The 57,671-nt window shown below is 71.3% G+C and carries 48 protein-coding genes and 1 pseudogene (2 of these 49 cut by a window edge); 22 read left to right on the forward strand and 27 right to left on the reverse strand.

What is annotated here, in order from left to right; all coding sequences use genetic code 11:
- From F8566_RS46905 to F8566_RS46945, 9 genes are all read right to left on the reverse strand, one after another.
- Positions 1-1,723: the 5' portion of a pentapeptide repeat-containing protein gene (locus tag F8566_RS46905; RefSeq protein WP_151570470.1), read on the reverse strand. 245 nt of this gene lie to the left of the window's left edge; the window shows 1,723 of its 1,968 coding nt (coding positions 1-1,723); it begins with the start codon at positions 1,721-1,723; its stop codon lies beyond the left edge, outside the window.
- A 6-nt stretch (positions 1,724-1,729) separates the two neighbouring features.
- Complete coding sequence (locus F8566_RS46910; protein ID WP_151570472.1) at positions 1,730-2,323, reverse strand: hypothetical protein; 594 nt, start codon at positions 2,321-2,323, stop codon at positions 1,730-1,732.
- A gap of 140 nt (positions 2,324-2,463) precedes the next feature.
- The gene (locus F8566_RS46915; protein ID WP_151570474.1) at positions 2,464-2,871 is read right to left on the reverse strand and encodes a PPOX class F420-dependent oxidoreductase; all 408 of its coding nucleotides are present in this window, start codon (positions 2,869-2,871) and stop codon (positions 2,464-2,466) included.
- 156 nt (positions 2,872-3,027) lie between these two features.
- The gene (locus F8566_RS46920; protein WP_151570476.1) at positions 3,028-4,638 is read right to left on the reverse strand and encodes a solute symporter family protein; all 1,611 of its coding nucleotides are present in this window, start codon (positions 4,636-4,638) and stop codon (positions 3,028-3,030) included.
- Positions 4,635-4,976, reverse strand: a complete 342-nt coding sequence (locus F8566_RS46925) for a DUF485 domain-containing protein (RefSeq protein ID WP_151570478.1) — start codon at positions 4,974-4,976, stop codon at positions 4,635-4,637. Before F8566_RS46925 ends, F8566_RS46920 begins: the two co-directional genes overlap by 4 nt.
- 231 nt (positions 4,977-5,207) lie before the next feature.
- The gene (locus tag F8566_RS46930; protein ID WP_151570480.1) at positions 5,208-6,938 is read right to left on the reverse strand and encodes a sodium/solute symporter; all 1,731 of its coding nucleotides are present in this window, start codon (positions 6,936-6,938) and stop codon (positions 5,208-5,210) included.
- 25 nt (positions 6,939-6,963) lie between these two features.
- Positions 6,964-7,371, reverse strand: coding sequence for a hypothetical protein (locus F8566_RS46935; RefSeq protein WP_151570482.1), 408 nt, complete (start codon positions 7,369-7,371; stop codon positions 6,964-6,966).
- On the reverse strand, positions 7,368-8,168 hold the full coding sequence (locus F8566_RS46940; RefSeq protein WP_192810254.1) for a LytR/AlgR family response regulator transcription factor: 801 nt from the start codon (positions 8,166-8,168) through the stop codon (positions 7,368-7,370). Before F8566_RS46940 ends, F8566_RS46935 begins: the two co-directional genes overlap by 4 nt.
- Before the next feature lie 129 nt (positions 8,169-8,297).
- The gene (locus tag F8566_RS46945) at positions 8,298-9,524 is read right to left on the reverse strand and encodes a sensor histidine kinase (RefSeq protein ID WP_151570484.1); all 1,227 of its coding nucleotides are present in this window, start codon (positions 9,522-9,524) and stop codon (positions 8,298-8,300) included.
- A 155-nt stretch (positions 9,525-9,679) separates the two neighbouring features.
- Between F8566_RS46945 and F8566_RS46950 the strand changes: the two genes are divergently transcribed.
- The 7 genes from F8566_RS46950 to F8566_RS46980 all read left to right on the forward strand — a co-directional run bounded on the left by F8566_RS46950 (position 9,680) and on the right by F8566_RS46980 (position 21,643).
- Positions 9,680-13,168 (forward strand): phosphodiester glycosidase family protein, encoded by a 3,489-nt coding sequence (locus F8566_RS46950; RefSeq protein ID WP_225994171.1) that lies wholly within the window; start codon positions 9,680-9,682, stop codon positions 13,166-13,168.
- A gap of 112 nt (positions 13,169-13,280) precedes the next feature.
- Entirely contained in the window at positions 13,281-16,406 is a 3,126-nt protein-coding gene (locus F8566_RS52525; protein ID WP_151570486.1) for a BTAD domain-containing putative transcriptional regulator, read from the forward strand.
- A 72-nt stretch (positions 16,407-16,478) separates the two neighbouring features.
- A complete protein-coding gene (locus F8566_RS46960; protein WP_151570488.1) occupies positions 16,479-18,080 on the forward strand; it encodes an MFS transporter in 1,602 nt (533 codons plus the stop codon).
- 24 nt (positions 18,081-18,104) lie between these two features.
- Entirely contained in the window at positions 18,105-19,040 is a 936-nt protein-coding gene (locus F8566_RS46965; RefSeq protein ID WP_151570490.1) for an SPFH domain-containing protein, read from the forward strand.
- A 17-nt stretch (positions 19,041-19,057) separates the two neighbouring features.
- Positions 19,058-19,333 carry a hypothetical protein gene (locus tag F8566_RS46970; protein WP_225994172.1) on the forward strand — a complete coding sequence of 92 codons (276 nt, stop codon included), beginning with the start codon at positions 19,058-19,060 and terminating at the stop codon, positions 19,331-19,333.
- 3 nt (positions 19,334-19,336) lie between these two features.
- On the forward strand, positions 19,337-19,957 hold the full coding sequence (locus F8566_RS46975; protein ID WP_151570492.1) for a GOLPH3/VPS74 family protein: 621 nt from the start codon (positions 19,337-19,339) through the stop codon (positions 19,955-19,957).
- 240 nt (positions 19,958-20,197) lie between these two features.
- A complete protein-coding gene (locus F8566_RS46980) occupies positions 20,198-21,643 on the forward strand; it encodes a DHA2 family efflux MFS transporter permease subunit (protein WP_192810255.1) in 1,446 nt (481 codons plus the stop codon).
- Here the strand turns inward: F8566_RS46980 and F8566_RS46985 are convergent.
- Positions 21,636-22,442: an alpha/beta hydrolase gene (locus F8566_RS46985; protein WP_225994173.1), complete on the reverse strand. Its 807-nt coding sequence runs from the start codon at positions 22,440-22,442 to the stop codon at positions 21,636-21,638. The genes F8566_RS46980 and F8566_RS46985 overlap by 8 nt on opposite strands.
- Before the next feature lie 79 nt (positions 22,443-22,521).
- On the opposite strand from F8566_RS46985, the gene F8566_RS46990 reads away from it, so the two are divergent.
- From F8566_RS46990 to F8566_RS47000, 3 genes are read left to right on the forward strand one after another with little or no spacing between them, the layout of a single operon-like run.
- Positions 22,522-23,103 (forward strand): TlpA family protein disulfide reductase, encoded by a 582-nt coding sequence (locus F8566_RS46990; RefSeq protein ID WP_151570496.1) that lies wholly within the window; start codon positions 22,522-22,524, stop codon positions 23,101-23,103.
- 5 nt (positions 23,104-23,108) lie between these two features.
- A complete protein-coding gene (locus F8566_RS46995; RefSeq protein ID WP_151570498.1) occupies positions 23,109-23,954 on the forward strand; it encodes a cytochrome c biogenesis CcdA family protein in 846 nt (281 codons plus the stop codon).
- 28 nt (positions 23,955-23,982) lie between these two features.
- Positions 23,983-25,485 carry a hypothetical protein gene (locus F8566_RS47000; protein ID WP_151570500.1) on the forward strand — a complete coding sequence of 501 codons (1,503 nt, stop codon included), beginning with the start codon at positions 23,983-23,985 and terminating at the stop codon, positions 25,483-25,485.
- 18 nt (positions 25,486-25,503) lie between these two features.
- Here the strand turns inward: F8566_RS47000 and F8566_RS47005 are convergent, their stop codons facing one another.
- Entirely contained in the window at positions 25,504-25,992 is a 489-nt protein-coding gene (locus tag F8566_RS47005) for a cupin domain-containing protein (protein WP_151570502.1), read from the reverse strand.
- Between the two features lie 22 nt (positions 25,993-26,014).
- Positions 26,015-26,422 carry an organic hydroperoxide resistance protein gene (locus F8566_RS47010; protein WP_151570504.1) on the reverse strand — a complete coding sequence of 136 codons (408 nt, stop codon included), beginning with the start codon at positions 26,420-26,422 and terminating at the stop codon, positions 26,015-26,017.
- A gap of 80 nt (positions 26,423-26,502) precedes the next feature.
- Between F8566_RS47010 and F8566_RS47015 the strand changes: the two genes are divergently transcribed.
- The 4 genes and pseudogenes from F8566_RS47015 to F8566_RS47025 all read left to right on the forward strand — a co-directional run bounded on the left by F8566_RS47015 (position 26,503) and on the right by F8566_RS47025 (position 29,238).
- A complete protein-coding gene (locus tag F8566_RS47015) occupies positions 26,503-26,970 on the forward strand; it encodes a MarR family winged helix-turn-helix transcriptional regulator (RefSeq protein WP_151570506.1) in 468 nt (155 codons plus the stop codon).
- Between the two features lie 78 nt (positions 26,971-27,048).
- Positions 27,049-27,426: pseudogene (locus tag F8566_RS52025) on the forward strand (ATP-binding protein); the annotation flags it as partial.
- Between the two features lie 57 nt (positions 27,427-27,483).
- On the forward strand, positions 27,484-27,900 hold the full coding sequence (locus tag F8566_RS52030) for an ankyrin repeat domain-containing protein (RefSeq protein ID WP_225994179.1): 417 nt from the start codon (positions 27,484-27,486) through the stop codon (positions 27,898-27,900).
- A 90-nt stretch (positions 27,901-27,990) separates the two neighbouring features.
- A complete protein-coding gene (locus F8566_RS47025; protein ID WP_225994174.1) occupies positions 27,991-29,238 on the forward strand; it encodes an alpha/beta hydrolase family protein in 1,248 nt (415 codons plus the stop codon).
- Between the two features lie 19 nt (positions 29,239-29,257).
- Here the strand turns inward: F8566_RS47025 and F8566_RS47030 are convergent, their stop codons facing one another.
- On the reverse strand, positions 29,258-30,310 hold the full coding sequence (locus F8566_RS47030; protein WP_151570510.1) for a mechanosensitive ion channel family protein: 1,053 nt from the start codon (positions 30,308-30,310) through the stop codon (positions 29,258-29,260).
- A gap of 140 nt (positions 30,311-30,450) precedes the next feature.
- Here F8566_RS47030 and F8566_RS47035 point away from each other — a divergent pair, with 140 nt between their 5' ends.
- Complete coding sequence (locus F8566_RS47035; protein ID WP_151570512.1) at positions 30,451-32,103, forward strand: CocE/NonD family hydrolase; 1,653 nt, start codon at positions 30,451-30,453, stop codon at positions 32,101-32,103.
- Positions 32,104-32,144: 41 nt separating this feature from the next.
- On the opposite strand, the gene F8566_RS47040 is transcribed toward F8566_RS47035, so the two are convergent.
- Genes F8566_RS47040 through F8566_RS47050 form a run of 3 tightly spaced genes read right to left on the reverse strand, consistent with a single transcriptional unit; the run spans position 32,145 to position 34,560 of the window.
- Positions 32,145-32,603: a peroxiredoxin gene (locus F8566_RS47040; RefSeq protein WP_151570514.1), complete on the reverse strand. Its 459-nt coding sequence runs from the start codon at positions 32,601-32,603 to the stop codon at positions 32,145-32,147.
- 44 nt (positions 32,604-32,647) lie between these two features.
- Entirely contained in the window at positions 32,648-33,268 is a 621-nt protein-coding gene (locus F8566_RS47045; protein WP_192810256.1) for a histone deacetylase, read from the reverse strand.
- A 44-nt stretch (positions 33,269-33,312) separates the two neighbouring features.
- Entirely contained in the window at positions 33,313-34,560 is a 1,248-nt protein-coding gene (locus F8566_RS47050) for a serpin family protein (RefSeq protein ID WP_151570518.1), read from the reverse strand.
- 172 nt (positions 34,561-34,732) lie between these two features.
- On the opposite strand from F8566_RS47050, the gene F8566_RS47055 reads away from it, so the two are divergent.
- Both F8566_RS47055 and F8566_RS52755 read left to right on the forward strand, forming a co-directional pair.
- Positions 34,733-35,968 (forward strand): glycosyltransferase, encoded by a 1,236-nt coding sequence (locus tag F8566_RS47055; RefSeq protein ID WP_151570520.1) that lies wholly within the window; start codon positions 34,733-34,735, stop codon positions 35,966-35,968.
- A complete protein-coding gene (locus F8566_RS52755) occupies positions 35,947-38,907 on the forward strand; it encodes a helix-turn-helix transcriptional regulator (RefSeq protein WP_318836480.1) in 2,961 nt (986 codons plus the stop codon). Before F8566_RS47055 ends, F8566_RS52755 begins: the two co-directional genes overlap by 22 nt.
- Before the next feature lie 7 nt (positions 38,908-38,914).
- Here F8566_RS52755 and F8566_RS47065 read toward each other — a convergent pair whose 3' ends face one another.
- From F8566_RS47065 to F8566_RS47075, 3 genes are all read right to left on the reverse strand, one after another.
- Entirely contained in the window at positions 38,915-39,130 is a 216-nt protein-coding gene (locus F8566_RS47065; RefSeq protein ID WP_151570522.1) for an EF-hand domain-containing protein, read from the reverse strand.
- A 79-nt stretch (positions 39,131-39,209) separates the two neighbouring features.
- A complete protein-coding gene (locus F8566_RS47070) occupies positions 39,210-40,277 on the reverse strand; it encodes an NAD(P)H-dependent amine dehydrogenase family protein (RefSeq protein WP_151570524.1) in 1,068 nt (355 codons plus the stop codon).
- A complete protein-coding gene (locus F8566_RS47075; protein WP_151570526.1) occupies positions 40,274-41,083 on the reverse strand; it encodes an SDR family oxidoreductase in 810 nt (269 codons plus the stop codon). Before F8566_RS47075 ends, F8566_RS47070 begins: the two co-directional genes overlap by 4 nt.
- A gap of 338 nt (positions 41,084-41,421) precedes the next feature.
- Here F8566_RS47075 and lanKC point away from each other — a divergent pair, with 338 nt between their 5' ends.
- The 5 genes from lanKC to F8566_RS47100 all read left to right on the forward strand — a co-directional run bounded on the left by lanKC (position 41,422) and on the right by F8566_RS47100 (position 49,817).
- A complete protein-coding gene (lanKC, locus tag F8566_RS47080) occupies positions 41,422-44,088 on the forward strand; it encodes a class III lanthionine synthetase LanKC (protein ID WP_151570528.1) in 2,667 nt (888 codons plus the stop codon).
- A gap of 4 nt (positions 44,089-44,092) precedes the next feature.
- Positions 44,093-44,224 carry a SapB/AmfS family lanthipeptide gene (locus F8566_RS47085; RefSeq protein ID WP_151570530.1) on the forward strand — a complete coding sequence of 44 codons (132 nt, stop codon included), beginning with the start codon at positions 44,093-44,095 and terminating at the stop codon, positions 44,222-44,224.
- A 141-nt stretch (positions 44,225-44,365) separates the two neighbouring features.
- Positions 44,366-46,090 carry an ABC transporter ATP-binding protein gene (locus tag F8566_RS47090; protein WP_151570532.1) on the forward strand — a complete coding sequence of 575 codons (1,725 nt, stop codon included), beginning with the start codon at positions 44,366-44,368 and terminating at the stop codon, positions 46,088-46,090.
- Entirely contained in the window at positions 46,087-47,796 is a 1,710-nt protein-coding gene (locus tag F8566_RS47095; protein WP_225994175.1) for an ATP-binding cassette domain-containing protein, read from the forward strand. The genes F8566_RS47090 and F8566_RS47095 overlap by 4 nt, the downstream gene beginning before the upstream one ends.
- Positions 47,793-49,817, forward strand: a complete 2,025-nt coding sequence (locus tag F8566_RS47100) for a prolyl oligopeptidase family serine peptidase (RefSeq protein ID WP_151570536.1) — start codon at positions 47,793-47,795, stop codon at positions 49,815-49,817. The genes F8566_RS47095 and F8566_RS47100 overlap by 4 nt, the downstream gene beginning before the upstream one ends.
- On the opposite strand, the gene F8566_RS47105 is transcribed toward F8566_RS47100, so the two are convergent.
- The 8 genes from F8566_RS47105 to F8566_RS47140 form a co-directional block, all read right to left on the reverse strand.
- Positions 49,814-50,440 (reverse strand): response regulator transcription factor, encoded by a 627-nt coding sequence (locus F8566_RS47105; protein ID WP_151570538.1) that lies wholly within the window; start codon positions 50,438-50,440, stop codon positions 49,814-49,816. The genes F8566_RS47100 and F8566_RS47105 overlap by 4 nt on opposite strands.
- A gap of 450 nt (positions 50,441-50,890) precedes the next feature.
- Positions 50,891-51,496, reverse strand: coding sequence for a response regulator transcription factor (locus F8566_RS47110; protein WP_151570540.1), 606 nt, complete (start codon positions 51,494-51,496; stop codon positions 50,891-50,893).
- 263 nt (positions 51,497-51,759) lie between these two features.
- Positions 51,760-52,713 carry an ornithine cyclodeaminase family protein gene (locus F8566_RS47115; RefSeq protein WP_151570542.1) on the reverse strand — a complete coding sequence of 318 codons (954 nt, stop codon included), beginning with the start codon at positions 52,711-52,713 and terminating at the stop codon, positions 51,760-51,762.
- Between the two features lie 135 nt (positions 52,714-52,848).
- Entirely contained in the window at positions 52,849-53,841 is a 993-nt protein-coding gene (locus tag F8566_RS47120; RefSeq protein ID WP_151570544.1) for an ABC transporter ATP-binding protein, read from the reverse strand.
- A 149-nt stretch (positions 53,842-53,990) separates the two neighbouring features.
- Positions 53,991-54,725, reverse strand: coding sequence for a thioesterase II family protein (locus F8566_RS47125; protein ID WP_151570546.1), 735 nt, complete (start codon positions 54,723-54,725; stop codon positions 53,991-53,993).
- Positions 54,722-55,393 (reverse strand): GNAT family N-acetyltransferase, encoded by a 672-nt coding sequence (locus tag F8566_RS47130; RefSeq protein WP_225994176.1) that lies wholly within the window; start codon positions 55,391-55,393, stop codon positions 54,722-54,724. Before F8566_RS47130 ends, F8566_RS47125 begins: the two co-directional genes overlap by 4 nt.
- Positions 55,386-55,595 carry an MbtH family protein gene (locus F8566_RS47135; RefSeq protein WP_151570548.1) on the reverse strand — a complete coding sequence of 70 codons (210 nt, stop codon included), beginning with the start codon at positions 55,593-55,595 and terminating at the stop codon, positions 55,386-55,388. Before F8566_RS47135 ends, F8566_RS47130 begins: the two co-directional genes overlap by 8 nt.
- 27 nt (positions 55,596-55,622) lie before the next feature.
- Positions 55,623-57,671, reverse strand: partial view of an amino acid adenylation domain-containing protein gene (locus F8566_RS47140; protein WP_151570550.1) — the 3' portion only. The gene runs 1,881 nt beyond the window's last position; 2,049 of the gene's 3,930 nt are visible here — the last part of the coding sequence; its start codon lies off the right edge, out of view; the stop codon is at positions 55,623-55,625.

The raw sequence follows: 57,671 nt of genomic DNA on the forward strand, positions 1-57,671 counted from the left end.
CGCCGCGGAGATCGGCGTTGGAGAGGTCCAGCTTCTCGCCGAAGATGGCGGTGAGGTCCGCGAAGGGAAGGACGAAGCCGCGGAGGTCCGTGCCGGTTTCGATGGACTCGCTCCGGATGGTGGCCTGGATGCCGTCGTCGCCTTCCGGCCCGTTGTAGAGGGCGACCGGCAGGCCCGCGACGATCAGGACCTGCCAGGTCCAGCCCCGGCCTGCGGCTTCGTTGCCGCCGGTGGCGAGCCAGCGGGCGTGCTCTTGGGCCAGTTCCACGAGCTCGCCTCGTGTGAGCGGATCGCCGGCCTCGGCCATGGCGCGGATCCGTTCAGGGTCCAGCTTGTCTTCTTCGTACTCGGGGGCAGGGGCAGGATCGGCAGCAGGGGCGGCCTGGGGCTCAGGGGCTTCCGGGGGGATCTCGGCGTAGAAGCGGGGCGGCGGTTCCGACGGGAGGCCCACGCGCAGGACGTGGAGCTCGCCGTCCTCCGAGTCGTCGCAGACCGTGGCCACCAGGCAGTCGTCCACCGGGGACCAGGCAAGCTGCGTGACGAAGGTGCCCAGAGTGTGACGCGTGGCCACCTGGTGGTCACGGACGCGGATGATGCGGATCTCGTGATCCTCGTGGTTCGAGTCCGGCGGCGGGCCTCCTACCGCCAGATAGGCGCCGTCGGGGCTTACGGCCAAGGACCACACGCGGGCCGCCACGTTCTCGAAGACGTCGAGGACCTGGCCTGTGGAGGGGTCCAGGGCGTAGACGTCCCGGGTCATTCCGGCGGCGTAGAGCCGGGACTCGTCTCTGGTGAAGTCCACGCACTCGACGGAGAGCTCCTCTGAGGTGACGCCGACATGGCGGGGATCGGCGTTCCCTGCAACGAAGTCCAGTCCGTCGGCGTGGCCGTATTCCACGCGGTAGCGCCCAGAGCGGGAGCGCGCCACGCCATCCTCGGCTGGCACGTCCACCAGCGCGCGTGCATCCACGTCGTACGCCTGCTGCGGGGAATCGCTCGGATCCGTGCCCCGGTACGTGACCACGTGGCGTCCGGGAACCCACATCAGGCGGGGCATGAACGCCCCATCCTCGACCGAGACGCGAGAATGCTCCGTCCAGCCGGCGGTCTCGTACACCACGAGACCACCCTCGTCAGTGCAGCCCGCCAGATAACGGCCGTCATCGGAAAAGGCCAGCTGCTCCAGGGCTTCCGTCCCGAAGGGCGTCAGGGTCGCGGCGGCGTTCCGCAGGTCAGGGATGTGGGGAGCCTCGCCGGAGAGCAGGTGGTCGGCCTTGACCGGATACCACGTGGTGCCCCAGGCGTCGCCCGGCTTCAGGTGCTGCATCCAGCGCTGGTCGGTCACTCGGACGACGTAGTCGGCCTGAACGAGCTTGTCCTCGTCGCGCCAGCGCCCGTCGCGTTCATAGTAGAAGTCGTAGATGCCCTCCCAGTCCGGAGGGTCATTGCGTACGGCCACCCGTTCAACACGTTCGACGAACCAGCGGGCGTTCGCCGCGCACCATTCGTCGTCGATGTCGTCGACGGTGACCACCTTCCCGAGCGGACCGTCCCACCGGGCGGTCTCCCACAGCAGTCCGAAGAAGAAGCCCAGGTCACGCTCGGGCGGGGCGAGGTAGGTCTTGATTGCGACCTCGTAGTAGACGGTGAAGACGCGGAGTTCGAGTTCTCGGCGGGAGGGGTCGACGCTGATGACGCGGGCGCCGAAGATGTCGGTCGACATGGCGGATCAGCTCCAGACCTGGCGGCGGGTGGGGGCGGCGATCAGGTCGCCGACGATCAGGGTCGAGCGTTGCCAGGCGTACGGCATGAAGACGGCGAACGCGACGCCCGCGCGGTGTTCCAGGTCGACGGTCACGGCCTCGACGGATCCGGGGGGAGTCTGCGTCCGGTCCTGCCAGTCGGTCGAACGCCGCATGCTGACGTCCTGGGGGCCGCCGCCCTCGGTGGGATCCTTCATCCGCACGTAGTAGTTGAGAGCCATGCAGCGCAGGTCCGCCGCCTCGGCGACGATCTCCCTGAACATGGTGTTGAGCGCCTTGTCCACGGCCTCGTCGTCGTAGGCGAAGTCGACCTCGTAGTCGGACAGGACAGAGAGGGACCCGGCCGTGTTCATGGATATGCCCGCCGGGGTCAGCATGGTGGAGCCCTGCCCCGGGCGCAGCTTGTTCTCCGCGGCCTGCAACGAGGCTCTGAGGCATTCCTCCATGTCGACGTGCACCTCGGGAGGCAGGCGGCTGCCCAGGAACGACAGGTCGACAGCTTGCAGAGGCTGCGCGAACGTGGCGTCCACGCCTTCGACGGATGCGTGCCAGGAAAACATGATCACGCACCATAGTGGCCACAGGCGGCCACTTCAGGCCTTTCGGGCAACCACAACGTACGGGCAAGGACGTGCTGCCGCCAAGGCGAAGACCTCTCAGTCGCGGTTCTGCCTGCGGTGTGCTCGGTTATGTCATCGCGCTAATGGGTGGAGTGGTGCGCCTTGTACCACTGCTCGCCCACCGGCTTGGCTTCCATGTTCCAGCTCCACGACTCGGTGGGCGTGATGCGGGTGTAGGTGCCTGGGCCGACCATGCCGGTGCGCTCCACAGGCTGGGATGCGCGGCCATAGATGCGGATGCCACGGGCGATGAACGGGTCGAACGACACCATGTCGTCGATGACCAGGGCGACCTTGTCATGGCCTGCCCGGATGTTGCGGATCTTGCGGGTGTGGACCACGGTGGGGCCGCCGCCGATCCAGAAGCCCTCGCCGTCGAACTCGAACGCGACGGGCACCACGTCCGGCTGGCCGTCGGCGTCGATGGTGGCCAGGCGAGCCAATGACTGGGTACGCAGGTAGGCGGCTTCTTCCTCGGTGAACGCCATGGAACCTCCTTCAACGACTCCTCACGTTCTATACGAGGGCCACGACGAACAGGAATGCCCCGTAGCCGTGTTGGGCGGCTACGGGGCATTCGTTGTCGTACGCGGGCTGTGCAGCAAGGGGGTTCGCACAGGCCACGTACGGTCCTGGGGGCCGGCCTAGTGGTGGACGGCCTTTTCGGCGCCGGCTCCGGTGAGGGAACGGACTTCGATCTCGGCGTACTTCTGCGCGTTGTACTCCTTGCTCAGAATCGTGCCGAGCCAGCCGCAGAAGAAGCCGAACGGGATGGAGATGATGCCGGGGTTCTCCAAGGGGAAGAAGGAGAAGTCGGAGTCGGTGAACAGGGCCTTCGGGGTGCCCGAGACCACCGGGGAGAAGATGACCAGGACCACGGCGGAGCCCAGGCCTCCGTAGATGGCCGATACGGCGCCCGCGGTGTTGAACCTCTTCCAGAAGAGGCTGTAGAGGATGGCGGGCAGGTTGCCGGAGGCGGCGACGGCGAAGGCGAGCGCCACCAGGAACGCCACGTTCAGCTTCTGGGCGTAGATGCCGAGGACGATCGCCACCGCGCCGATCACGAAGGCGGAGATGCGGGCGACGCGGACCTCTTCGCGGTCGGTGACGTTGCCCTTCTTGAAGACGTGGGCGTACAGGTCGTGGGCGAACGACGACGAGGAGGCCAAGGTCAGGCCTGCCACGACGGCGAGGATGGTGGCGAAGGCCACGGCGGCGATGATGGCCAGGAGGACCGTGCCGCCGACGTCGCCGAAGACGATCTCTCCGATCCTTTCGGCGAGCTGGGGTGCCGCGGTGTTGCCCGCGGGGTTGGCGGCGGCGATCTCCTTGGTTCCCACGAGGGCGGCGGCGCCGAACCCGAGGACGAGAGTCAGCAGGTAGAACGAGCCGATGATGGCGATGCCCCACAGGACGGACTTACGGGCGTCGCGGGCGGTGGGGACCGTGTAGAAGCGGATCAGGATGTGCGGCAGCCCGGCGGTGCCGAGGACGAGCGCGAGGCCGAGGCTGATCAGGTCGAGTTTGCCGGTGAGGCCTTGGGCTTCGGTGGCGTAGCGCAGGCCGGGTTCCAGGAAGTCGCCGCTCTTGCCGCTCTGGGTCGCGGCGTCGCGCAGCAACGTGGAGAGGTTGAAGCCGAACTTGCCGAGGACGAGGACGGCGGTCAGGGTGGCGCCGCCCATCAGCAGGATCGCCTTGACGATCTGCACCCAGGTGGTGCCCTTCATCCCGCCGACGACGACGTAGACGATCATCAGGATGCCGACGAGCACGATGGTGGCGCCCTTGGCGAACTCGCTCTTGAAACCGAAGAGCAGTGCCACGAGGGCGCCCGCGCCGACCATCTGCGCGAGCAGGTAGAAGATGCTGACCGTGATCGTGGAGACCCCGGCGGCGGTGCGCACGGGACGCGGGCTCATGCGGAACGCCAGCACGTCGGCCATCGTGAACTTGCCGGAGTTGCGCATCAACTCGGCCACGAGCAGGAGGGCGACGAGCCACGCGACCAGGAATCCGATCGAGTAGAGGAAGCCGTCGTAGCCGTAGAGCGCGATCAGACCCGCGATGCCGAGGAAGGAGGCGGCCGACATGTAGTCGCCGCCGATCGCCAGGCCGTTCTGGCCGCCGGAGAACGAGCGCCCGCCGGCGTAGAAGTCGGTGGCGTCCTTGGTGTGGCGGCCGGCCCAGAGGGTGATGGCGAGCGTGCCGGCGACGAAGGTCAGGAAGAGGATGACGGACAGGGTTTCGTGGCTCATGCCGAAATCTCCTCTTCAGCCTTGGCGCGCAGCTCGGCCGCGAGCGGGTCGAGCTTGGCCTCGGCGCGGCGCGAGTACAACCAGGCGATGAGGAACGTGGTCACGAACTGCAGCAAGCCGAAGACCAACGCGATGTTGATGGAGCCGACGACCTTCGTGCCCATGAAGTCGCGCGCCCAGCCGGAGAGCACCACGTACAGCAGGTACCAGGACAGGAAGGCGGCTGTCATCGGGAACGCGAAGGCACGGAACCGGCGCTTCAGCTCCTGGAACTCGGGCGTCGCCTGCACACGTTCGTACGGTGTGCCGCCGGCGTTCGGGTCTTTCTCAAGTGTCACGAGCTCCTCCTCAGACGTGACCGGGGTCACGTCAAAGTAGGAAGCCCCGCACCCGCTTGCGAGGTGCAGCCGCCTGAGGTGCGCTGAGGCGCTGGACGGACGCGCTGACGCGCGGCGTCCGTCGATGAGCGGTCGATTTCCTGCGCCGAACGGAAGATCTTTTCCAGCCGCCCTCGGAGCGCCGGTCCAGCCGCTCTCGGAGCGCTGTTCAGCCGCCCTTGGGGCGCTGGTTCAGCCGCCCTTGGGGCGCCAGGTGCCGCGGTCCACGTCCAGCGATTCGGGGACGTGGAGCCGGACCATGGTGCGCGCCACCCCGGCGGGGACGCTGCGCGGCGTGGCCAGCGAGACACCGATCATCACGGCGAAGGCGATGGGCACCGACCAGGCGGCGGGCTGGGCGAGGAGCGCCCCCGCCAGGCCGCTCGGCGGGCCGCCCGCGATGGTCCAGAGCACGGCGGACCCGGCGAGCCCTCCCCCGGTCACCAGACCGGCGAGCGCCCCCTTGGTCGTGAGCCGCCGCCACCAGATCCCGAGGACGAGAAGCGGGCAGAACGTCGAGGCGGCGACGGCGAACGCCAGGCCCACCACGTCGGCGACCGACAGCGCGCGGGCGGCCAGGGCCAGCACGAGCGGGACGATCAGCGCCAGCACGGTGGCGGCGCGGAACGAGCGCACGCCGCCCCGGAGCAGGTCCTGGCCGATCACCCCCGCCACCGAGACCGTCAGGCCGGACGACGTGGACAGGAAGGCCGCCACGGCGCCGCCGGTGACGAGCGCGCTGAGCAGGTCACCGGCCACCCCGCCGACGAGACGGCCCGGCAGGGTCAGGACGACGGCGTCCGTGCGGCCCGTCATGAGCAGTTCCGGCGCGTAGAGCCTGCCCAGGGCCCCGTACAGCGCAGGCAGGATGTAGAACGCGCCGAGCAGGGACAACACGATCGCCGTGGTCCGCCGTGCCGCCCGCCCGTCGGGGTTGGTGTAGAACCTCACCAGCACGTGCGGCAGGCCCATCGTGCCGAGGAAGGTCGCCAAGATCAGGGAGTACGTGGCGTACAGCGAATGCTCACGCCCTGACAGCGGCATCGCCCATTGCCGGTCGGTCCTCGCCGGGAGGCTCGTGACATGCGGCACGGCGGTGTCCGCGGGGAACGTCACCTCGGTGTCCTTGGAGATGCGGTGATCACCGGCGGTGAGGGCGAGCGAGGCCGTCCGGTACTGACGGCCGTCCACCTTGCCCGTCACCATGACCTCGACCGGGTGCTCGACCCGGACGGTGACGTCGGCGCCCACGGCGACGGTCGTGCGGTCGCTGAACGCGGGCGGCGCGTCCCGGCCGAGCCCGGGCGCCGCGTCGTACCGCCATGCGAGGACGAGGAAGATCAGCGGCACCGCCAGCGCGGTGAGCTTGAGCCAGTACTGGAACGCCTGGACGAGGGTGATGCTGCGCATCCCGCCTGACAGCACGTTCATCATGACGACGACCGCGACCAGCACCCCGCCCGCCCACACGGGGGCGCCCACGACCGTGCGCAGCACCAGCCCGGCGCTCTGGAACTGCGGCATCAGGTACAGCCACCCGATCAGCACCACGAGCACGCTGGTCACGCGCCGCACCGCCATCGACTCCAGGCGGGTCTCGGCGAAGTCGGGCAGGGTGTACGCGCCGGAGCGGCGGAGCGGCGCGGCGACCAGGACGAGCAGCACCAGGTAACCGCCGGTCCAGCCGACCGGCAACCACAACATGTCGGCGCCGTAGGCCATGATCAGCCCGGCGATGCCGAGGAACGAGGCGGCCGACAGGTACTCGCCGCCGATCGCCGACGCGTTGCCGAGCGGCGACACCGACCGCGACGCGACGTAGAAGTCCGAGGTCGTCCGCGAGAAGCGCAGCCCGAACACGCCGATCAGCAGCGTGGCCAGGACGACGAGGGACACCCCGGCGAGCCCGTACGACGCGTTCACGGCCGCTCCCGCCCGGACGACGCGGTCACGAGGGCCTGTCCACCAGGTCGGCGAAGTCGCGTTCGTTGCGTTCGGCGTGCCTCACGTACCACCAGCCGCAGGCGACGAACGCCGGGTAGATCAGCCCGGCCAGCAGCAGCCAGGCGAGCGGGATCCCCAGCGGAGTCGGCTCGCGGAGGCGCGGCACGAGGACGAAGAGCAGTGGCAGGCCGCCGATGCCCGCGCCGACGGTGGCGCAGACCAGCAGCGCCAGCCGCAGCTGGGCGCGCATCAGCGAGCGCATGTACGCCTCGCCCAGCCCGGTCTGCTCGTCGATCTCCTGGGTGACCGGGGGCCGCGGGCGCCGTGCCGCCCTCGTCCGCGGGCCGGTCACCAGCACCCGCCGGCGCTCGGGGACCGGCGCGGGGTCGGCACCGCTGATCGGAGGGCTCATTGGGGGCGCCGCGCGTTGCGGACGAGCCGGTCGCGCAGCTCGCGGGTGTGGCGGCGGCTCACCGGGAGCTCGATGCCGCCGACCTGCACGGTGCAGCGTCCGGACTCGATGCGCAGCTGGTCGATGTGCTGCAACGCGACCAGGTGGCTGCGGTGCACGCGGACGAACCCGGCGGCGCGCCAGCGTTCTTCGAGCGCCGCCAGCGGAATGCGGACCAGGTGGCTGCCCGAGGCGGTGTGCAGGCGCGCGTAGTCGCCCTGTGCCTCGACGTACCAGACCTCGGCGGCGGATACGAAGGTGGTGACGCCGGCGAGCTCGACCGGAACGGATTCGGGGCTCGGCTCGGGATCATGGTCCGCCGCGGCGGGACCGCCGGCGGAAGCGGCATGGCCTGCGGCGGCGGGGGCGGCCGGGGACGGTTCGGCGACCCGGCGGATGGCCTCGGCCAGGCGCTCGGGCCGGACGGGCTTGAGCAGGTAGTCGACGGCCTTGATCTCGAACGCGTCCACGGCGTGGTTCTCGTACGCGGTGACGTAGACGATGCGGGGCGGCCGGGCGAACTGGGCGAGCAGGCGCCCGAGCACCACGCCGTCGAGTCCGGGCATGCGGATGTCCAGGAAGACCGCGTCGATCGGGCGGCCGATGGCCAGCGCCCGGTCCACGTGACGCAGAGCGGCGGCTCCGTCACGTGCCGTCAGCAGATCGCCGACGCGTGGGTCGGCGCGCAGCAGGTAAGCGAGGTCGTCCAGAACGGGCGCCTCGTCGTCCACCGCCAGCACGCGCAGCCCCGATCCCACGCCGCCTCCCCGTGTCGTGAGTCACATTTGCCCACTAAAGGGTGCTTAACCAGGCAAAAGAAGTCAACCGGGAGGTCGTTCCTCCGATCAGGAAGCCTGTGTCTCCGGTGAGGAAACCCGTGCGTCCGGTTAGGAAGCGGTGACGCCCGGCTGGTACTTGGGCACGCGCAGCGTCACCTTGGTCCCCGCTCCCGGCGCCGTCTCGACGGTCAGGCCGCAGGCGTCCCCGTAGACCTGGCGGAGCCGGAGATCGACGTTGGCCAGCCCGATGCCGACCGAGTCGGTCGCCTCGCCGTCCTCTCCCCCGGGTCCCCCAGGGGTCCCCGGCCCGTCCTCCAGGATGCGGCGCAGCCGTTCGGGGTCCATGCCGACCCCGTCGTCCTCCACGCTGATCACGCAGTCCGCCCCGGCGTCGTCGGCGATGATCGTGACGAGCCCCGGGCCGGAGCGGTCCTGCAAGCCGTGCCGCACGGCGTTCTCCACGAGCGGCTGCAGGCACAGGAACGGGACGGCCACGGGCAGCACCTCGGGCGCTATCCGCAGCGTCACCTTCAGCTGCTCGCCGAAGCGGGCCCGCTGCAGCAGCAGGTACCGGTCGATCGACCGCAGCTCCTCGGCGAGCGTCGTGAAGTCCCCGTGCCGCCGGAACGAGTAGCGCGTGAAGTCGGCGAACTCCAGCAGCAGCTCCCGGGCCTGCTCGGGATCGGTGCGGACGAACGAGGCGATCGTGGTCAGCGAGTTGTAGATGAAATGCGGTGAGATCTGGGCCCGCAGAGCCCGGACCTCCGCCTCCATCAGCCGCGTCCGGGAACGATCCAGGTCGGCCAGCTCCAGCTGCGCGTCGACCCACCGGCCGACCTCCTCGACGGCGCGGATCAGCCCGGCCGAGACATCGCCGCCGTAGGCGGCCAGCGTGCCCACCACCCGCTCGTCGGTGGTCAACGGCACGACCACGGCATGCCTGACCAGGCAGTCGAGCTCGTCGCAGCCCACGGTCTCGGGCCCGAGCACGGCGGTGCGGCCGTTGCTCATGGGCCCCGACGCGTGCTCGACGGCGTGCTGCGCGTGGTGGCCGCCGCCCATGCCGTCCCAGGCCAGCAGCCGTTTCCCGTCGGTGATCGCCACCGCCGCCGAGCCGAGGAGTTCGAGCAGATGGCGGGCGGCCTTCTGGGCGCCCTGCTCGGTGAGCCCGGCGCGCAGCGGCGGGGCCGCCATCGAGGCGGTGTGCAGCGTCTGGAACGTGGCGCGGTCGACCGGGCTGCCGAGGTCCCGCCGCCTGCGCGAGGCCGTACGCAGCACCAGCGCCAGCACGGCGGCCAGCGCCACGACGGCGGCCACAGGCATGACCAGGTCCATAGCCGTCACGGTAGCGCCGTCACCAGATCCGTGGCGCGCGGCGATCCGTTGTGATCAATTAGCCGGGTGGTCATCTGGGAAACTTCCGTGCGCAGTGTGACTGGAGTTTCCTGGCGCAGCCACATTCCGCCCTGGGGAGCCAAAGGAGGCGCCTCGTGCCCCCACTGAGATCCATCGCCCGCCCCGCCGCCGTTCTCGGCCTGGCCGGAGTCTTGATCGGCGGCCTCGCCCCGCCCGCCCTGGCGGCGCCGCCCGCCCTCGCGGCCCCGCCCGTCCTGGCGGCGCCACCGCCGCCGGATCCCGCGGCGCCCGGCGTCCGCGACGTCGACCGGCTCCTGCTGCCCGCCGCGAACGCGGCCGGGAACGCCGCCGTGGAGGCACTCGAGACCGACCGCAAGACACGGCCGGTGGCGCCGGGCACGTCGTTGTCCTCCTTCGACAGGCTCGACGGCAAGGGCTGGCTGCGCGGCGACCTGCTGACGGTCGATCTCGGCGCGAAGGTACGGGCCGGCTACCTGTCGCCCGGGAAGGTGTCGGCGGTCGAGCCGCTGTCCAAGCAGGCCGGCAGGTCAGGGGCCATCGCGGGGGTCAACGGCGACTTCTTCGACATCAACGGCACCGGGGCCGCCAACGGCGCGGCCGTGGACGGCGGCACGCTGGTGAAGTCCGCCAAGCCCGGCTGGCCCACCGACACGGCCGGCGTGGCGTCCGACGGGCTCGGCCAGATCGCCGCGATCCTGCTGGACGGCGAGATCACCCTGCCCGGCGAACGCAAGGTGCCGCTCGACCAGTTCAACGCGCACGCCGTGAAGAAGGACGGCATCGGCGCGTTCACCTCGCTCTGGGGGACGGGAAGCCGCGGCCGGTCCGTCGCGGACGGCGCGCAGCGCGTGGCCGAGGTACTCGTGACGGACGGCAAGGTCGTCTCGGTCGGGGACACGCCCGGGTCCGGTGAGATCGCCGCCGACAGCTTCGTCCTGGTCGGCCGGGAGGCGGGCGGCGACACCCTCCGCACGCTCAAGCCCGGAGACCCGGTCGGGCTGGCGTACCGGCCGCGTTCCTCCGGGAAGGCCGCCGGCTTCGCGGTCGGCGGCAACCAGACGCTGATCAAGGATGGGCGGATCCCGGCGCTCACCGATCCGGCGGCGCATCCTCGCACCGCCGCCGGCTTCACCGCCGACGGCCGGACGATGTTGCTCATGACCGTGGACGGCCGCCAGGTCGACAGCCGCGGGGTGACGCTGGCCGAGATGGCCGCGCTGATGAAGGAGGCCGGCGCCCACAACGCGCTCAACCTCGACGGCGGCGGCTCGTCGACGATGCTGGCGCGCGAGCCGGGGCAGGCCCGCGGGCAGGTCGAGAACCAGCCGTCCGACGGCGCCGAACGGCCGACGCCCAACGGGATCGGCCTGTACGCCCAAGGCAGCGGCAAGCTCACCGGATTCTGGGTCGAGCCGGTCGCCGACCCCCCGCAGGCTCCGGGCGTCGGCCCGACCCGGGGTGGGCGCCCCGACCGGGTGTTCCCCGGGCTGACGCGCAAGCTCATCGCGCGCGGCCACGACGAAGCCCAGGGCCCCGTGCAGGCCAAGCCACGCTGGATCGCGAACGGGGCGCAGGGGACGGTCGGCCGCGACGGCACGTTCAGGGGACGCGTCGCCGGCGACATCACCGTCTCAGCAGTCCAGGGCAGGGCACGCGGTCAGGTCCGCCTGACCGTCCTCAACCCGCTCACGCGCATCGGCGCGACCGTCGACCGGGTCACGATCCCCGGTCAGGACGGAGCCGGCGCGTTCGGCGTCGTCGGCTTCGACAAGGAGGGCTTCACCGCCCCGGTCGAGCCGTCCGACACCGCGCTCACCTATGACACCTCGCTCCTGGACATCAAGCCGGGCGACGGCGGCACGTTCACGGCCACACCCCGCAAGGCCTCCGGATCGACGCTGGTGACGATCGAGGTCAAGGGGGCGAAGACCACCCTGCCGATCAGCGTCGGGCTGGAGGAGAAGACGATCGCCGACTTCGGCGACGGGGCGAAGTGGAGGTTCGGCTCGGCGCGAGGCACCGGGAAGGTCGAGCCGGTGGCCGAGGGCCACAACGGCGCCGGGCTGAGGCTGTCGTACGACTTCACACAGTCGACCGCGACCCGCACCGCCTACGCCTACCCGCCGCAGCCCATCGAGGTGCCAGGGCAGCCGCAGGCGCTCGGTGCCCAGGTGTACGGCCACCAAAAGGGCGAGTGGACGGCGTTCACCATCACGGATGCCAACAACCAGACCTACTCGCTCTACGGGCCGTACATCACCTGGGAGGGATGGCGCAGCGTGGAGATGGCGGTGCCGCCGTCCGTCGCCTACCCGATCAAGGTCAACCGCTTCTACACGATCGAGACCGGCGCCGGCCGCCAGTACACGGGCGAGGTGCTGATCGACGACTTCACGGCCAAGGTCCCACCGTCCGTGCAGACACCGCCAGCGAGCCCGGCGCCCGCCGACCCGCTGGTGATCCGGGACGGCACCGCGGCGGACGGGAGCAGGTGGCGGTTCGCGGTGGTGTCCGACGCGCAGTTCGTGGCCGCCGACCCCGACAGCGTCTACGCCGAGCGGGCCCGGCGCACGCTGCGGGAGGCCCTCGCCGCCAAGCCCGACTTCCTGGTCATCAACGGCGACTTCGTCGACACCGGCTACGACGCCGACTTCGCCCTCGCCAAAAAGATCTTGGACGAGGAGCTCGGCGGGAGGCTGCCGTACTACTACGTGCCCGGCAACCACGAGGTCTACGGCTCCGGTGACATCGGGCCCTTCCGCAAGGTGTTCGGGGAGCCGGCGCGCACGTTCGACCACAAGGGCACGCGCTTCGTCCTGCTCGACTCCTCCACCGGGACCTACCGCACCAGCTCGTTCGAGCAGCTGCGGATGCTGAAGAACGCGCTGGACGGAGCGCGCCGCGACCCGTCGATCAGCGCCGTCACGGTGTTCGGCCACCACCCGGCGCGCGATCCGCTGCCGGCCAAGACCAGCCAGCTCGCCGACCGCAAGGAGGCCGCGCTGCTGGAACAGTGGCTGGCGGAGTTCCGGCGCTCGACCGGCAAGGGCGCGGCGGTGGTCAACGCCCACGTCGGCGTCTTCAACGCCTCCCGGGTGGACGGCGTGCACGCGTTCATCAACGGCAACTCGGGCAAGAACCCCGCCGCGCCGGTGACGAACGGCGGGTTCACGGGATGGACGATGTTCGGTGTCGACCCGCTGACGCGCGGCGAGATCGAGCGCACGCGCCTCGCCCCGTTCCTGCCCGCGCCGCAGTGGCTGCGCGCCGAGGTGCTGCCGCACGTGGACGACCTCACGCTCAAGGCACCCGCGTCACTGAAGACAGGCGAGAGCGCCGAGATCCCGGCAGACCTACGGCAGAACGGCCGGGACGTGCCGCTCACCTACCCGATGAGCGCCGACTGGAGCGGCTCGCCGAACCTCCACATCGGCACGCCGAAGACCGCCCGCCCATGGCACGTCGCGACGTTCGACCCGGCCACCGGACGGCTGAAGGCACTCCGCCGCGGAACGGTGACGATCGCGGTGAAGGTGAACGGCATCTCCCGGCAAGCCGCGATCGCCGTGACGGCCGCCGCCAGGAGCCGCCCGGCAGCGTGATCCCCTAGAAGCAGAAGGGCCGCCCTCCGCACGAGGGCGGCCCTTCTCATGAAGGCGGCCCTTCCGGGTGCCGTGGCTTGGATCTCCGCCGGGCTGGTGGACAATCGTGGCCATGCAATTCGCCATTCTGGGGCCGGTCGAGGTTCGGCGGGACGGGCTTCCCGTGGCGGTCGGCGGGCCGCGGGTGCGGGCACTGCTGGCGTTGCTGGCGCTGGACGCCGGCCGCCTGGTGCCCAACGAGCGACTGATCGACGGGCTCTACGGCGAGGAGCCGCCCAGCGGAGCCGCGAACGCTCTCCAGTCCCAGGTCTCGCGGCTGCGGCGGGGGCTGGGTGCGGCGGAGCTCGTCGAAGGGCGGGCCACGGGATATCGCCTCGCTGTCGACCCCGAGGACGTCGACGTTCACCGGTTCGGGCGGCTGGTGAAGGAGGGGCGGAGCGCGCTCGGAGCCGGGGCCCATGCGGCGGCGGCGGAGCTGTTGCGGGAGGCGCTCGGGTTGTGGCGCGGTCCCGCGTTGGCGGATCTGACGGCTCCGTTCGTGGCGGGGCAGGCGGCGCGCCTGGAAGAGCTTCGCATCACGGCCGTCGAGGATCGCGCCGAGGCCGAGCTGGCCTTGGGTGAGTACACGATCGTGCCCTTGTTGCAGGAGATCGTGGCCGGGCATCCGCTGCGGGAGCGGACGCGAGGGCTGCTCATGCGGGCGTTGTACGGGAGCGGCCGGCAGGCTGAGGCGCTCGCCGTGTACGAGGACGTGCGGCAGGTGCTGGCCGAGGAGCTCGGCGCGGATCCCTCGGCGGAGCTGGCCGAGGTGCACCTGGCGATCTTGCGCGGGGACATGGCGCAGCCCCCGGCGGTGCGGTCTGCCTTGCCCGCGCAGCTGACCACGTTCGTCGGGCGTGAGGAGGAGCTCGCGCGGGTCGGGAAGCTGCTCGGCGAAGGGCGGCTGGTCACGCTTCTGGGGCCGGGCGGCACGGGCAAGACGCGGCTGGCGATCGAGGCGGGGGCGCGCGAGCACGGCGAGGTCTGTTTCGTCGATCTCTCCTCGGTGGTGAACGGGGCGGAGCTCCCGCAGGCACTGCTCGGCGCGCTGGGGGTGCGTGAGCACGGGCTCCAGGCGACCGTTCCGGAACAGCACGCGGAGCCGGCCGAACGGCTGGTCGCGGCGGTGAGCGACCGGAGGCTGCTGCTCATCCTCGACAACTGCGAGCAGGTGATCGAGGACGCTGCCAGGCTGGCGCATCGGCTGCTCACCGCGTCTTCCGGGTTGCGCGTGCTCGTGACCAGCCGTGAGGTGCTGGGCGTCACCGGCGAGTCGATCCTGCCGTTGCAGCCGCTGGGCCTTCCGGCTGCGGGAGCCGAGCTGGAGGACGCGCTCGGGTCGCCGGCGCTGCGGCTGTTCGGTGACCGGGCGGCGGCCGTGCGGCCCGGCTTCGCGATCACAGCGGCGAACCTGGAGGCGGTGTCGCGGATCTGCACGGCGCTGGACGGGTTGCCGCTGGCGATCGAGCTCGCGGCGGCGCGGCTCCGGTCGCTGCCGGTCGAGGAGATCGCGGCCCGTCTGGACGACCGGTTCCGGTTGTTGTCGCGGGGCAACCGTACGGCGGCGCCCCGGCACCAGACGCTGCGCGCGGTGGTGGAGTGGAGCTGGGACCTCCTCGAGGAGGACGAACGCGAGCTGGCACGGCGGCTGACGGTCTTCGCGGGCGGGTTCACGCTGGAGGCCGCCGCGCGCGTCTGCGGGCCGTCCCTGTACGAGGTGGACGACCTGCTCGCGGGGCTCACCGACAAGTCGCTCCTGCAGAGTGACGGCGGGCGCTTCCGGATGCTGGAGACCGTGCGGGCGTTCTGCGCCGAACGCCTCACCGAGGCAGGAGAGGAGGACGATCTGCGGCGCGCGCACGCCGTGTACTTCCTCGACCTGGCTGAGCGGGCCGAGCCGCGGCTGCGCGGCGCCGACCAGCTCGACTGGATGGCGCGGCTGGGCGCCGAGGGCGACAACCTGCACGTTGCGCTCCGCTGGGCCGTGCGGGCCGAGCCCGCGACCGCCATGCAGTTCATCGGTGCGCTGTCCTGGTACTGGTGGCTGCGCGGCGTGCGCAGCGAGCTCGGGCCGCCCGCCGCCGAGCTGCTCAGGCACTACGGCACCGAGCCGCCGGAAGGGCTCTCTGAGGAGTACGTGCTGTGCGTGGTGCACGCGGGGGCGAGCGGGGCGCTCGGTGACGCCACGGCGGACTACAAGCGCGCCGCGGAGTCGGTGATGGACTACGCCGGCATGACCACCCTGCCCCGGCGGGTGAGCGTGCTGGTCCTGTGGGCCATGTCCAACCCGATCCCCGACCGCGCGGAGATCGAGGAGCGCCGGCAACACCTGATGATGCGCTCGGACCCCTGGCTGCACGCCCTCGACGGCTTCAGCTCCGGCTATCAATGGATCTTCAGCGGGGAGTTCGAGGCCGCCCGCCCCGTGTTCGAGGAGTCGCTCGCGCGGTTCCGGGCGCTCGGCGACCGCTGGGGCATCGCGAACACGCTGGACGGTCTCGCCATCGTCGCGGAGCTCGACGGCGATCTGGAGCGCTCCCTGGAGTTGCTGGACGAGGCGTTCACCCTGGTCGAGCAGCTCGGCGTGCTGGAGGACATGGTCGACCTCCTGCGGCGGCGCGCGGAGGTGTTCATCCGCGGCGGGGACCTGGCGACCGCGCGGGCCGAGCACGAGCGGGCGGCCGAGCTCGCCGCCCGGTCCGGCTCGCCGCAGAAGGTGCGGACCGCGCGGCTGGGCCTCGGCGATGTCGCGCGCCTCACCGGAGACCTCGCCACCGCGCGCGAGCTCTACGAGGAGGTGCTGGAGGGCTCAGGCGCCGACTGGGGCTGGACAGCCGAGAACGGCGCGCGCGCCCGGCTCGGGCTGGGGTGGCTCGCGGCCGCCGAGGGCGAACTCGGCGCGGCACGGGCGCACTTCCTGGCCACGATCGACAGCGAGTACGAGAACGTCTACGCCCAGACCGTGGCCGAGGCCGTGGCCGGCATGGCCGCGGTCGCCCTCCAGAAGGGCGACCCGGTCCGCGCGGCGACGCTTCTCGGCGGCACCAGGAAAATCCGGGAACTTGCGGAGAGCGCGCACGACATCATCCGCGTCACGGCGGAGGTCCGGGAACGCCTGGGCGACGACGCTTTCGAAGCCGCCCGGGACCACGGAGCGGCGATGACGCCGCAGGAAGTGCTCACCCTCGCCCGCGCCTGACGGCCAGAGGACGGTGCGCGGCAGTGCGTGGACGGTGCGCGGGCGGTCAGCGGGGTCTCCCACGCTGACCGCATGAACCCCTCAACCGCTCGGACGGACACCGTGGCGTTCTCCAACCCCCGCAAGTGGGGCACGTTCGGGATCTGCGTCCTGCTCGTCCTCGTTCCCAACATCGACCTGACCGCCCTCAACCAGGCCGTCCCGCATCTCACCGCCGACCTGCACCCGTCGGCCACCCAGATCCTCTGGATCGCCGACGCCTACGGCTTCGTGCTGGCCGGGCTGCTGATCACGATGGGCGGCGTCGGCGACCGGATCGGGCACAAGAAGATGCTGCTCACCGGCACCGTGCTGTTCGCGGCGGCGTCCGCGGTCACCGCCTACGCCTCCACCGCCGAGATGCTCATCGCCGCGCGGGCGGCGCTCGGAGTGGCCGGCGCCACGATCATGCCGTCGGCGCTCTCGCTGATCCGCCGCGCGTTCACCGACCCGAAGGAACGCACGACGGTGGTCGGCATCTTCTTCGGGATCGGCGGGCTGGCCGTCGGGCTCGGGCCGGTGGTCAGCGGCGCGCTGCTCGACCACTTCTGGTGGGGCTCGGTCTTCCTGATCAATGTCCCGATCATGGCGGTGGTCCTGGCCGCCGGGCCGTTCGTGCTGCCCGAGACGCCCAATCTCGTCACCGGCCGGCTCGACCTGGTCAGCGTGCTGCTGTCCATCACCGGGATCCTCGGCCTGGTGTACGCGGTCAAGGAGGCCGCGGTGGACGGGTTCGGGCAGGCCGGCGTCGGGACCTCCGCGCTCATCGGCGTCGCCGCGCTGGTGGTGTTCGTCCATCGGCAGACCCGGCTGGCCGACCCGCTGATCGACGTCCGGCTGTTCCGGCGCGGCGCGTTCACCGGCGCGGTCAGCACCAACATGTTCGCGATGTTCGCCCTCGTCGCGCAGTCGCTGATCTTCTCGCTCTTCTTCCAGCTCGCGCTGGGCTGGTCGCCGTTGAAGGCGGGCCTGGCCGGGCTGCCGGGGGCGGCCGGAGCGATGATCGGCGGCGCCGCGCTCGCCCCGCCGCTGATCGGCGTGTTCGGCCGTGCCCGCGTCGCCGCCTCCGGGCTGCTGGTCTCGGCCATCAGCTTCTCCGGCTTCGCGCTGGTCGGGCTGGACACCGATTACCTGAGGATGGTGCCGCTGATGATCGTGGGCGGACTCGGCATGGGCATGGCGATGACCGTCACCGCCGACACCGTGCTGGCCTCGGTGCCGAAAGAGCGGTCCGGCGCCGCGTCGGCGATCTCCGAGACCGCGAACGAACTGGGCGCGGCCCTGGGGATGGCCGTCCTCGGCAGCGTGCTGAACGCGGTCTACCGGAGCACCATCGACCTGCCGGCAGGGCTGCCCGCCGCCGCGGAGCACGCCGCCGAGGACTCCCTGGCGGGTGCCGTCGAAGCCGCCGCCGCGCTCCCGGCACAGCTCGCCGCCGAGGTCACCGGCGCCGCCAAGGCCGCGTTCGTGGACGGCATGCACGCGTCGATGCTCTGCAGCGCGGCGTTCGCCGGGCTGGTGGCGGTGAGCGCCCTCATCACCCTCCGGAACGTGCCGAAGGTCATCCCGGAGATCGCCGATGAGGAGCCCGTCCCCGCCACGTCTGGAAAAAGTGATATCACTTTGCTAGATTAATGCCAGATACAAGGAGGAGCGACCATGACCGAACCCGCGCTCGAACCCGCACCGGTGGACATGCCGGCACCGCAGATCAGCGAACGTCTCACCAGCGGGACGAACGGCTGGGTGATGGCCGCGCTCGCCCTGCTCCTGCTCGGGGGCGGCGTGGGGCTCTTCGTCCTCGGCATCGTCATCATCGGGTCCGACGACGACGGCGCCGGTCTCGCCGCCATCGGGGCCGCGATCATCGCCGTGCTCGCGGGCCTCGCGGTGGCGGCGGGGCTGACGCCGGTCGCGCCGAACGAGGCGCGCGTGCTCCAGCTCGTCGGCGCCGGGTACGTGGGGACGCTCCGCGCCGCCGGGCTGCGCTGGGTCAACCCGATCACGCAGCGGCGCCGAGTCTCGACCAGGATCCGCAACCACGAGACCGGGCTGGCCAAGGTCAACGACCTGGACGGCAACCCCATCGAGATCTCCGCGGTGGTGGTGTGGCAGGTGGAGGACACCGCCCGCGCCATCTTCGAGGTGGACGACTTCGTGGAGTTCGTGGCGTTCCAGACCGAGGCCGCGGTGCGGCACATCGCGGGAAGCTTCCCCTACGACTCAGCCGAGCGCATCTCGCTGCGCGAGAACGCCGACGAGATCACCGGGAAGTTGTCCGACGAGCTCGCCGCCCGGGTGGCCTCCGCCGGAGTTAAGATCATCGAGTCCCGGATCACCCGCCTGGCGTACGCGCCGGAGATCGCCCAGGCCATGCTGCGCCGCCAGCAGGCGGGCGCGGTCGTGGCGGCCCGCAAGCAGATCGTCGACGGCGCCGTCGGCATGGTGCACGCCGCCCTGGAGAAGCTCGCCGAGGAGAACGTGATCGACCTCGACGAGGAGCGCAAGGCCACGATGGTCAGCAACCTGCTCGTGGTGCTGTGCGCCGACCGGGACGCCCAGCCGGTGGTCAACGCCGGCTCGCTCTACCACTAGTCCGTGGCTTCTAGTCCGTGGCTTCCGAACGCAAGAAGATCCTGCTGCGGCTCGACCCCGCCGTCCACGACGCGCTGGCCCGATGGGCGGGGGACGAGCTGCGCAGCACCAACGCGCAGATCGAGTTCCTGCTGCGCCGGGCGCTCGCCGACGCCGGGCGGCTGCCCGGCGGGGTCGGGCGGATGCGGCGCCCGGGACGGCCCCCGAAAACGATCGACCCGCCCACGACGGCCGACCCGCCCACGACAATCGACAGTGTCGCTGGCCATGATGAGGACACGGACGAGGAGTAGCTCATGGTCGAGGTGCCCGATTCCCTGCCGGCCAGGATGTTCCTGCTGGCGTACGACGTGACGAAGAAACGCATGACCGCACGGTCACATCTCGGCTACGTCCTGCGCGGCGCGGCGCTGACCGAGCTCTACCTCGACGGCCGGCTCGGCGAGAGGGGCAACAAGCCGTGCGTCGAGACGGCGGGCGACGACCCGTACGGCGTGCTGCGCCAGATCTCCGGCTCGCGCCCGCGTTCGTGGCAGCACTGGGTGCGCAAGGACCATCGGGGGATCGTGCGGACCATCCGGGAGGAGCTCTCCCGGGAAGGCTGGATCCGGGTGGAGCCGTACCGCCGGCTCGGTTTCTTCCCCGCGACCCGCGTCACCGTCCGGGATCCCCGGGTGGTGAAGGCGCTCTGGGGCGGCGCCTCGTCGGCGCTGCGCGGCAAGCCGGTCGCGCACGTCAACAGCTGGGACGCCGCCGCCGTCGCCCTGGCGGCCGCCGGTGGCCTGAAGACCGTCCTCCCCCGCTCCGACCGGCGCCGCCACAAGCGGCGCATCGAAGAGCTCACCGCCCGCAGCGGCCCGGCCGCCAAGGCCGTGCGCAAGGTGATCGAGGCCCAGCAGGCCGCCGCCGCCGGCTGACCCCGCCACCACCGGCCGCTCGGCCCGGCACCGCGGCCGCTGGTTGACCCTGGCAAGGTGACCCTGGCACGGGGGTGTCGCCTCACTCACCCTCCATTGACAGCCGCCGCGCTCCCGGGTGACGCTGGCAAGTGATCTAGAACCGAGCTCTAGAACGTTACGGACGTCGCGCCACCGACCCGGGAGAGTGTGTCCGATGTGGAGGATCCTTCACGTTGGGCAGATGGATTCATGGTGCGGGTGAGCGCGCCGGCCGAGCCCGCCCTCGGCCGGCCTGAGGGGTCCGGCCCGTGGCGCGTGCTCTCGGTCGTCACGCTCGGCACCTTGCTGCTCGTGGTCAACATGACCACGCTCAACATCGCCCTGCCGGTCGTCGTCGGGCACTTCGAGGCGGGCGCGTTCGCGTCGAGCTGGCTGGTCCTCGGCTTCATGCTCGTCCAGACGTCGCTGCTCATGGTGTGCGGGCGGATGTCCGACGTCTTCGGGCGGCGCCACATGTACCTGTTCGGGCTCGCGGTCTTCACGGCGGCGAACCTGCTGGCCGGTTTCGCGCCCACGATCGAGGTGCTGATCGCCCTGCGCGTGCTGGCGGCGTTCGGTGGGGCGGTGCTGCTGGCCAACGGCACGGCGATCATCGCGCACGCGTTCGGGCCCCAGCGGCTCAGCGAGGGGCTCGGCGTCTACTTCGGAGTGCTCACCGCGGCCCCGCTGATCGGCCCGTCGGCGGGCGGCTTCCTGGCCGAGGCCGCGGGCTGGCAGTGGGTGTTCTGGTTCAACGTGCCGATCGGGCTCATCGCCCTGGCCTGGGCCGCACTGTCGCTCCCCCGCGTCCCGCCCGGCGCCCGTGAGCCGATCGACGTGCTCGGCGCCGTCCTGCTGTTCGGCTGGCTCGGCGGGCTGATCCTCACGCTGTCCGAAGGCGGCTCGCACGGCTGGGCCACCCCGGTGTCGCTGTCGGGCGCCGCAGCGTTCGGGCTCCTGCTGCCGGTGTTCGCCGTACGGCAGCGGCGCGCGCGACATCCCCTGGTGGACGTCACGTTGTTCAGCGACCGGCACTTCTCGCTCGCGAACCTCGCCGCGTTCTGCAACAACCTCGGCAGGGTCGGCAGCGTCCTGCTCGTCGCGCTCTTCCTCCAGGCCGTGAACGGGATGACGCCGGCGGAGGCGGGAGTGGCCGTGCTGCCCGGCCCGATCGCCGGGATGGTGGCGGCGCCCATCGGGGGTTTCCTCGGCAGGCGGGTCCACTCCCGCACGATCGCGGCCGCGGGGTCGGCGACCGCGACGACCGGGATGCTCGTCGCGCTGCTCGCGCTGGACGAGGACACGCCCTACACGATGATCGCGCTGTCCCTGATCCTGGTCGCCGTCGGCAGCGGCGTGTTCACGACCGGCAACACCTCCGCGGTGCTGGCAGCGGTCCCGTCCGAACGGCTCGGCGTCGTCAACGGGCTGCGGATGACCCTGCTGAACGTGGGGAACGTGATGGGCGCGGCGCTGTGCCTCATGCTCGCCACGTCGGCGCTCGCCGCGGCCGACCGGCGGCTGCTGTACGGGGGCGCCGCCGCGAGCCTCTCCCCCGGCGAGCTCGGCGACCTGATCACCGGCTACCACCGCGCGTTCACGGTGCTCTTCGTCGCGTCGCTGATCGCCACGTTCGCCTCGCTCACCAACCGCCGCCTCAGCTAGCCGGCTGGGCGGCGTTCAAGGCCAGGACGGCGTCGACGAGCTGGGGGCCGTCGAGGAGCACCTGGTCGTTGTGGTCGGCGCCGGGCACCACGACCTCGCGGACGAGGTGCGTGACCCGCCGTGCGACCTCCCGGCTCTGCCGTGGCGGGACGATCGAGTCGGCGTCCCCGTAGACGACGGCGGCCGGCGCCTCGACCCGCCCGATCTGGTCGGCGACCGGGAACCGGTCCTTGAGCAGCGCCCCGACAGGGAGGAACGGGTAGTGCTCGCGCCCGACCGAGGCCAGGTCGCTGAACGGTGACCGGAGGAGCAGGCCCGCGGGCGGGTGAGTCACCGCGAGGCGGGTGATGACGGCGGCACCGAGGCTCTCGCCGAAGTAGAGCACGCGGCCGGCTCCGAGCTCCTCCGTCAGATAGCCGCGTGCCGCGCGGACGTCCCGGGTGAGGCCGGTCTCGCTGGGACTGCCGGGATTGCCGCCATAACCGCGATAGTCCACCAGGAGGACGGACAGGCCGCGAGACGCCAGTGCCGTGGCCAGTGGCAGGCGGTAGGAGCGGTTGCCCGCGTTGCCGGGCGCCACCAGGACGACCGGGGCGCCGGGCCGTGACGACGGCACGTACCAGGCCTTGAGCGTCAGGCCGTCCTCGGTCCGGTAGGAGACCTCCCGGACACCGGCGGGCACGGGCGGCGCCGCGCGGTCCGGGAAGTAGATCAGCCTGCGCTGCAGCGCCCAGAGTGACGCGATCACCACGATCACCACCACCAGGCCCGCCATCCACGGCTTCGTCCAGCCGGGCACCCTTTCATTAGAACACCTCGGAAGGCCCCGTCACCGGTTCGTAAGAACTTGCGGGCGTCCGGCTCAATAGCCTTGCCCCATGAGGAAGCTCACCCTGTTGCTCGCCGCCACGCTGGCGCTCGCCGCATGCGGCGGATCGGACGACGACGCCCCGAAGGGCGCCGCGACCGTACAGCCGACGCCGTCCGCGGCCTCGTCGAGCGCTGCGGCCCCCGGCTCCGGCACGCCGTCGGGGCGGCTGCGATCGATGCCGGAGCAGTTGAAGTTCGAGGGGACGACGCTGGACGGCAAGCCGTTCACCGGGTCCAACCTGGCCGAGCAGCCGGTGGTGTTCTGGTTCTGGGCTCCGTGGTGCCCCAAGTGCCAGTCGGAGGGCCCGGCCGTCGCGAAGGTGGCCGAGCGTTACAAGGGTCGTGTCTCGTTCGTCGGCATCGCCGGGCTCGACAAGAGCAAGGACCAGATGCAGAAGTTCGTGACCCGGACCGGCACCGGAGGCATCACCCAGCTCGACGATCGCGGCGGCGACCTCTACAAGCACTTCAAGGTCACGTCGCAGTCGTCGTTCCTGTTCATGAAGCGCGACGGGTCGGCCGACCGCGCCTCGGGGCCTCTCGGTGAAGACGAGCTCGAGAAGCACGTGAAGGCCCTCGCGGGCGGCTGACGGACATGGAAACGGTCTCACTCGCTCTGGCGGCCGGGCTCGTCGCGGCGTTCAACCCCTGCGGCTTCGCGCTGCTCCCGTCCTACCTGGCGCTCCTCGTCGCCGCGCCGGGGGCGGGCGGGGTGTGGCGGGCGCTGCGGCTCTCGGCGGGGATGACGGCCGGGTTCGTCACGGTCTTCGGCGCGTTCGGCCTCGTGATCTCCGTGGCGACGACGTCGATCCAGGAGTACCTGCCCTGGGCCACGATCGTGATCGGCCTCGCCCTGACCGTGACGGGCGTGTGGTTGCTGACCGGCCGTGAGCTGCTCGTACGGCTGCCCCGGCTGAACGTGGGCGGCGGCCCGTCGGGGTCGTTGCTCGCGCTGTACGGGTACGGGGCGTCGTACGCGATCGCCTCCCTGTCGTGCACGGTCGCGCCGTTCCTCGCCGTGACCGGGCTCGTCTCGGGAACCGGCGGCATCGTGGAGGGGCTCGCCGCCTTCGTCGCGTACGGCGTCGGCATGGGCCTGGTCGTCGGGTTGCTGGCGATGATGGTGGCGCTGGCCCGCGACGCGGCGGTGACGCGGCTGCGCCGCCTGCTGCCGTACGTGTCGCGGGTGAGCGGCGGTCTCCTGCTGCCGGCCGGGGTCTACATCGTCTACTACGGCTGGTACGAGCTGCGCGTGAACGCGGGCGGCGCCGCGGACGACCCGGTCGTCGGGGCCGCCACCGAGATCCAGGGGGCGTTGTCGGAGCGGCTGGACATGATCGGCATCGGCTGGGTGGCCGCCGCCTTCGCCGTGCTGCTGGTCGTGGCGGTGGCGGGGACGCGCCTGGTCAAGGGGCGATCCGCGAAAAAGACGATGCTCTGACCAGGTTGATCACTCTAGAGTGTTCCGAATGTTCCGCAGGCGGCGGCAGGCAAGCCCCACATCGATCTTCGAGCACATCAGCGCGCACGTTCTGGCAGAGGGGCCGGGACTGCGTGAGGGCGGCGAGTCCCTGCCCGATGACGGCCCCGGCACCATGTGGGCGCCGGGCGCGCAGGACGGCGTGCTGCTCTACCACTGGGGCGGCTCCGCTGAGCCACACGAGGTGGAACGGGTGCGGGAGGCCCTGGCGGCGGCCGTGCGCGGCAGGTCGGCGTACGACGCGCTGATCGAGACCGTTCGCGAGGCGCGCGTGATCTCACTCGTCGACGACCTGCTCGGCTGGGTGCGCGAGTCGGGCCTCGACCCGGAGGCGACCTACCAGTTGGCCTACCGCCTGGCCACGCGGGCACACGACCGTGAGGCGGTGAAGCTGGGCATCGCACTGCTCGGCCTCTACTCCGCCGATCATCATCGCGACGAGCTCATGACGCTGGGCCGCCACGACGAGTTCACGATCTTCGCGCTGGTGGCCCTGGCCAACCGCGAGGGCGACGTCGAGGCCGACCTGTGGGAGCTGGCGCGCAACGTCACCGGCTGGGGCCGCATCCATCTGGTGGAACGGCTGGCCGACACGGGCGACCCCCTGATCCGCGACTGGATCCTGCGCGAGGGTTTCCGCAACGACGTGATGGACCAGTACCTGGCCGGGGTCGCGGTGGCCGCCGGCGACCTGGCGGGACGGCTCGCCGACGCGCCCGACGACGACCTGCTCATCGCCGCGAGCGACCTCTTCGACGTGCTGTGCGACGAGGGCGGGCCGGTCGAGGGCATCTCCGGCTACGACGAGGGTGAGCGGGCCGCCGGGCTCTTCCTCGGGCACATGGCGACACGGGCCGACGACCTGCGGCACTACTTCGCGGTCCGATCCCTGCAGACGTACGCGACGGAGCACTGGCCGCATCTCGCCGACCGGTGCGCCGCGATTCTCCAGCGCCCGCTCTGGGCCGACCTCGCCCGGCTCGGGCTCGGCTCGACCGACGAGGCCGAGTTCTACCGGGCGTCCCGCGCGTGCCGGATGCTGGGCGTCCCGACGCTGGAGGCGCACCTCAGCCGCGTCCGCGACAAGCCGTACGACCTACGGCACTGGCACCTGTGCATGAAGGAGGCCGACTCGGGCACGCTCGGCCAGGTGCTCGACCTGGCGACGGACCTGCTCCCGCTCAACCGGATCGCGACCGGCCCCGCCGAGGAGGACGGTCTCGGCCCGGATTTCGCGCCGCATCGCTGCCTCGACGCGTTCCTGCCCAAGCTCGGCGAGTGGCCGGGGCAGGGCTGGCCGATCGTCGCCGCCGGCCTGGCCAGCCCGGTGGTCCGCAACCGCAACATGGCCATCCGTACCCTCGCCGCCTGGGACGAGGCGGCCTGGCCCGCCGAGGCGCGGGACGCGGTGACCGCCGCCCTCGCCCGCGAGCCGGACGCCGACGTGCGGGAACGCCTCCAACTGCTCCTGGAGGGCCACCCCATCGAATAGCGGCCAGGCGAGCAGCAATCAGACCATGTACTGGTCGTGCCGCCGGTAGATGTCGGCCCATTCCTCGTCGCTGAGCGTGCGGCCGCTCGCGGCGACCTCCGCCAGCTCCTCGAAGTAGCCCTCTCTCGGCGCGCCCGGCGCGAACAGCAGCAGCATCGATGCGGGGCCCTCCGGGTTGCGGAACGCGTGGATGCCGCCCGGCGGGACGAACAGGAAGTCGCCGGGCGCGGCGTTCACCCAGCGGTCGCCGTCGTACAGGCCGACGACCCCGGACAGCACGAAGAACGACTCGGACATCGTCTTGTGGAAGTGCGGTCCGGGCCCGCCGGGCTGCTCACCCATGTCCCACCGGTAGAGGCCGTACTGCCCGCCCGTGGACTCGCCGGTCGCCAGGTAGTGCACGCCGGTGCGGCCGCCGATCACCAGGTCGGGCGCGGAGTCGCCCTTCCAGAGCGTGCCGCTGACCTCTCCCTGGTCGCCGTGGTAGAGCTCCGCCGGGTACGACATCCGATCCTCCTCGTGTCCGCCCCTATTCGATCACGAGCTCGACGGGGATGTTGCCGCGAGTGGCGTTGGAGTAGGGGCAGACCTTGTGCGCCCGCTCGACCAGGTCACGGCCGCCCTCCAGGTCCTCGGGCAGCTCCACGCGCAGCACCACGCTGAGCCCGAAGCCCTCGTCGACGCTGCCGCCGATGCCGACCTCCGCGGTGACCGACACGTCCCTGACGTCCTTGCGCTCGGCACGCGCGACCGCGCCCATCGCGCTGGCGAAGCAGGCCGCGTAACCGGCGGCGAAGAGCTGCTCGGGGTTGGTGCCGTCGCCGCTGCCGCCCATCTCGCGCGGCGGGGCGAGGCGCAGGTCCAGCTTCCCGTCGGAGCTGACGGCCCGGCCGTCGCGTCCGTTGGCGGTGGCGACGGCGGTGTAGTGCACGCTCATGATCTCTCCTCATGTCCGGTTGGCACGAAATTTAACATAGCACAACTTAATTGTGCACAACAGAGTTGTATGATGGAGACATGACCACGGCATCCGAGGAGCTGCTCCGCCTGGACAACCAGGTGTGCTTCGCCCTGCACGCGACCTCGCGCGCCTTCGACGCGACCTACCGCCCGCTTCTCCGCGACCTGGGCCTCACCTATCCGCAGTACCTGGCGATGCTCGCGCTGTGGGAGCACGGCACGCTGACCGTGAAGGAGCTCGGCCTCGCCCTCCGGCTCGACTCGGGCACGCTCTCGCCGCTCCTCAAGCGGCTGGAGGCCGCCGGGCTCGTCCGCCGCGAGCGCAGCCCGCAGGACGAACGGTCGGTGGTCGTCACGCTGACCGCCCAGGGCGAGGCGCTCCGCGAAAAGGCCGTGAACGTGCCACGCCGCATCCTCGCCTCCACCGGCCTGAGCGAGCGGGAGCTGATCGAGCTGCGCCGCTCCCTCGAACGCGTCACCGCCGCGCTGGACGCCGCCACCACCGAAGCGACTCCCCGGCCCTAGCCGCTCCTGGGGTCGCCTCGGTGGTTAAGGGGTTCTCTCCGGGGGACATCGTGGCCAAGAAGTCGGCCAACGGAGTCGGTGTTGCTGTTCAGCCTCGAACTGCAGCTCCCCCGCGACGCGGCGAGTGTGCCGGTGGCACGGGGATTGCTGGCCTCCTCGCTGGAGGCACTCGGCGTCGACGACACCGTCCAGATCGACATCGAGCTCATGCTCACCGAGGCCTGCACCAACGTGATCCGGCACGCCGAGGCCGGCGACGCCTACACGGTGCAGGCGATGATCACCAACACGCACTGCGTCATCAGGGTGCTCGACGCCGGGCAGGGATTCGACACCGAGGCGGCCGGGCAGCCGGACACCGGCCCGGCCCGCGAGCACGGGCGGGGCTTGGTGATCATGAAGTCGCTGGCCGACGACATCCGGTTCCGGGTCTATCCCCGGGAGGGCACGCTGGTGTCCATGGAGAAGGAGCTGCGGTTCAAGGCGGACGCGCTCGGGCCGAGGCTCGCCGGGATGGAGTGCGCGGACCTCGAGCTCGTGAGGGAGCCGGATCCGGGGCTGAAGGAGTTCGCGACCAAGCTGTTCGACCTGGCGCGGACGGGGCAGACCGAACGGCTCATCGCGCACGTCGAGGCCGGCGTCCCCGTCGACCTCGCCGACGACAAGGGCGACACCCTTCTCATGCTGGCCGCCTACCACGGGCGGGCGGACACCGTGCGGGCCCTCGTGGCACGGGGCGCCGATCCGGAACGGCCGAACGACCGGGGGCAGCGCCCACTGGCAGGCGCGGTGTTCAAGAAGGAGGCCGGGGTCGTGCGCGCCCTTCTGGACCTCGGCGCCGATCCGACCGCCGGAGCCCCATCGGCCGTGGACACCGCCCGGATGTTCGGCCACACCGAGTTCCTCGCCTGGTTCGACGAGCCGCGCTAGCCGGCCCCGGTCCGGCCCCGACGAAGGTCAGGGGTGAAGGCTGCCGATCGACCATGATCACGGCTCGCCGGCGGCGGCCAGGCTGGGGCCATGCGATCGAGAACCACCGCGCTCACCGCGCTCATGCTCGCCTTCCCCCTGATCACCGCCTGCGGAGCCGGCGCCGGCGCGACGCGTACGGCGAACGGCACCACGCGCACCCAGCCGGTGTCCTTCGAACTCCCCGCCCCCACCGGGAGGCAGGCCATCGGCACCACCGAGCTCCACCTCGTCGACCAGGCACGCCGCGACCCGTGGGTGAAGGGCAAGGCCCGCGAGCTCATGATCAGCGTCTGGTACCCGGCGCGGGCGAGCACGCTGCCGCGCGCCCCCTACCTGCGCCCCACCGTGGCCAGGCTCGCCGGCCAGGCCGAGGCGTTCGGCATCTTCAAGCCGGGCCAGGTCGACTGGGCGGGCGCCCGGACCCACGCGGCCGAGGCCGCCCCCGCCGACCTGCGGCGCGGCCCGCGCCCTGTCGTGCTGTACTCACCGGGCTTCGGCGTTCCGCGCGCGGTCGGGACCACGGCCGTCGAGGAACTGGTCAGCCGCGGCTACGTCGTGGTGACCATGGACCATACCTACGAGACGTCCCTCGTCGAGTTCCCCACTGGCCGGGTCGAGCAGCAGACGCTCCCGCCGCAGAGCCCCGCGCGGACGCGGACCGCCCTCGACACCCGCGTCGCCGACACCCGCTTCGTCCTGGACCGGCTCGCCGCGCTGCGCGCCGGGCACAACCCGGACGCGGAACGGCGGCGGCTCCCCCGCGGCATCGGCGCGGCGCTCGACCTGTCCCGGATCGGCGCCTTCGGGCACTCGGCGGGCGGGATCCAGGCCGCCGAGGCCATGCGCGTGGACCGCCGGCTCGACGCCGGGATCGATCTTGACGGCACCATGCAGTACGCGCCCGGCGACCTCGTCCAGGTGGCGCGGACGGGCCTCGACCGGCCGTTCATGCTGATGGGCGCCGCCACGGGCGGAGAACTCCAGACCCACCTGACCAATCCGTCCTGGGGGTCGTTCTGGAACAACTCCCGCGGCTGGAAGCGCGACCTCAACGTGCCGCAGGGAAGCCACTACAGCTTCACCGACCTCCAGGCGATCCTGCCCGCCGTCGGACGGCAGACCGAACTCCCCGCCGACAGGGCCAAGGACTTCGTCGGCACCGTGGACGCGGGCAGGATGGTCGCCTCGCAACGCGTGTACGTCACGGCGTTCTTCGACCGCCACCTGCGCCGTCTGCCGCGCCCCGTCCTGAACGGCCCGTCGCCGCAGCACCCGGACTTCCGGTTCATCCGCTGACGATCCCCGGCCGGGACGCTCAATCGTGGGCGGCCAGGTCCTTGGGGCGGCCGTTGGCCACGAGGACCTGGCGCGTCGGGAACGGGATCTCGATGCCCTCGGCCTGGAAGCGGCGGTGCAGGCGCTTGATGAACTCGTGCTTGATCCGGAACTGCTCGCCGAACTCGTTGATCCGCAGGATGGCCGTGAAGTTGATGCTGGAATCGGCGAACGTGTGGAACCGGACGAGGATCTCGGCGTCCTTCACGCCGCCCTCGACCTCGTTCATCACCTCGCCGCCGATCTCGGTCACGACCTTCTCCACGCGCTCCAGGTCGCTGTCGTAGGCGACGCTGGCCTGCACCAGCAGCGACATGTCCTGCGCCGGGCGGTGGAAGTTGGTCAGGATCGACTTCGAGAACTCCGCGTTCGGGATGACCTCGATGTTGTCGGACAGCGTGCGGATCGAGGTGTTGCGCCAGTTGATGTCGACGACGTACCCCTCCTGCCCGCTGCTCAGCTTGATGTAGTCGCCGGGCTCCATGGTCTTGGACGCCAGCACGTGCACGCCCGCGAACAGGTTGGCCAGGGTGTCCTGGAGCGCCAGGGCCACCGCGAGACCACCGACGCCCAGGGCGCCGAGCAGAGGCGTGATCGACACGCCGAGGCTCTGCAGCATCACCAGCATGCCGATGCCGAGGACGATCACCCGGGTGATGTTGCCGAAGATCGTGACGGACGAGTCCGGTCCCTGGCGGGCCAGTGTGACCGAGGTCACAATGCCCGCGATCAGCCGGGCGAGCGCGAACGTGACGCACAGGATGATCGCCGCCGAGAACACCTTGGCGGCGATGTTCTTCGTCTCGGACTCGGGCTTCAGGATCAGCGTCGCGATCCAGCCGCCGCCGGTGAGCGCGACCGGTACCGCCAGGTCGTGCAGCAGCTTGGCGATCAGGTCGTCCCACGCCCAGCGCGTGTCACCGGCCCGGCGGGTCAGCCGCCCCATCGCGATGCGGAGTACGACCGCCAGCACCAGCGCCCCCACCACCACGCTGCCTGCGGCGATGATCTGGCCCCACGACGGCTCGTCCATGAATGGATCTCTCCCTCTCGGTGACACGGCCAATGCCGATAATCACCCGTACACGGCATTACTCCCAACCCCGCCCGATGGTAGTGAACCCTGGCACACCCCGGGCCTAACCCCGGAGACAGCCGATTACGATCACATACATGGAAGGCCTGGGACTGATGCGCCGCTTGGGGGTCTCGGCGCTGGGACTGCCGAACGGACCCCACCGGGTGACGGTACGGCGGGACCTCGAAGTGCCGGTGGCCGACGGGGTGACGCTGCTCGCGGATCACTACGCGCCGACGGACGTCGATCGCGCGCCGACGATTCTCGTCCGTTCGCCGTACGGGCGGCGCGGGCCGTTCGGGCTCATGTGCGGGCAGACGTTCGCCTCGCACGGCTTCCAGGCCGTGGTGCAGAGCGTGCGCGGCGGGTTCGGCTCCGGCGGGGTGTTCGAGCCGCTCGACGAACGCGAGGACGGGCTGGCCACGGTCGAGTGGCTGAAGGCGCAGCCGTGGTTCGGCGGCACGTTCGCGATGCACGGCCCGAGCTATCTCGGCTACGTGCAGTGGGCACTGGCCGCCGATGCCGGGCCCGAGCTGAGGGCGCTGTCCATGCAGGTGACGGCCTCCACGTTCCGTGACGCGGTCAACGTCGGCGGCACGTTCGCGCTGGAGTCGGCCCTGATCTGGGTGGATCTCACGGCGCGCATGAAACACCCGCTGTCGGGCATCACCACCGGCATCATGTCGCCGCGCCGGGCCCGGCGCGCGACGCTGTCCGGCCGCCCGCTGGCCGAGCTCGACTCGGTCGCCACGGGCACCACGCAGCGATTCTTCCAGGACCTGCTCACGAACGGCCCGGACACGCCTTTCTGGGACAAGCGCGACTTCAGCCCGACGGTGTCACAGGTCGAGGCCCCGGTGAACATGACCGGCGGCTGGTACGACATCTTCCTGCCCTGGCAGCTCAAGGACTACGCGGCGCTGCGCGCGGGCGGGCACCACCCGTACCTCACCATCGGGCCGTGGTTCCACGCCGACGCCAAGATGATGCGCGACTCGATCAGCGAGTCGATCCGCTGGTTCCGCGCGCACCTGCTGGACGAGCCCTCCGAACTTCGCGCCGACCCCGTACGGCTGTACGTCACCGGCGCCGGTGAGTGGCGGGACTTCCCGGACTGGCCCGTCCCGGGCATGCGGGAGGAACGCTGGCACCTGCAGCCCGGGGGCGGCCTGTCACCGGACGCGCCGCCCGAGTCCGAACCGGACACCTACCGCTACGATCCCGCGCACCCGACGCCGTTCCTGGGCGGGCCGACGCTGCTCGGGGACACCCGGCCGCAGACCGACCAGCGCCGCCTGGAGCGCCGCCGCGACGTGCTCACGTTCACCTCCGAGGAGCTCACCGAGGACCTGGAGGCCATCGGGCCGGTCTCGGCCGATCTCCACGTCAGATCCAACCGCGAGCACACGGATTTCGTCGTGCGGCTCTGCGACGTCGCGCCCGACGGCACCTCGCTCAACCTCTGCGAGGGCATGCGGCGCCTCGTTCCCGGCCCGCCGGAGCCGGACGGCGACGGCGTCCGGCACGTGGCGGTGGAGCTGTGGCCGATGGGGCACCGGTTCGCGGCGGGCCACCGGATCCGCGTGCAGGTCTGCAGCGGGGCCTATCCGCGCGTGGCGCGCAATACGGGCACCGGAGATCCCATCGGCACGGCCACCGACATGGTGACCGCCGACCAGGAGATCTTCCACGCTCCCGGCCACCCCTCGGCCATCATGCTCCCGGTCCTGCCCGCTGAGCCGCGCTGAGCCGCAGCGAACCGCGCCGGGCGCGCCGGCCCAGCGGGCCGTCAGCTGCCGGCACGGCGGCGGAGGGCCTCCAGCGCCTTGTCGGCGTGCACGTTCATCCGGATCTCGCTCTTGATCACCTCGAGCACCCGGCGGTCGGTGTCGATGACGAACGTCTGGCGCTTGGTCGGCGCGAGCGCGATGCCGCGCTTGACTCCGAACGCGGCGCGGACGGCTCCGTCGGCGTCCGAGAGCAGCGGATAGCCGAAGCTGTGCTTGTCGGCGAACTCCTTCTGCTTGTCCACCGAGTCGGCGCTGATCCCGACCGGGTGCGCCCCGAGATCGGCCAGCTCGGACTTGAGGTCGCGGAAGTGGCAGGCCTCCGCGGTGCACCCGGCGGTCATCGCGGCCGGGTAGAAGAAGAGCACCACGGGCCCCAGCTCCAGCAGGCCGCTCAGCGAGCGCGGCGTGCCGGTCTCGTCGGGCAGTTCGAAGTCGTCGACCACATCACCGGCGTTCATGCCGAGAAGCTATCCCATGGATTCGCTCCGGGCCGTGACGGCCGTCACGCCAGGAGGGCGGCGATCTCGCCGTGGGACCAGGCTCCGCGAGCCCCTGGACGTCCGGCCAGGTAGGCGGCGACGCGTCCGGCCGCCCAGCCGTGCGCCTCGCGCAGGCCGTTGCCGAGCATGGTCAGGTACGGGGCGGTGGGGGCGTTCAGCTCGGCGCGGTCGGCTCCGTGGGGCGAGGTGAACGTGAGCATCGGGTGGCCGCCGGCGGTGCCGACGCGCACCACCGTCTCGTACCGGCCGGGCCCCAGCCGCTGCCTGCCGCCGTCCGCCAGCACCTCCGACAGGTCGGGGTCCTCTCCCACCTCGCGGCGCATCTCCTGGGACATGACGTCGCAGAACTGCTGCCTGGTCAGCAGGTAGGCGCGGGCGGCGGCACGGCCGGGAAGCTCGGGGTCGTAGAAGGCCATGCCGCCGCCCCACGTCAGCGAGGTCAGCGCGAAGTAGATCCCGCCGGGCAGGTCGACGGGCCGCTCGGCGCGGGCCGGGCGGGCGTCCCGGCAGCCGGTGTAGTGCCGGGCGCCGCCCTCCGGACGGCCCCCGGCCAGGTAGCACGCGAACCGCTCACGGAACAGGTTCGAGCCGTACGCCACGTACCACAGGAGATCGGTGTCCACCTGACCCAGGATGCCCGACCGGGCTGCCCGACCGGGATGCCCGCTCAGGACTTCTTCGAGGGGTCGGCGACCCGGGCGAGGAACAGCGGCTCACCGGTCTTGGTGTCGCGGACGAGCATCAGGTACGGACGGTCGAACACGACCTTCGCCCCGGGCTCCGGCGGGGCCGACGTCACCCCGATCCCGGTCCCGGTGGCCGCGGCGGCCTCGGTGCCCTTCTCGTCCACCAGCAGCGTCGCGGCGTGCCGCACGAACTGGATCTTGTCGGCGTCCGGGGAGATGCCCGTCAGGTCCGCCTGATCGCTGAACGCCGCGCCCATGCCGAGGTCGGTCAGCAGCGGCTTCATGTCGGCCTTGGACTTCAGCTTGGCCTTGGGCAGGCTCAACTCGATGTCCGCGGGCTTCAGGGCCCCGGTGACCTCCTGGAGGGTGTCGGCGTCCAGGCCGGGACAGCCGTCCCGGGCGGAGTCGGGGAGCAGGGCGGTCATGCTCAGCCGCCCGCCGGCGTAGGGCAGGTCGACCGCCGTCCAGCCCTTCGTGCGGGCGTATCCGAACATGCCCGCCCGGATCATCATGTCCGTGTCGATCTTCTGCCCCGCCGCGGTGGTGAAGGGGACGGGCTTGGTGCTCGACTTCTTGAACGGCGTCGCCCACTTGGCCTTGAGGTAGACGGCGTCCGTGAGGACCCAGCCGGTGTCCTTGCCGACGGTGCCGCTGGGCAGCAGATCGGCGATCTGGTCGCCGGTGGCCTTCTTGACCGCGTCGTTGATCGTCTGGCGGGCGCCCTCGGGGTCGCCGGTGATGTCCAGGAGCTTCAGCCCGGCGTCGTAGGCCGTGGCGACCTTGTCGAGATAGGCCTGGTCCGGCTTGAACCGCCGGTCGGACCACACCTGGTCGGTGGTGGTGAACGTCACGTCCTTGCCGCCGAAGGCCTTGAACGCCTGGTTACGGGCGTGCAGGCCCGGCACCGGGTCACCGGCCGGCAACGCCAGCGCCCGCGCCATCGCGGCGGCGGTCTGGCCCCGGGCGCCCAGCTGGACCATGCCCAGCCCGCTGGCCAGGCTGCTCGGCGACAGGACCACGTTCGCGGCCGGTTCCTTGCCGCACCACGCCTTGAGCAGCTTGAGCCCGAACGCCGAGTCGGCGGCGGCGTAGGGACGGGGGTCGGCAGCCGGCACCTTGGCGACCGCGCCTCGGAGGGTGCTCGCCTCCTGGCCCTCCGAGCCGCACGCGGCGGCGAGGGACAGGGCGGCGGCGCATCCAAGCGCTGTGCTCGTACGCAGGAATCCCATGGACCTCAGACGGGGGCTTAAAGGTTCGGGTTCCCTATCTCACAGGAACTTTTTCCTCCAGATCGTCCCAAGAAGGTTTTGTGCACCCCAACTTCGGTTAGAGAAGGATCGAGCGGGTGTCTAAGACGACGACACCTCCTGGTTGCCCCTGCGCATATCCGGAGGTCGTGTCGTGTCTCGCCCCCTGAACATAGCCCTCGTCTCCGCATCCACCCTGGAGAGCGACGAGGTCCAGTCGGTTCACGTTCGAGAACTCGCCCGCGCCTTGGGCCGCCCGACCCCGGATGGTCACGCCGACCGCCAGGTCACGTTGCACACCCGCCGCGATGACGAGGCGGCGCGCACGCGGACCCGGCTCAGCCCCGGCGCCACCCTGACCCAGCTGAAGGCCGGGCCGCCCCGCCTTCTGTCTGACGACGAGGTCCTGCCGCACGTGAGCGAGCTGGCCTCCGGCCTGCACCGCCGCTGGTCCACCCCCAACGGCAAGCCCGACCTCGTGCACGCCCACGGCTGGATCGCGGGCCTGGCCGCCACCGCCGCCGCCCGCGACCTGGACGTCCCGATCGTGCAGAGCTACCACGGACTGGGCATGGCCGAGCGGAACGCCGGCAAGCCCGTGCACCCCGCCCGGATCCGCATGGAGAAGGCGATCGGCCGCGGTGCCGACGCGGTCCTGGCGGGCTGCGCCGACGAGGCCGAGAAGCTCGTCCGGATGGGCATCCCGCGCACCCGGATCGGCATCACCCCGTACGGCGTGGACGGCGACCAGTTCACCCAGCTGGGCCCGGCCCTGCCGCGCGGCGACCTGGACCGCCTGGTGGTCCTGTCCACCGATCTGGAGGACGGCGGCACCGCCACCGCGATCCGTTCCCTCGTGCACATCCCGAACGCCGAGCTCGCGATCACCGGTGGCCCGGTCCGCGAGGAGCTGGAGGGCGACGCCGCGGTGCACCGGCTCCGGCTGCTGGCCAAGGAGCTCGGCGTGGACGACCGCGTGATCTTCCTCGGCGGCGTGCCCCGCAAGACCCTGCCGCGGCTGCTGCGCACGGCCAAGCTGGCGCTGTGCCTGTCCCCGTACGGCACCTCGCCGCTCGCGCCGCTCGAGGCGATGGCCTGCGGCGTGCCCGTCGTCGCCACCCCGGTCGGCGGCAGCGCCGACAGCGTGCTCGACGGGATCACCGGCCTGCACGTGCCGCCAGGCCGCCCCACCGCGATCGGCCGGGCCGTCCGCCTCCTGCTCTCGGAGGAGACCACGCTGGCCGGGTACTCGATCGCCGCGGCCGACCGGGCGCACTCCCGCTACTCCTGGGACCGGATCGCCGCCGAGACCGCCCGCGCCTACACGAAGATCGTGGAGAGGTGCCACCCGGTGGAATACTCGGACGAGTGGGAGACCAGCACGACCTGATCGGACGGCGGACCGAGCTCGGTGAGCTCACCGGCGCGCTCGACCGCGCCGCCGCCGGCCAGGCGGGCGTCGTTCTGATCACCGGCGACGCGGGAGTCGGCAAGAGCCGGCTGGTCGCCGAGCTCGCCGCCACCGCCAGGGACCGGGGCGCCGCCGTCCTCATCGGCCTCTGTGCCGAGCTCGGCGAGGGCATGCCGTACCTGCCGCTCACCGACGCCCTGTGGACCGCCACCCGGGACCCGCTCGTCTCCCCCGCCGAACGCCAGGCCCTCCGCGACGCGCTCGACAGCCGGCCGGTGCTCGCCCGCCTCCTCCCGGACGGCGGCGGGCAACCGGCCGGCGGCGCGGCGGACGTGGCCCAGCAGCAGCTGTTCGGCGCCACCCTCGGCCTGCTGGGCGAGCTCTCCGCCGACCGGCCCGTGCTGCTCGTCCTGGAGGACCTCCACTGGGCGGACGCCTCGACCCGGCATCTGCTCACGTTCCTCAGCCGCGTGCTCCAGCGGGAGCGGGTGTGCCTGGTCGGCACCTACCGCTCCGACGACCTGCACCGGCGCCATCCGCTCCGGCCCGTCGTGGCCGAGCTGCTCCGGCTGCCGAACGTGTCGGGGATCGAGCTGCGTCCCTTCGGCCCCGAGGAGACCGCCGACTACCTGGCCGCCCTCGACGGGTCGCCCGGCGGGCCGGGACGCTCCGCCGAGATCGCCCGCCGCGTGTACGACCGTTCCGAGGGCAATCCCTTCTACGCCGCCGAGCTGTTCGCGGCCGCCCAGACGGGCGACGACCTGCCGGCCGTCCTCGCCGACCTTCTGCTGTCACGGCTGGAGCGGCTGTCGGAGGAGGCTCAGCAGGTGGTGCGGGTCGCGGCGGTCGCCGGGCGGCGGGTGGACGACGAGCGGGTCCGGCAGGTCTCGGGCCTGGACGAGGCGGCGGTCGGACGGGCGCTCCGCGAGATCGTGTCCCACCGGCTTCTCGTGCCGGACGGCCCCGACGGCTACGTCTTCCGGCACGCCCTGCTCCGCGAGGCCGCCCTGACCGATCTCCTGCCGGGCGAGGCGACCCGGCTGCACGCCGCGTTCGCCGCCCTGCTCGCCCGTGACGCCTCGGCCGGGGTGCGCGGGGCCGCGGCCGAGCTCGCCCACCATAGCCTCCAGGCCCACGATCTCCCCGGTGCGTTCGCCGCGTCGGTGCGGGCGGGGCAGGAGGCGGAGGAGATGGGCGCTCCCGTCGAGGCGCACGAGCACTACGACCAGGCCCTGTCCCTGTGGGAGGCGGTCCCCGATCCCGAAGCGGCCGCCGGGATGGACCGGATCCAGCTCTCCCTGAGCGCCGTCCGCGCGTCCGGGCGCGCCGGCGACGTCCGCCGCGCCGTCACACGGCTGCGGCGACTCGTGGACCTGGTGGATCCGGCCGACGTGCGAATGGCCGCGCTGGTCCGGGAGAACCTCGCGTACTACCTCGGCGATCTCGACGAGGACGACGAGTCGCTGGCGGTGGCCCGCGCCGCGCTCGATCTGCTCCCGGCGGATCCGCCGACGCCCGAACGCGCCTCCCTCCTGGCAACCTACGTGCGCACGATGCTCTTCAAGGAGCAGCGCTCCGAGATCCCCGAGGTCGCGCAGGAGGCCATCGACGTGGCGCGCGCCTCCGGCGCCGCCGACGCCGAGGCCAGCGCGCTGACCTCGCTCGGCCTCTACCGGGAGTCCAGGGAGGCGGCCTCCGACCTCGCCGAGCTGTTCGTCCGCGCCCGCGACCTGGCGATCGGGGCCGGCAACCTGCAGGTGGCGCTGCGCGCCGCGTTCCACATCGCCCGGACCAAGTTCGACCGCGGCGACCTGGCCGGCGCGGCGGAGGTGGCGGACGAGAGCGTGCGGTTCACCCTCGGCAAGGGCCTTGGCTGGAGCCGCTACGGCACGACGCTGCGCTGCATGCAGTTCCTGATCTACTACACGACCGGCGAGTGGGACGAGGCTGAGCGGCTGGCGGCCGGTTTCGGGATCCGGGTGGGCCGTTCGATCGAGGCGGAGGTCTCCTCGTACGCGCTGTTCCTGGAGGTGGCGCGGGGCAGCGACACGGTCGAGGAGCGGCTGCGCTGGCTGGAGCCGCTCTGGGACGACGACTGGCTGATCAGCTACATCGCCCGGAGTCTCGCGGCCGAGCACGCGCTGTGGCACGGCGACACCGGCACCGCACTCGATCATGTGGCGGGGGCCCTGGTCCACATGGACCCGCACGACACCCCCAACATCCGGGTCGCGGCCACGGCCGTCTGGGCGCACGCCGACCGGGCCGTCCGCGCCCGGGCAGCCGGAGACCACGCCGCCGAGCGGGCCGCCATGGAGCGCGCCGACGAGTTCGTGGAGCTGGCCCGGGGCTCGGCCACCCTCACGCCCGACGGTCAGACCCGCGCCTGGCTCGGAGTGGAGGGCCACGCCTGGCTGGCCCGGGTCGAAGCCGAGCGCGCCCGCGCGTACGGCGACAACGACCCCGCGCTGTGGCGGGCCGTGGTGAAGGCCTTCGACTACGGATTCGTGTACGAAATGGCGCGGTCACGGTGGCGGCTGGCCGAGGCGCTGGTCGAGCGCGGCGAACGTGCGGAGGCCGCGTCCGAATGGGAGAGAGCCGTCCGGGACGCCGAACGGCTCGGCGCGGCGCCCCTCCTCCGGGCCCTCGGCGACCTCGGCGCACGCGCCCGCCTGGGCTCCGCCGGCGCCGTGCCCGCGGACCGTTCCGGGCCGTTCGACGCGCTGACGGTACGGGAGCGCGAAGTCCTCCGGCTCGTCGCGGAAGGGCGGAACAACCGGGAGATCGCGGCGGCGCTGTTCATCTCGCCGAAGACCGCGAGCGTCCACGTCTCCAACATCCTCGCCAAGCTCGGCGTGGCGAGCCGCACCCAGGCCGCCGCCGTCGCCCACCGCGAAGGACTGGCAGGCGGCGCCTGAGCAACCGCTATTTGTCCCAGGCGACCAGGAACTCCGCCAGCGAGATCTTCCCGTCCACGTCGCCGTCGCGTTCGTCCGCGGCCTTGAAGATCGAGTCGAGCTCGGCGGTGGTGACCTCCTCGCCGCGCGCGTTCAGGGCGGCGGCGAACTCCTCGCGGGTGATGTAGCCGTCACCGTCGCGGTCGAACTCCTTGAACGTGGCGGTCGGGTCGAGATCGGCCATGACGAACCTTTCGATGCACACTTACCGGACAAAGCAGCATCGAAGCACGATCTTTGGCCCCGGGAGGCCCGATTCCGTACTACCGCAGGAGGCCGCGACCGGGAGTGAGCGGCAGGTCGAGCGCGGTGAGGAGTCCCGCCTCAGCCTGGACGACGGCCGGCACCGCGTTCACGAGCCGCATCGCGGTGGCCTTCAGCCCGGCGGTGTTGTGGTCACCGTCGGTGCCCAGGAGCTGCAGGTCGAGGGTGTAGTTCGGCTCGCCGCTGACCACCACGCGGTAACAGCCCGCTCCCGCGGGCTGCGGCCAGTCCGGCGCGAGGTCGTCGCGCAGGCGGGTGACGTGTTCGAGCACGATGACCGGGCGCCCGCCGAGCATGCCGCGCACCTCGAAGCGGAGCGCGGCCGCCGTGCCCTTCTCGATGGTGCCGGAGGCGACCTGGAAGGTCTCGGGGGCGGGCAGCCGCACGTGGTGCTCCTCGACCGCGTCCAGCTCCACGCCCAGCCCGGCGGCGAGCTGGCGCACGACGCTGCCCCAGGCCATCGTCAGCACGCCCGGCTGCAGCAACATCGGCACGCCGTCGAGCGACCCGCCGAAGCCCATGATGTCGAAGAGCACCGTGCCCTGGTCGTACGTGGCGTAGTTGAGGATCTCCAGGCAGCGGACCTCCTCGACGCGTTCGCTGATGCCGGTGAGGACGAGCGGGAGCACGTCGTTGGCGAAGCCGGGGTCGATGCCGTTCACGAAGACCGAGGCGTTGCCCTCAGCCGCCGCGTCCCGGACGGGCTGCGACATCTCCGGCGGCACCACGCCCTCGGGGAACTGCAGGAACACCGGGCTGCTGGAGACCACGTTCACGCCCGACCGCAGGATCCGGCAGAGGTCGTCGATGGCCTCCATGATGCGCACGTCGGCCATGGCCGTGTAGACGACGCAGTCGGGGCGCAGCCCGAGCACCTCGGCCTCGTCGCCGGACGCGGCCACGCCGAGGGAACGGCCGAGCCCCGCCAGCTCCCCTGCGTCCTTGCCGACCTTGGCGGGGTTCGACACCCAGACCCCGGCCAGTTCGAGCTCGGGATGCGCGTCGATCCCGGCGAGCGCGTGCCGTCCGACGTTGCCCGTGCTCCACTGCACCACCCGGTACGTCACAGGTCCTCCAGTCCGAGGTCGAGGTTGGGCCGGTCGATGCCGCCGTCGACCTCCAGCACCGAGCCGGTGACGTACGCGCCGGCGGGCGAGGCGAGATAGAGCACGGCGGCCGCCACGTCCTCCGGGTCGCCGACGCGCCGCAGCGGCGTGTTGCCCTCCATCTGCGTGCGGAGCTCGTCGTTGGTCATGACGATGTCCAGTGCGGAGGTGGCCACCGACCCGACCGCGATCGCGTTGACGCGGATCTTCGGTGCAAGGTCGAGCGCGGCCAGCCGCGTGTAGTGGGCGAACGCGGCCTTGGCGCTGCCGTACGCCAGGAAGCCGCGGCCCGCGACGCGTCCCATCACCGACGAGATGTTGACGACGGACCCGCCGGGCGCGCCCGGGTCGGTCTCGCGGGACTTGAGCAGGTGCGGCACGGCCGCCCGGGTGAGCGCGTGGGCGATGCCGACGTTGAACTGGAACGCGTTCTCAAGATGCTCGGGGGTCGTGTCGAGGAACCCGCGCGGCATGGTGCCGCCCACGTTGTTGACCACGATGTCCAGCCGCCCGAACGCGTCGGCCGCGCGGTCGGCCAGCCCGGCCGCGGCGTCGAGATCGGAGAGGTCGGCCGGCACCACGAGCGCTCGCTGTCCCGCCGCCTCGATCTCCGCTGCCACCTTGGCCAACTGTTCCTCGGTGCGGGCTGAGACCACGACGTCGGCACCGGCCTGCGCGAGTGCCACCGCACTCGCCGCGCCGATGCCGCGGCCGGCGCCGGTGACGACGGCGACCCTTCCCTCGACTCGGAACCGATCCAGGATCACGGGCGCCACCTCCGGGCTGCTCGACTGCCCCGCCAGCCTGGCACCGATTAGAACGTGTTGCAATAACTGGGCGCCGCCCAGACCGCCCCGCGCGCCACGACCCGGCGCTCACCGCTGCCGCACCGCCTGGCTCCCCGGGGTCCCGGTCCGCGCGGACAGGGCCATTGCCCGTGGAGCGGACCGGACATCCCCAGATCGCGGCATGGCCCGGAGCGCCGTACGTGAAGAACGCACCGGACCAATCGTGAAGGACACACGGTCAACTGTTGAGAATCCGACTAGTCCTTTCTGGTGGTATTCGAAATTCTCCCTTATGCAGCGACTCGGGAGGCGAATCGATGGACCAGTACGAGCCCTATTGCCTGGCCGACCGGCTTTTTTATGACAAGCTCGGCGAAGACCAGACTGAGGCCTCGGACTTCTCGTTCGTCCATCGCGAAGTGCCCGCGGACTGGGTCCGCATCGAGACCGACACGTGGATGTACTACGGCCTCGCCGGCGGCGATCCGCTGCCGTCCCAGGGCTGGAAGATCCACATCTCGGCCCGGCTGGACGACGCCGAGCGGGCCCTGGGCGTGCTCTGGGACTACTGCCTTCCCCGCGGAATCGCCTTCAAATACCTGCGCGGACAGTCCGCTCTGGTCATGTACAACGCGAAGACGGCTTCACGATCATCCAGTGGAAAACTCGCGACCATTTACCCGCGGGACGTCCATGAGCTGGAACTGGTTCTCAAGGACCTGGACGAACTCCTGCGCGGCGTCGAAGGGCCGTACATCCTGAGCGATCTCCGCTATGGACAGGGACCGCTCTACGTCCGCTACGGCGGTTTCGCCGAGCGTAAGGTCCTCAGCCAGAACGGGGAGCTGGTGCTCGCCCTGGAGGACGGGGAAGGGCGCCTCGTCCCGGACGTCCGCGGGGCGACCTTCAGCGTCCCGGAGTGGACGACCCTCCCCGCGTTCCTCGAACCGCATCTGGCCGCCCGCAACGCCGTCACGACCACGGACCTGCCGTACCAGATCGAGTCGGTGCTGCACTTCTCCAACGGCGGAGGCGTGTACCTGGCACGCGACAAACGCTCGGGCGACCGGGTCGTGCTCAAGGAGGCCCGCCCGCACGCCGGCCTCGACGCCGCGGGCCGCGACGCCGTCACCCGGCTCGAACACGAACGCGACATCCTCGAACGGCTCGCCGGACTGGACTCCGTGCCCGACCTGCACGACTACTTCACGCTCGGCGACCATCACTTCGTCGTCCAGGAATTCGTCGACGGCAACCCGCTGCAGCGGATGCTCGTGCAGCGCTACCCGCTGACCCGCGCCACCTGCACCGAGGAAGAGCTGGCCGAGTACACCGCGTGGGCCGTCGACATGTTGGAACGTGTCGAAACGGCGGTGCGGTCGCTCCACGAACGCGGCGTGGTGTTCGGCGACCTGCATCCCAACAACATCCTGGTGACCCCGGACGACCGGCTGGTCCTGATCGACTACGAGGTCGCCACGCTGGCCGCCGACGAGGCCCGCTCCGCGCTGGCCAACCCGGCCTTCGCGCCGCCGCGCGACCGGACCGGCGTGGCCGCGGACCACTACTCGCTGGCATGCCTGCGGATGGGCCTGTTCGCCCCGCAGACGACGATCATGCTGATGATGCACCGGCAGAAGATCGATCAGCTCGCCGCGCTGATCCGGCGGACGTTCCCGGTGCCCGCGGAGATGATCGACGAGGCGCGCGAGCTCATCCTCGGCGACGAGCCGGACGACGGCGGCGCCATGCGAGACCTGCCGCTGCCGGGCGCGGCGCCCTGGCCGGACGTGCGGGACGCCCTGCGCCGCGCCATCCTGGCCAGCGCCACCCTCGAACGTGACGACCGTCTCTTCCCCGGCGACGTGGCGCAGTTCCAGCCGGGAGGCGGCATCAACATCGCGACCGGTGCGGCGGGCGTCCTCTACGCGCTCTCCGAGACCGGCGACGAACGTTTCCCGATGTGCGAGACCTGGCTGAGCAAGCGTGCGCTGGAGCCGGCGTCGGGGACCAGCCTGGGCTTCTATGACGGGCTGCACGGCGTGGCGTACGTGCTGGAACGGCTCGGCCGGCGGCAGCACGCCCTCGACGTCGTGGACATCACTCTCAAGGAGAAGTGGGAGATTCTCGGCCCCAGCCTGCACAACGGCCTGTCAGGCGTGGGCTTGAACCTCCTCCATCTCAGCGAGCGCACCGGCGAACCGAGCCTCCGCGAGGTCGCCGACAAGATCGTCGACATCTGCGCCGACCGGCTCGGCGGCCCCGAGGACGTACCGGAGATCAGCGGCGGCGACCATCCGCGCGCCGGTCTGCTGCACGGCTCGTGCGGCCCTGCGCTGCTCTTCATGCACGCCTACGAGCGGACCGGCGACGCCGCCCTGCTGGACAAGGCCGCCGACGCGCTGCGCCAGGACCTGCGCCGCTGCATCCGCGCCAAGGACGGCTCGCTGCAGGTCAACCAGGGCTGGCGATACCTGCCGTATCTGGAAGAGGGCTCGGTCGGGCTGGGGCTGGCGGTGGCACGCTACCTCGCCCTCCGCCCCGACGACGCTCACGGGTTCGCCCAAGACCTGGTGGATCTCCGACTCATCGCACGGTCCGGCTACTTCGTCCTGCCGGGGCTCTTCAACGGCCGCGCAGGCATCATCGCCGCGCTGGCCATGGGCCTGCGGCAGGACGAAGACAACGCCGACCAAGACAACACCGACCCCCTGCTGCCTCAGCAGATTCGCGGGCTCCAGTGGCACGCCATGCCGTACGCCGGTGGCCTGGCCTACCCGGGCGACCAGTTGCTGCGGCTCTCCATGGACTTCGCCACCGGCACGGCCGGAGTCCTGTTCGCGCTCCACGCCGCTTCGAACGCGGGGCGCGTGTTCCTCCCCTTCATCAGCCCGCCCGGCGGCGCACAGGCCCTGGCCAAGGAACCTCTGCGCGTGGACACGCCGGACCGGGACAACCCCAGCGAGCGACGGGAGGAGGTGTAAACACATGGCGCTTCTCGACCTTCAGGGTCTTCAGGCACCCGCGACGTCGGACGTGGCGAGCGGTGGCAGCACGCTGACGCTGCTGACCTGCCACTCAGGCAAGCCGAGCAACCTCAGCGCGGCTCTCTGCCACTGAGTGTGAGGGCGTCTCTCAAGGTCGGCAGCTGACCTTGAGATACGCCCTAGGGCGGCACATCCCTGGGCGGCCGTGGTCCCAGCCGGCAACGGCCGCTCAGGGCATTGCCATGCTTCGAGGTCATGTTCATGAAGGAGGACCGTGCGGGCAGCAGACCGATTGGTGGCCAGGACGTTCCGGAGCGGCGGCCCCTGGCTGGGCGTGCTCTTGACGACGGCGATCGGCGGCGCGCTCCTGCAACTGGCCCTGCCCTATGTCATGGGCCGTACGGTCGACAGCCTCGTCGCCGGCGGAGCGGGGGTGGACGGCTGGCTGCTCGCGTGCACGGCCGTCGTCGCCGGGGTGGTGGCCTGCGAGAGCCTTGGGATCTGGGCGACCGGTGCCACCAGCGCGCAGGCGTCGGCCTGGCTGCGCCGATCGTTGCTGAGGCATGTCCTCGGCACCGGTCCGGCGATGACGCGCCGCCTGCCCGAGGGCGACCTGGTGACCAGGCTCGGCATGAACACCGAAGAGGTGGGTCGTGCCCCGGAGGCCCTCATCACCACCGCCGCGCTGCTGCTGCCCACGGCGGGCAGCCTTGTCGCGCTCGCCCTGATCGACGTGTGGCTGCCGTTCACCCTGCTGGCCGGGCTGGTGCTGATCACCCTGGTGTTGCGTGCGTTCCTGCGTGACACCACCACGCTGTCGGCCGGCTACCAGAAGACGCAGGGCGACCTCGCGTCCCGGCTCCTCGACGCGCTCGGCGGGGCACGCACGATCGCCGCCGCCGGGACCGCCGACGCGGAGGCTCGCCGCGTGCTGGAGCCACTGCCGGTGCTGCGCGAGCACGGGATGGGCCTCTGGCGGGCGAACGCACGGGCGGGCGTCCAGGCGGGTCTGGCGATTCCGCTGCTGGAGGTGGCGGTGCTGGCTGTCGGGGGATTGCGGCTCGCGTCCGGTGATCTCAGCGTCGGCGAGCTGTACGCAGCCGCGAGGTATGTCGTGCTGGGCGCGGGGTTCAGCGCCGCCCTCGGCCATGTGGGGCGGCTGGCGAGGGCGCGCGCCGCGGCCGGCCGCGTCGCCGAACTGCTGGCGGGCACGCCGGTCGAGCACGGTGAACGGCCGCTGCCCGCAGGCCCTGGCACCCTGGAGTTCCGCGGTGTGTCGATCGGCCTCGACGGCAAGCCGGTGCTCGACGGTCTCGACCTCGTGCTGCCGGGCGGTACCGCGACGGCCGTGGTGGGACGTTCCGGCACGGGCAAGTCGCTGCTCGCCGCGCTGGCCGGACGGCTGGTGGATCCCGAACGCGGAACGGTGCTGCTGGACGGCGTACCGCTGCGCGATCTGCCCAGGGACGAGTTGCGCCAAGCGATCGGATTCGCGTTCGAAAGGCCGACGTTGATGGGCGGCGCCCTCGACGAGGCGACTCTTGAGGACGCCATCGCCCTGGGGCTTCCCACTCGCGACCCCGAGGTCGTCCACGCCGCGGCCGCGTCCGCCCGCGCCGACACGTTCATACGGCAACTGCCCGACGGCTACGCGACCCGGCTGCAGGACGCTCCCATGTCCGGTGGGGAGAAGCAGCGGATCGGCCTCGCCCGGGCGTTCGCGCAGGGCCGGCGCCTCCTGGTCCTGGACGACGCGACCTCGAGCCTCGACACGGTGACCGAATACCAGGTCGGCGAGGCGCTGACCGGCCGGCTGCGCGGCCGCACCCGGCTCATCGTGGCGCACCGGGTCGGCACCGCCGCCCGCGCCGATCGGGTGGTCTGGCTGGAGGACGGCCGGATCCGCGCGTACGAGCGGCACAGCGTGCTGTGGGCGGACCCGGGTTACCGCGCCGTGTTCCAGGACGGCTTGGACACCGGATGCCTGGAGGCCGGATGACCACCGGCGGCTTCCTGTGGGACGCGCTCCGCCGGGAGCCCCGCATGCTCGTCCGTATCGCCTTCTGGTCCGTGCTGGAGGCGTCGCCCGCGTTCGTCATCGGGCATGCGATCGCGCGGGCGATCGACGACGGGTTCGCGGCGTCCCGGCCGTGGACCGGGATGGCCTGGCTGGCCGTGCTCGGCGCGGCCTGGCTGGTGGCCGCGTTCGGCGCCCGGCAGGTGATGCTGGCCGTCGCCGGGGTCGTCGAGCCGTTCCGCGACCGGCTGCTGAGCCAGATCGTGCACGCGACCCTGCGCCGTACCGCGGCGCCGCTCGAACAGCCGCGCTCGTCGGCGGTCGCCCGTTCCACTCTGCAGGTGGAACTGGCCAGGGACGCCTTCGCGGCGGTCATCTCGGTCGTACGGTCGTTCGCGTTCACGGTGGCGAGCGTGACGCTCGGAATGCTGACCCTGGTCCCGGAGGTCCTCTGGCTGGTACTGCCGCCGTTCTGCGCGGGGGTCGCGCTCTTTCTCCTGTCGCTGCCCGCGCTCGCCCGGCGGCAGCGGCACTTCCTTTTGACGGACGAGCGGAACGTCGAGGTCTTCGCCGACGTGGCCGGCGGGCTGCGCGACATCACGGCCTGCGGCGCCGAAGACCGGGTCGGTGCGACGGCCGAGGCCCGGGTGGCGGAGCAGGCGGCGGCGGGGCGGGCGCTGGCCCGCGTGACCGCGATGCGCACGCTGTCTCTTTCGCTGGGCGGATGGCTGCCGGTGCTGGCGCTGCTGGCCGGAACGCCTTGGCTGCTGCGGCGCGGCGCCGACCCCGGTGTGGTCATCGGGGCGCTGGCGTACGTCACCCAGTCGCTGACCCCCGCGTTCGGCGGGCTGGTCGAGGGCCTCGGGGTCAGCGGCGTCCGGCTGCTGGTGTCGTTGAACAGGATCCTGGAGCAGTCGCGGGTGCCCGCCCTCGGGCCCCGGGCGACGCCCGCCGCCGGGGCCGACGTCACGATCCGCGGCGTGACGTTCGGATACGGGCCGCACGCGGACCCCGTCATCGCCGATCTCGACCTGCGGGTGGACGAGGGGGACCACGTGGCGGTGCTCGGCCCCAGCGGGATCGGCAAGTCCACGCTCGCGGCGCTGATCACCGGGATCGTCGTCCCGGACGCGGGCAGCGTGCTGGTCGGCGGCGTCCCCGCGGACCGGCTCGAACCCGCGGCCCGGGTGCTGATCCCGCAGGAGGCGTACGTGTTCCGCGGCTCGCTGTGGGACAACCTGACCTACCTGGCGCCGGGCTCGTCCGAACGCGCGGTGGGGCAGGCCGTCGAGGCGGTCGGCATGGCCGCGCTGGCCGACCGCCTCGGGGGCCACCGCGCCGAACTCGATCCCGGCTCGCTGTCCGCCGGAGAGCGCCAGCTGATCGCCCTGGCCAGGGCCTACCTGTCCCCCGCCAGGCTCATGATCCTGGACGAGGCGACCTGCCACCTCGACCCGGCGGCGGAGGCGTTGGCGGAGTCCGCCTTCGCCGACCGGGGCACCACGCTCATCGTGGTCGCCCATCGGATCAGCTCCGCCCGCCGTGCCCAGCGGGTGCTGCTCATGGACGGCACCCGGGTCTGGCACGGCACCCATGCCGAGCTGATGCGTGACGCGCCCGGCTATGCCGAGCTGGTCGGGCACTGGCGCGCCGCCGATTTCGACCATGAACGGGAGTCCGTGCAATGAGCCATCCGCCCGCGGAGCGCCAGCCGATCGTCGACGACCTGCACGGTCACCGGGTGCCGGACCCGTACCGGTGGCTGGAGGACCCGTCCAGCCCGCAGACGAACGAGTGGCTGGCGGCGCAGGACGAGCTCTGGCAGACGGCCGCCGGCACGTTGACCGCCAGAGACGAGCTGCGTGCCCGCGGCGCCACCCTGGTCGGCACCGGCATGATCACAGCACCGATGTGGCGGGGGGACAACCGGTTCTTCCTGCGCCGGGCGCCGGGCCAGGAACACGCCGTGCTGCACGTCTCAGCCGGCGACCGGCCCTCTCGCGTGCTCATCGACCCCACCGCGCTGGATCCGACCGGCTTGACCACCCTCGACGCCTGGCAGCCGTGCCAAGACGGCCGGCTGCTGGCCTACCAGCTGTCCACCGGCGGCACCGAGCGGGCCGAGCTGTACGTCATGGACGTCGAGACCGGCAAGGTCGTCGAGGGGCCGATCGACCGCTGCCGGTATTCACCTGTGGCCTGGCTGCCCGACGGGCGAGGGTTCTATTACGTACGGGCCACAGTGACATCCAAGGAAGTCCATCTCCACAGGCTCGGCACTCCGGCGGATCTCGACCCGGTGGTCTTCGGCGCCGACGCGGACGGCCCGGTCTCGTACGGGCTGGGCATCAGTCATGACGGGCGCTGGCTGGCCGTCTCCGCCGTCCCCGGCACCAGCCCCCGCAACGACCTGTGGCTCGCCGACCTGTCGTCCTCACGACCTGAAAAGCCGGATTTCACACCCGTACAGCACGACGTCAACGCCAGAAGCGTGCTGATCGTCAGAGGCGAACGGATGTACGTGGTGACCGATCATCGGGCGCCGCGAGTCCGGATCAGCGTCGCCGACCCCGCCAAGCCGACCCTTCAACGCGAGCTCATCGCGGAGGACCCCGAGGCGGTGCTCACGGACTTCGCGATCCTGGACGGTCTCGACCGGCCCGTGCTCGTCGTCGCCTGGATCCGGAACGCGATCAGCGAGATCACCGTGCACGACCTGGCCACCGGCGAACCGCTCGGCGACGTCCCCTTGCCGGGCCCGGGCTCGATCGGCCCGTTGGCGTCACGTCCCGAAGGCGGCGACACGGTCTGGTTCACCTATACCGACACCGTCACCCCGGAGGCCGTCTGGTCCTACGACGCGCGTACGCAAGAGACCAAACTCTGGGAGGAGTCCCCCGGCAAGGTCGACACACCCGACGTGGAGACCCGGACGCACCAAACCCTCTCCGCAGACGGCTCGCCAGTGCACGTCACCGTCATCGGCCCCGCCGGCGCAGAGGGCCCGCTCCCCACGATCCTGTACGGCTACGGCGGTTTCGGAGTCCCGCTCACACCCTCGTACGCGGCCGACGCCCTCGCCTGGGTCGACGCCGGTGGCCGCCTGGCGATCGCGCGCCTGCGCGGCGGCGGCGAGCAAGGACTCTCGTCCCATCGTGCCGGTGTGCTCGACCGCAAACAGCGTGTCTTCGACGACTTCATCGCCGCTGCGGAAATGCTCATCTCCGAGGAGCTCACCACCTCAGACCGGCTCGCCATCTGGGGTGAGTCCAACGGCGGCCTCCTGGTGGGCGCGGCGCTCACCCAACGGCCCGAGCTCTTCGCCGCCGCGGTCTGCGTGGCGCCGCTGCTCGACATGATCCGGTACGAACGTTCCGGCCTCGGCGCCTCCTGGAGCGGCGAGTACGGCTCCGCCTCGAAGCCCGAGGAGTTCCAATGGCTGTACGCCTACTCCCCGTACCACCACGTGCACCAAGGCGTCGACTACCCCGCCGTCCTCTTCACCGTCTTCGACGGCGACACCAGGGTGGACCCCATGCACGCCCGCAAGATGTGCGCGAACCTCCAGTGGGCCACCTCCGGCTCGCGCCCGATCCTCTTCCGCCGGGAAGCCGGTGTCGGCCACGGCGCCCGCGCGGCCAGCCGATCCCTGGAACTGGCCGCCGACATGCTGGCCTTCGCCGCCGCCCACACCGGCCTGCGAACCTAACCCTCGTCAGGCCACAACCAGCCGCGTTCCTTGGCGATGGCCACGGCCTCAACGCGGGTGCGCGCATCGATCTTGGTCAGAATGCGCGACAGGTAGTTGCTCACCGTTCCGCTGGCCAGGTAGAGCCGCTGGGCGATCTCCCCCACCGTGCAGCCCTCCGCTGCGGCCTTGAGCACCTCGACCTCCCTGGGCGTCAGGGGGCTGTCGGTCTTGCCTTCGCCGAGCTCGGCGAAGGCGACACCGCCATCGATGACCCGCTCGCCGTCGGCGACCCGGCGGATGGCGTCCACCAGGTCCGCCGGGGAGGTGTCCTTGAGCAGGAACCCGTCCGCGCCTGCCGCGACGGCCCGGCGCAGATCACCCGCCCTGCAGCGGTCGGCCATGATGATGACGGCGCAGCCGGGCATCTGGTCGCGCAGCAGCCGGGCCGCTTTGAAGCCGTCCATGTCGGTCAGGTCGATGTCGATGAGCGCCACTTGCGGCGCGCCTCCCCGGGCTGCCGCCACCAGCTTCCCGCCGCATTCCACCGTCGCGGCCACGGAGATATCCGGCTCCCCGTCCAGAAGCGCGACCAGCCCGCTTCTCAAAAGATGCATATCATCGGCGATCAGTACCCGAATCACCTGTATTCCTCATGATCAGGTAGCGGCGATATCGGGTGGTCGCCATGGCGAGTGGACGCCGAACTCACGAAATACACACCCGGAATATGCCGGGCACCGGAAAATCTGCGCTGCATCACGCCGCCTTAACTGGGCTGAGTTGAAGGGGCCACCACTTAGGGTGACGAAAGTCTGTCGGTGCGTCAAACCGGACATCACCTCGCCCGCCATCGCCATGTTGACCATCGAGCAGGCACCCGGCCGACCTGCACCGTCAATTGAAAAGCAGATAGCCGGTTGGCGAACGAATCGCAGGTAAGGCCGGTGGTCAGAAGCAAAGCGGAGGTAAAGAGAGTCCGGCCGATATCGGCCATCCCCAAAGACAGGGGATTCGACCAAACGTTCTAGCGCAGCCCAATAAGACCGTTCGCATAAATACGCAGTGAGGCACGCGCGGTAATGAGGGAGTGTTCATAGCCAGCCGGCTTCTTCGGCTATCCGGATGGCATGGACGCGGTTCCGCGCGCCGATCTTGCGGTTGATGCGCGACAGATGGTTGCGGACGGTGCCGATGGCCAGCAGGAGGGTCTCGGCGATCTGGTCGGCGGACTTGCCCTCGGAGGCGAGCACGAGCACCTCGTGCTCGCGATCGGTCAGCGGGTTCTCCGCGGCACTGAGCTCGGTGAAGGCCAGGTCCGGATCGACGACCCGCTGGCCGCGGGCGACCTTGCGGATCGCCGCGGCCAGGCCGTCGGGCGAGGTGTCCTTGAGCACCAGCCCCTGCGCGTGCGCGGCGGCCGCCCGGCGTACGTCACCGGGCCGGGACCGGGCCGTCATGAGGACCGACAGGCACTCGGGCACCTCGTCGTGAAGCGTGTCCGAGGCGGCGAAGCCGTCCATGTCGAGAAGGTCGACGTCCAGCAACGCCACATCGGGACGGAGTTCGAGCCCGGCCCTGACGACGTCCTTGGCCGAGTCCGTCGCGGCGACGACCTCGAAATCCGACATCTGATCCAACATGGCGACGAGTCCGCACCGGAAGAGCGGCGCCGGATCGCCGATGACCATCCGGATCATCGTGTGTTCCTCCTGGTGGATGCCCGGTTCACCGGGAGTCCGGTGAACGGGCGGGGCGGGGGGCGTAGTCGGGAGCGGGGCGGGAGCGGCTGAGGCATGCGGTCACCTTCGGACGGCAGGGGGCAGTCTCAGAGTGAAGTAAGAAGATTTCACTGCGTCAACATCACAGGTAAATTCTCCCCGGCCGAATACGGGGAATTGTCTCGTCATGAGCACGCCGCCCGACCCGCGACGCGGGTGGGCGGCGTGCGGGCCGGGTGAGATCAGCGGAGGAAGTCGAAGGTGGCGCCGGTGTCCGTGTCACGGGCGGCGCTGTAGGCCACCCAGGCGACGGCGAGGTCTTGCCAGGGCAGGCCGACCGGGGCGTAGACGGTGATCTCGTTGTCCTTCACGCGGCCCGGCACCTGGCCGCGGAGAAGGTCGCGGAGCGTTCCCGCGGCATGCTTGACGTCCAGCCCGGCACCCGCGAGCACACCCATCTCGACGGCCAGTGCGACGTCGTCGACCACCACGCGGGCGCCCTCCAGCAGCTCCGCGCCCAGCTCGGTCTTGCCGGGCTCGTCGGCGCCGAGCGAGGTCACGTGGGTGCCCGCGACCACATCACCGCCGTTCAGCAACGGCCGTCGCGCCCATGTCGCCACGATGACGATCCCGGCGCCCGAAGCCGCGGCCCGCGCGTTCGAGGCGGTCGTCGCGGGGACGCCGAGCCGCATGCCGTGCCGCTTGGCGAACTCGGTGGCCCGCCCCGCATCCAGGTCGTAGACGACGAGTTCGCGCACCTGGCGGAGCCCTGTCAGACCTTTGAGGACCAGGTCGGACTGCGCGCCGGCACCGATGACCGCGACCGTGTCGGCGTCCCGGCGGGCCAGGGCGTGGGTGCCCAGCGCGGCGGCCAGGCCGGTGCGCCAGGCGGTCACGGTGGCGGAGTCGAGCAGGCTGAGCAGCTCCCCGGTGTCCAGGTCGTGCAGGCACACCACGCCGCGCAGAGCGGGGCGGACCCCGGGAAACTTGGCGTTGACCTTCACCGTGTAGGCGGGGACGCCCTTGATCAGGCCGGGGATCAGGGCCGTGGCGGTGCCCGGGCCGGGCAGCGGGGTCACCACCCGCTGCGGCCCCACGTCCCCGCTCTCAGCCGCGAAGCCCCGCCGCAGCGCGTCCAGGCAGTCAGCCGGATCCAGCAGGGACTCCAGCTGGGAGCGGTTCAGCAACAGCGTCACCAGTACATTCTTGCGTCCCGCTCACTCGGCGGTCGAGGAGAAAGATTTCACACCTTGATACTGACCGTTATTAAGCAACGACCCTGGGTCACGCAACGGGCGGGTCCACAACCGCTCGACCGGGCTCCGGCTGGGTCACTGCGGGCGGTGACCGGCGTGGGTCAGGGAGTCCCAGTCGGTGAGCCAATTGCGGCCCTGGTCGTCGACGAACGATCCGGGCGGGGGTTTGGTCTGGTGCTGCCGCAGCCACTCCCCTGGCCGCCGCATCGACGGACGCAGCCGCCCGTCGCTGGGCATGAGCTGCGGCGGGATCGGCGCGGGCATGGCTTGGGGTATCTGTCCCTCGCTCGCCACCTCGGCCTGGTCCTTCTCCTCCGCCATGCCGATGGGGCCCTGGCGCCGCGCGTTGAAGAACTGGTTCACCGCCGGGTGGGTGCTGGACAGGATCATCTCCCGTGGTCCGAACATCACCAGCCCGCGCCGGAAGAGCAGCCCCAGGTTGTCGGGCAGCACCCGGGCCGTCCCGATGTCGTGCGTGACGATGAGGAACGTCGCGCCCATCTCGGTGTTGAGGTCCACGAACAGCTGGTTGAGGTAGGCGGTGCGCACCGGGTCGAGCCCCGAGTCCGGCTCGTCGGCCAGGATGATCTCGGGGTCGAGCACGAGGGCGCGCGCCAGGCCGGCGCGCTTCTTCATCCCGCCGGAGATCTCACCGGGCAGCTTGTCCTCGGCGCCGCTGAGCCCGACCATCTCCATCTTCTCCAGCACGATCCGGCGGATCTCGGACTCGCTCTTCCTGGTGTGCTCGCGCAGCGGGAACGCGATGTTGTCGTAGATGTTCATGGAGCCGAAGAGGGCGCCGTCCTGGAAGAGCACGCCGAACTTGCGGCGCATGTCGTACAGCTCGTTCTCCCGCAGGCGCGGCACGTCGCCGCCGCCGACGTAGACATGGCCGCGGTCGGGGCGCAGCAGGCCCACCAGGTTCTTGAGGAAGACCGACTTGCCGGTGCCGGACGGCCCCAGCAGCGCGGAGATCTCACCGGCGGGGATCGTGAAGGTCACGTCCTCCCAGATGACCTGCCGCCCGAACGACTTCTTGAGCCCTTCCACCCGGATCTCGACGCCCATGGCCACTCCCAGGCGGGGCCTCCGGGGGCGGGATGTCCGCAGCTCTTTCAGCCGGTCCCCCGCCGCTTCGACTGTACGACGGCCATGCCACCGCGACGAGGCCCAGGACCGGTATTGGACATCAGTCCAGCTGGGCGTGTGAGACGGCCCTAGCCGGCGGGGACTTCGAGGGTGCACATGACCTCGCTGAGCACCTCGGACTGGCGCGGCACGAGATAGAAGTGGTCGCCGTGGAGCACGCGCAGCGCGAAACGGCCATCGGTGACCTCGGCCCATCCTGCGGCCTGCGCCTCGGTCACGTGCGGGTCAGCGTCACCGATGACGGCGGTCACCGGGACGGTGAGACGCGTGCCGGGGCGGTGGACGTACTCCTCGATGAGCCGGAAGTCGTTGCGGACGTAGGGCAGGACCAGCTCGCGGAGCTCGGGATCCCGCATGGCCTCCGCATCGGTGCCGCCGAGCTTGACCATCTCGGCGACCACGGCGTCGTCGTCCTTGCCGGTCACCCGGTCGTCACCGCGGTCGTGCGGCGGGCGCGTGCCGGAGGCGAACAGGTGCACGGGCGCGGCGCCGCGCTCCTGCAACAGGCGCGTCACCTCGTATGCGATCACGGCGCCCATGCTGTGGCCGAAGATCGCGGCCGGCCGGTCGAGCAACGGGGCCATGGCGCCCGCGATGAGGCGGGCGAGCTGGTGGGCGTCGGTGACGAACGCGTCGCCGAGCCGGTCGGCCCGGCCGGGGTACTGCACGGCATGCACCTCGACGGCGGGGCTGATCTCCTTGGCCCACGACCGGTAGAAGCCCGCCGAGCCGCCCGCGTGCGGCAGGCAGAACAGCCGCATCGAAGCCCACGGCCGCGTCTCGGCGCAACGGAACCAGGTCACCGGATCAACTCCTCGTCGCATGTGCGGGCAGGGTCGCACGTACGGGCCACGGTACGGGGATCGGCCGGCAGCGGCCACGGTGCGAGGCGCGGATCGGGCACCAGCTTCGACCGGGTCGTCTCGGCGGCGACCTTGAATCCACGGCTCCGGTAGTTGCCCATCGCGTTGGGGTGGTCGAGCGTGCTGGTCCGCAGCCACACCCGGGTGGCCGGTCCCGTGTGCTCGGCCCAGGACTCCCCCCGCTGCCACGCACGGCGAACGCACTGCTCGACGAGGTGCCCCCCGTACCCCTTGCCGACGAACGCGGGGGTCAGCCCCACCAGATGGATCTCGGTGTCGCCGCCGGGTTGCGCCTCGATCTCGAAGAACCCCGCGATCGTGCCCCCCGCCATCACGATCCAGGTGGCCAGCTCGGGCCGGTCCACCCAGGCCCGCCAATCCTCGTGGCTCCAGGGGAACCGGTCGGTCCAGCACACCCGGGCGCCGACGGCGGCGTAGAGGGCGCGGCTGACGTCGGGCGAGGAGACCCTGGAACGGCTGAAGGTCATCTCGATGTCCGGCGGCGGTGCGGCCCTCAGGTCGGCGGCGTCGCACATCTCCATCGCCCACTCGGTGACCGCGGAGATCTCCAGGGCGCTCCCCGGGGCGGGAACCCCGGGATCAGCCACCCATCGCCTCGATGAGGCTCTTCGGGCGCATGTCGGTCCAGTTGTCGTTGACGTAGTCCAGGCAGGCCTGCCGCGTGTCCTCGGTCTTGGCGACCGTCCAGCCCGCGGGCACCTCGGCGAACGACGGCCACAGCGAATGCTGGCCCTCGTCGTTGGTCAGCACCACGTAGGTGCCGTCGGGGTCCTCGAAGGGGTTGGTCATCTGGGGTCCTTCCTATTCGTACAGGGCCTATCCGTACAGTTCGTCGAGCTTGGCGGCCAGGACGGCGCCGATCTCGGCGGCCGGCACGGGTTCCATCAGCAGGTGGTGGTCGACGTCCAGCGGATGGTCCTCGATCCGGCCGTCGACCAGCGGGCCCCAGTTGGCGGGCCCGGTGGGCATCTCGTCCGTGCGTCCCTGGAGCGCGGTGAAGAAGACGAGGTCGCCGCGGAACGGGCCGGGCCGGTACTCCTCGGCGCGGTGCACCCCGTTCTCGTAGTTGCGGTAGACGTTGACCAGGTCGTCCTCGCCGAGCGTGGACAGGGCGTCCTCTCGGTCGGCCAGCACCGCCATGATCTGCGCCAGGTCCGGATTGCCGTCATCGGCGATCATTGTGGCGTCGATGCCGATGGACTCCAGCAGCTCGGGCAGGATCTGGCGCTTCTCGGCCTCCAGGTCCTGGGAGTGGAAGGCGTCGATGAGCGCGAGCAGCGCCACCTCCTCTCCGTCGGCCTGGAGCAGGCAGGCCATCTCGTACGCGATCAGCCCGCCGAGGGACCAGCCCGCCAGGTGGTACGGCCCGGCCGGCTGGACGGCACGGATCTCGGCCACGTAGTCCCGCGCCATCTCCCCGACCGACCCCGGCAGCTCTTCCCGCGTGAACGCGCCGGCCTGCAACCCGTAGATCGGCTGCTCCGGGCTCAGGTGCCGCTGGAACTGCAGGTAGCTCCACGCCAGCCCGCCCGCCGGGTGAACGAAGAACAACGGCGGCCGCGAACCCGCCGGACGGATCGGCAGCAGCACCTCGAACCCGAGCTGCTCCTCCTCACCGCGCCGGGTGAGCGCCTCCACGGTCTGGTACGTGAAGACGTCCCGCGGCGCCAGCTCCAGCCCGGCCTGCCGGGCCCGCGTGACCAGCTTGATCGCGGCGATGCTGTCCCCGCCGAGGTCGAAGAAGCTGACGTCCGCGCCGACCCGTTCGACCTCCAGGACCTGAGCGAACAGCGTGCAGAGCAGCTCCTCCTCAGGCGTCTCGGGGGCGCGTCCCGCGTTCGCCCGCCCGTAGTCGGGTGCGGGCAGCGCCCGCCGGTCGAGCTTGCCGTTGGGGTTCGTCGGGAAGGTGTCCAGGACCACGAACGCCGCCGGAACCATGTACTCCGGCAACCGCGACGCCACCCATCGCCGCAGTTGTTCCGCGAACTGGCGTGGGTCGTCCGGGACGCCGGCGGCGGGGATGACGTACGCGGCGAGCCGCTTGACTCCTGGGCTGTCCTCGCGGGCGACGACCGCCACGTTGGAGACGCCGGGATGGGCGGCGAGCGCGGACTCGATCTCGCCGAGCTCGATGCGGAAACCGCGGATCTTCACCTGGAAGTCGGCCCGGTCGACGTACTCCAGCTGCCCGTCCGGACGCCACCGGACCAGGTCGCCGGTCCGGTACATGCGTTCGCCGGGCGCGCCGAACGGGTCGGCGACATAGCGCTCGGCGGTGAGTCCGGGCCGGTCGAGGTAACCGCGGCCCAGTCCCGCGCCCGCTATGTAGGCCTCGCCCGTCACGCCGGGCGGCACGGGCCGCAGCCCCGCGTCCAGCACGTACAGCCGCATGTCATCGATCGGGCGGCCCAGCACCGGGGACCGCTCGCCCGCCGAGAGCGGCGCGCGCATTCCGGTGACCGTCGTGTAGGTCGTGGCCTCCGTCGGCCCGTAGACATGGCCGACCTCGGTGTCAGGGCAGGCCGCCAGGACCTTCCGCATCGCCGCCGGAGATCCCGCCTCCCCGCCGGTGAGCACCTCCTTGAGCCCGGCGAACGCCGCCGGCCGCTCCTCCGCGACCAGGTTGAACAGCGTCGTGGTGATGAAGAGCCCGGTGACGCCCTCCTCGGCGATGACATGTTCGAGTGCGGCGGCGTCGAGCTGGCCGGGTGGCGCGACGACGGCGCAGCCGCCGGCCAGCGGCCCGACCCACATCTCGTACGTGGAGGCGTCGAACGCGTGCGCCGAGTGGACCAGCACCCGGTCGTGCCCGCCGTTCCGCATCGCGGCGTCGTCCACCAGGTCCACCGCGTCGCGGTGCCGGAG

The sequence above is a fragment of the Actinomadura rudentiformis genome (genome assembly GCF_008923185.1).
Classification (GTDB): domain Bacteria; phylum Actinomycetota; class Actinomycetes; order Streptosporangiales; family Streptosporangiaceae; genus Spirillospora; species Spirillospora rudentiformis.

Bases quoted from the DNA above. Each gene is read 5' to 3' on its own strand.
- F8566_RS46945 (WP_151570484.1), bottom strand. From the start codon at position 9,524: ATGGACCTGGTCATGCCTGTGGCCGCCGTCGTGGCGCTGGCCGCCGTG.
- F8566_RS47025 (WP_225994174.1), top strand. From the start codon at position 27,991: ATGCGATCGAGAACCACCGCGCTCACCGCGCTCATGCTCGCCTTCCCC.
- F8566_RS47135 (WP_151570548.1), bottom strand. From the start codon at position 55,595: ATGACCAACCCCTTCGAGGACCCCGACGGCACCTACGTGGTGCTGACC.
- F8566_RS46920 (WP_151570476.1), bottom strand. From the start codon at position 4,638: ATGAGCCACGAAACCCTGTCCGTCATCCTCTTCCTGACCTTCGTCGCC.
- lanKC (WP_151570528.1), top strand. From the start codon at position 41,422: ATGGACCAGTACGAGCCCTATTGCCTGGCCGACCGGCTTTTTTATGAC.
- F8566_RS47005 (WP_151570502.1), bottom strand. From the start codon at position 25,992: ATGTCGTACCCGGCGGAGCTCTACCACGGCGACCAGGGAGAGGTCAGC.
- F8566_RS47030 (WP_151570510.1), bottom strand. From the start codon at position 30,310: ATGGACGAGCCGTCGTGGGGCCAGATCATCGCCGCAGGCAGCGTGGTG.
- F8566_RS46910 (WP_151570472.1), bottom strand. From the start codon at position 2,323: ATGTTTTCCTGGCACGCATCCGTCGAAGGCGTGGACGCCACGTTCGCG.
- F8566_RS46995 (WP_151570498.1), top strand. From the start codon at position 23,109: ATGGAAACGGTCTCACTCGCTCTGGCGGCCGGGCTCGTCGCGGCGTTC.
- F8566_RS46965 (WP_151570490.1), top strand. From the start codon at position 18,105: ATGACCGAACCCGCGCTCGAACCCGCACCGGTGGACATGCCGGCACCG.
- F8566_RS47050 (WP_151570518.1), bottom strand. From the start codon at position 34,560: ATGGGATTCCTGCGTACGAGCACAGCGCTTGGATGCGCCGCCGCCCTG.
- F8566_RS52030 (WP_225994179.1), top strand. From the start codon at position 27,484: ATGGAGTGCGCGGACCTCGAGCTCGTGAGGGAGCCGGATCCGGGGCTG.
- F8566_RS47120 (WP_151570544.1), bottom strand. From the start codon at position 53,841: ATGGGCGTCGAGATCCGGGTGGAAGGGCTCAAGAAGTCGTTCGGGCGG.
- F8566_RS47015 (WP_151570506.1), top strand. From the start codon at position 26,503: ATGACCACGGCATCCGAGGAGCTGCTCCGCCTGGACAACCAGGTGTGC.
- F8566_RS46915 (WP_151570474.1), bottom strand. From the start codon at position 2,871: ATGGCGTTCACCGAGGAAGAAGCCGCCTACCTGCGTACCCAGTCATTG.
- F8566_RS47065 (WP_151570522.1), bottom strand. From the start codon at position 39,130: ATGGCCGATCTCGACCCGACCGCCACGTTCAAGGAGTTCGACCGCGAC.
- F8566_RS46990 (WP_151570496.1), top strand. From the start codon at position 22,522: ATGAGGAAGCTCACCCTGTTGCTCGCCGCCACGCTGGCGCTCGCCGCA.
- F8566_RS47095 (WP_225994175.1), top strand. From the start codon at position 46,087: ATGACCACCGGCGGCTTCCTGTGGGACGCGCTCCGCCGGGAGCCCCGC.
- F8566_RS46935 (WP_151570482.1), bottom strand. From the start codon at position 7,371: ATGAGCCCTCCGATCAGCGGTGCCGACCCCGCGCCGGTCCCCGAGCGC.
- F8566_RS47010 (WP_151570504.1), bottom strand. From the start codon at position 26,422: ATGAGCGTGCACTACACCGCCGTCGCCACCGCCAACGGACGCGACGGC.
- F8566_RS47040 (WP_151570514.1), bottom strand. From the start codon at position 32,603: ATGAACGCCGGTGATGTGGTCGACGACTTCGAACTGCCCGACGAGACC.
- F8566_RS47085 (WP_151570530.1), top strand. From the start codon at position 44,093: ATGGCGCTTCTCGACCTTCAGGGTCTTCAGGCACCCGCGACGTCGGAC.
- F8566_RS47100 (WP_151570536.1), top strand. From the start codon at position 47,793: ATGAGCCATCCGCCCGCGGAGCGCCAGCCGATCGTCGACGACCTGCAC.
- F8566_RS47035 (WP_151570512.1), top strand. From the start codon at position 30,451: ATGGAAGGCCTGGGACTGATGCGCCGCTTGGGGGTCTCGGCGCTGGGA.
- F8566_RS52525 (WP_151570486.1), top strand. From the start codon at position 13,281: ATGCAATTCGCCATTCTGGGGCCGGTCGAGGTTCGGCGGGACGGGCTT.
- F8566_RS47110 (WP_151570540.1), bottom strand. From the start codon at position 51,496: ATGATCCGGATGGTCATCGGCGATCCGGCGCCGCTCTTCCGGTGCGGA.
- F8566_RS47000 (WP_151570500.1), top strand. From the start codon at position 23,983: ATGTTCCGCAGGCGGCGGCAGGCAAGCCCCACATCGATCTTCGAGCAC.
- F8566_RS46960 (WP_151570488.1), top strand. From the start codon at position 16,479: ATGAACCCCTCAACCGCTCGGACGGACACCGTGGCGTTCTCCAACCCC.
- F8566_RS46975 (WP_151570492.1), top strand. From the start codon at position 19,337: ATGGTCGAGGTGCCCGATTCCCTGCCGGCCAGGATGTTCCTGCTGGCG.